At 39.8% G+C, this 57,671-nt stretch carries 49 protein-coding genes and 1 riboswitch (2 of these 50 only partly in view); of the genes, 2 read left to right on the top strand and 47 right to left on the bottom strand.

The genetic code is table 11. From position 1 onward, the window contains the following. The 7 genes from FQT67_RS06410 to dnaG form a co-directional block, all read right to left on the bottom strand. Positions 1 to 617, bottom strand: partial view of an ABC transporter permease gene (locus tag FQT67_RS06410; RefSeq protein ID WP_012766795.1) — the 5' portion only. The gene continues 190 nt to the left of window position 1, outside the view; only the first 617 of its 807 coding nucleotides appear in the window; the start codon lies at positions 615 to 617; the stop codon falls past the left edge of the window. A 2-nt stretch (positions 618 to 619) separates the two neighbouring features. Beyond that, entirely contained in the window at positions 620 to 1,552 is a 933-nt protein-coding gene (locus FQT67_RS06415; protein WP_046177166.1) for a glycosyltransferase family 2 protein, read from the bottom strand. Then, positions 1,542 to 2,696 carry a DUF1972 domain-containing protein gene (locus FQT67_RS06420; protein ID WP_014612180.1) on the bottom strand — a complete coding sequence of 385 codons (1,155 nt, stop codon included), beginning with the start codon at positions 2,694 to 2,696 and terminating at the stop codon, positions 1,542 to 1,544. The genes FQT67_RS06415 and FQT67_RS06420 overlap by 11 nt, the downstream gene beginning before the upstream one ends. Positions 2,697 to 2,814: 118 nt before the next feature. After that, a complete protein-coding gene (gene rfbD / locus FQT67_RS06425; RefSeq protein ID WP_003055147.1) occupies positions 2,815 to 3,669 on the bottom strand; it encodes a dTDP-4-dehydrorhamnose reductase in 855 nt (284 codons plus the stop codon). Between the two features lie 132 nt (positions 3,670 to 3,801). Continuing rightward, complete coding sequence (locus FQT67_RS06430) at positions 3,802 to 4,140, bottom strand: metal-sulfur cluster assembly factor (RefSeq protein ID WP_003055153.1); 339 nt, start codon at positions 4,138 to 4,140, stop codon at positions 3,802 to 3,804. A 324-nt stretch (positions 4,141 to 4,464) separates the two neighbouring features. After that, positions 4,465 to 5,574 (bottom strand): RNA polymerase sigma factor RpoD, encoded by a 1,110-nt coding sequence (gene rpoD / locus FQT67_RS06435; protein ID WP_003055151.1) that lies wholly within the window; start codon positions 5,572 to 5,574, stop codon positions 4,465 to 4,467. Positions 5,575 to 5,582: 8 nt separating this feature from the next. Beyond that, positions 5,583 to 7,397, bottom strand: a complete 1,815-nt coding sequence (gene dnaG / locus FQT67_RS06440; RefSeq protein ID WP_046177167.1) for a DNA primase — start codon at positions 7,395 to 7,397, stop codon at positions 5,583 to 5,585. A gap of 127 nt (positions 7,398 to 7,524) precedes the next feature. Here dnaG and mscL point away from each other — a divergent pair, with 127 nt between their 5' ends. Next, positions 7,525 to 7,899 carry a large conductance mechanosensitive channel protein MscL gene (gene mscL, locus FQT67_RS06445; RefSeq protein WP_003059118.1) on the top strand — a complete coding sequence of 125 codons (375 nt, stop codon included), beginning with the start codon at positions 7,525 to 7,527 and terminating at the stop codon, positions 7,897 to 7,899. 131 nt (positions 7,900 to 8,030) lie between these two features. Here the strand turns inward: mscL and rpsU are convergent, their stop codons facing one another. From rpsU to rexB, 5 genes are all read right to left on the bottom strand, one after another. Then, positions 8,031 to 8,207 (bottom strand): 30S ribosomal protein S21, encoded by a 177-nt coding sequence (gene rpsU, locus FQT67_RS06450; RefSeq protein ID WP_000048058.1) that lies wholly within the window; start codon positions 8,205 to 8,207, stop codon positions 8,031 to 8,033. Between the two features lie 89 nt (positions 8,208 to 8,296). Next, positions 8,297 to 9,109: a transporter substrate-binding domain-containing protein gene (locus tag FQT67_RS06455; protein WP_143936389.1), complete on the bottom strand. Its 813-nt coding sequence runs from the start codon at positions 9,107 to 9,109 to the stop codon at positions 8,297 to 8,299. 68 nt (positions 9,110 to 9,177) lie between these two features. After that, positions 9,178 to 10,293: an aminotransferase gene (locus FQT67_RS06460; protein ID WP_046177169.1), complete on the bottom strand. Its 1,116-nt coding sequence runs from the start codon at positions 10,291 to 10,293 to the stop codon at positions 9,178 to 9,180. A 159-nt stretch (positions 10,294 to 10,452) separates the two neighbouring features. Then, positions 10,453 to 14,082 carry a helicase-exonuclease AddAB subunit AddA gene (gene addA / locus FQT67_RS06465; RefSeq protein WP_281429784.1) on the bottom strand — a complete coding sequence of 1,210 codons (3,630 nt, stop codon included), beginning with the start codon at positions 14,080 to 14,082 and terminating at the stop codon, positions 10,453 to 10,455. Next, positions 14,082 to 17,306 (bottom strand): ATP-dependent nuclease subunit B, encoded by a 3,225-nt coding sequence (gene rexB, locus FQT67_RS06470; protein ID WP_046177170.1) that lies wholly within the window; start codon positions 17,304 to 17,306, stop codon positions 14,082 to 14,084. The genes addA and rexB overlap by 1 nt, the downstream gene beginning before the upstream one ends. A gap of 174 nt (positions 17,307 to 17,480) precedes the next feature. Between rexB and FQT67_RS06475 the strand changes: the two genes are divergently transcribed. After that, the gene (locus tag FQT67_RS06475) at positions 17,481 to 18,407 is read left to right on the top strand and encodes a neutral zinc metallopeptidase (RefSeq protein ID WP_022554458.1); all 927 of its coding nucleotides are present in this window, start codon (positions 17,481 to 17,483) and stop codon (positions 18,405 to 18,407) included. A gap of 93 nt (positions 18,408 to 18,500) precedes the next feature. Here FQT67_RS06475 and FQT67_RS06480 read toward each other — a convergent pair whose 3' ends face one another. The 35 genes from FQT67_RS06480 to FQT67_RS06650 all read right to left on the bottom strand — a co-directional run. Then, positions 18,501 to 19,169, bottom strand: coding sequence for an ABC transporter ATP-binding protein (locus FQT67_RS06480; protein WP_046177171.1), 669 nt, complete (start codon positions 19,167 to 19,169; stop codon positions 18,501 to 18,503). A 9-nt stretch (positions 19,170 to 19,178) separates the two neighbouring features. After that, complete coding sequence (locus tag FQT67_RS06485; RefSeq protein ID WP_046159385.1) at positions 19,179 to 20,255, bottom strand: ABC transporter permease; 1,077 nt, start codon at positions 20,253 to 20,255, stop codon at positions 19,179 to 19,181. Positions 20,256 to 20,327: 72 nt separating this feature from the next. Further along, positions 20,328 to 20,714: a DUF1722 domain-containing protein gene (locus FQT67_RS06490; protein WP_046177172.1), complete on the bottom strand. Its 387-nt coding sequence runs from the start codon at positions 20,712 to 20,714 to the stop codon at positions 20,328 to 20,330. Next, positions 20,707 to 21,084 carry an OsmC family protein gene (locus FQT67_RS06495; protein WP_046177173.1) on the bottom strand — a complete coding sequence of 126 codons (378 nt, stop codon included), beginning with the start codon at positions 21,082 to 21,084 and terminating at the stop codon, positions 20,707 to 20,709. The genes FQT67_RS06490 and FQT67_RS06495 overlap by 8 nt, the downstream gene beginning before the upstream one ends. Positions 21,085 to 21,193: 109 nt before the next feature. Further along, positions 21,194 to 23,599, bottom strand: coding sequence for a phenylalanine--tRNA ligase subunit beta (gene pheT / locus FQT67_RS06500; RefSeq protein ID WP_046177174.1), 2,406 nt, complete (start codon positions 23,597 to 23,599; stop codon positions 21,194 to 21,196). 209 nt (positions 23,600 to 23,808) lie between these two features. After that, a complete protein-coding gene (pheS, locus tag FQT67_RS06505; protein WP_046177175.1) occupies positions 23,809 to 24,852 on the bottom strand; it encodes a phenylalanine--tRNA ligase subunit alpha in 1,044 nt (347 codons plus the stop codon). 282 nt (positions 24,853 to 25,134) lie between these two features. Then, complete coding sequence (locus FQT67_RS06510; RefSeq protein WP_046159387.1) at positions 25,135 to 26,001, bottom strand: DNA/RNA non-specific endonuclease; 867 nt, start codon at positions 25,999 to 26,001, stop codon at positions 25,135 to 25,137. A gap of 35 nt (positions 26,002 to 26,036) precedes the next feature. After that, positions 26,037 to 26,225, bottom strand: coding sequence for a DNA-directed RNA polymerase subunit beta (locus FQT67_RS06515; RefSeq protein ID WP_003057490.1), 189 nt, complete (start codon positions 26,223 to 26,225; stop codon positions 26,037 to 26,039). 3 nt (positions 26,226 to 26,228) lie between these two features. After that, positions 26,229 to 27,500, bottom strand: coding sequence for a UDP-N-acetylglucosamine 1-carboxyvinyltransferase (murA, locus tag FQT67_RS06520; RefSeq protein ID WP_046177176.1), 1,272 nt, complete (start codon positions 27,498 to 27,500; stop codon positions 26,229 to 26,231). A gap of 64 nt (positions 27,501 to 27,564) precedes the next feature. Beyond that, on the bottom strand, positions 27,565 to 27,801 hold the full coding sequence (locus FQT67_RS06525) for a DUF1146 family protein (RefSeq protein WP_277997757.1): 237 nt from the start codon (positions 27,799 to 27,801) through the stop codon (positions 27,565 to 27,567). Between the two features lie 328 nt (positions 27,802 to 28,129). Beyond that, a complete protein-coding gene (locus tag FQT67_RS06530; RefSeq protein WP_003050138.1) occupies positions 28,130 to 28,546 on the bottom strand; it encodes a F0F1 ATP synthase subunit epsilon in 417 nt (138 codons plus the stop codon). Between the two features lie 12 nt (positions 28,547 to 28,558). Further along, positions 28,559 to 29,965: a F0F1 ATP synthase subunit beta gene (gene atpD, locus FQT67_RS06535; protein WP_003057452.1), complete on the bottom strand. Its 1,407-nt coding sequence runs from the start codon at positions 29,963 to 29,965 to the stop codon at positions 28,559 to 28,561. 162 nt (positions 29,966 to 30,127) lie between these two features. Beyond that, entirely contained in the window at positions 30,128 to 31,003 is an 876-nt protein-coding gene (locus tag FQT67_RS06540; RefSeq protein ID WP_002985236.1) for a F0F1 ATP synthase subunit gamma, read from the bottom strand. A gap of 18 nt (positions 31,004 to 31,021) precedes the next feature. Then, entirely contained in the window at positions 31,022 to 32,527 is a 1,506-nt protein-coding gene (gene atpA, locus FQT67_RS06545; protein WP_046177177.1) for a F0F1 ATP synthase subunit alpha, read from the bottom strand. A 15-nt stretch (positions 32,528 to 32,542) separates the two neighbouring features. Then, entirely contained in the window at positions 32,543 to 33,079 is a 537-nt protein-coding gene (locus FQT67_RS06550; RefSeq protein WP_003057492.1) for a F0F1 ATP synthase subunit delta, read from the bottom strand. Beyond that, on the bottom strand, positions 33,079 to 33,573 hold the full coding sequence (gene atpF, locus FQT67_RS06555) for a F0F1 ATP synthase subunit B (RefSeq protein WP_046177178.1): 495 nt from the start codon (positions 33,571 to 33,573) through the stop codon (positions 33,079 to 33,081). Before atpF ends, FQT67_RS06550 begins: the two co-directional genes overlap by 1 nt. 17 nt (positions 33,574 to 33,590) lie before the next feature. After that, the gene (gene atpB, locus FQT67_RS06560) at positions 33,591 to 34,307 is read right to left on the bottom strand and encodes a F0F1 ATP synthase subunit A (protein ID WP_003050130.1); all 717 of its coding nucleotides are present in this window, start codon (positions 34,305 to 34,307) and stop codon (positions 33,591 to 33,593) included. Positions 34,308 to 34,341: 34 nt separating this feature from the next. Continuing rightward, complete coding sequence (locus FQT67_RS06565) at positions 34,342 to 34,539, bottom strand: F0F1 ATP synthase subunit C (protein ID WP_002985249.1); 198 nt, start codon at positions 34,537 to 34,539, stop codon at positions 34,342 to 34,344. A 264-nt stretch (positions 34,540 to 34,803) separates the two neighbouring features. Next, positions 34,804 to 36,243: a glycogen synthase GlgA gene (gene glgA, locus FQT67_RS06570; protein ID WP_015057468.1), complete on the bottom strand. Its 1,440-nt coding sequence runs from the start codon at positions 36,241 to 36,243 to the stop codon at positions 34,804 to 34,806. Further along, the gene (glgD, locus tag FQT67_RS06575) at positions 36,240 to 37,373 is read right to left on the bottom strand and encodes a glucose-1-phosphate adenylyltransferase subunit GlgD (protein ID WP_003060959.1); all 1,134 of its coding nucleotides are present in this window, start codon (positions 37,371 to 37,373) and stop codon (positions 36,240 to 36,242) included. The genes glgA and glgD overlap by 4 nt, the downstream gene beginning before the upstream one ends. After that, positions 37,363 to 38,502, bottom strand: coding sequence for a glucose-1-phosphate adenylyltransferase (locus tag FQT67_RS06580; RefSeq protein WP_046177179.1), 1,140 nt, complete (start codon positions 38,500 to 38,502; stop codon positions 37,363 to 37,365). The genes glgD and FQT67_RS06580 overlap by 11 nt, the downstream gene beginning before the upstream one ends. A 126-nt stretch (positions 38,503 to 38,628) precedes the next feature. Next, a complete protein-coding gene (glgB, locus tag FQT67_RS06585) occupies positions 38,629 to 40,509 on the bottom strand; it encodes a 1,4-alpha-glucan branching protein GlgB (protein ID WP_046177180.1) in 1,881 nt (626 codons plus the stop codon). Positions 40,510 to 40,615: 106 nt separating this feature from the next. Continuing rightward, the gene (pulA, locus tag FQT67_RS06590; RefSeq protein ID WP_172601568.1) at positions 40,616 to 42,916 is read right to left on the bottom strand and encodes a type I pullulanase; all 2,301 of its coding nucleotides are present in this window, start codon (positions 42,914 to 42,916) and stop codon (positions 40,616 to 40,618) included. Positions 42,917 to 42,924: 8 nt separating this feature from the next. Beyond that, the gene (locus FQT67_RS06595) at positions 42,925 to 43,947 is read right to left on the bottom strand and encodes a diacylglycerol kinase family lipid kinase (RefSeq protein WP_003057494.1); all 1,023 of its coding nucleotides are present in this window, start codon (positions 43,945 to 43,947) and stop codon (positions 42,925 to 42,927) included. A gap of 12 nt (positions 43,948 to 43,959) precedes the next feature. Beyond that, a complete protein-coding gene (gene ligA / locus FQT67_RS06600) occupies positions 43,960 to 45,918 on the bottom strand; it encodes an NAD-dependent DNA ligase LigA (protein WP_046177182.1) in 1,959 nt (652 codons plus the stop codon). 146 nt (positions 45,919 to 46,064) lie between these two features. Next, positions 46,065 to 46,568, bottom strand: a complete 504-nt coding sequence (locus FQT67_RS06605; RefSeq protein ID WP_003050124.1) for a QueT transporter family protein — start codon at positions 46,566 to 46,568, stop codon at positions 46,065 to 46,067. After that, positions 46,566 to 46,685, bottom strand: a riboswitch (PreQ1 riboswitch). It overlaps the preceding gene by 3 nt. 213 nt (positions 46,686 to 46,898) lie before the next feature. Beyond that, on the bottom strand, positions 46,899 to 49,724 hold the full coding sequence (locus FQT67_RS06610; RefSeq protein ID WP_046177183.1) for an endonuclease/exonuclease/phosphatase family protein: 2,826 nt from the start codon (positions 49,722 to 49,724) through the stop codon (positions 46,899 to 46,901). A 354-nt stretch (positions 49,725 to 50,078) separates the two neighbouring features. After that, complete coding sequence (locus FQT67_RS06615) at positions 50,079 to 51,197, bottom strand: ABC transporter permease (RefSeq protein ID WP_003057434.1); 1,119 nt, start codon at positions 51,195 to 51,197, stop codon at positions 50,079 to 50,081. After that, positions 51,194 to 52,321: a SagG family ABC transporter permease subunit gene (locus FQT67_RS06620; protein WP_046177184.1), complete on the bottom strand. Its 1,128-nt coding sequence runs from the start codon at positions 52,319 to 52,321 to the stop codon at positions 51,194 to 51,196. The genes FQT67_RS06615 and FQT67_RS06620 overlap by 4 nt, the downstream gene beginning before the upstream one ends. Before the next feature lie 8 nt (positions 52,322 to 52,329). Then, positions 52,330 to 53,253, bottom strand: coding sequence for an ABC transporter ATP-binding protein (locus FQT67_RS06625; protein ID WP_046177185.1), 924 nt, complete (start codon positions 53,251 to 53,253; stop codon positions 52,330 to 52,332). Positions 53,254 to 53,273: 20 nt separating this feature from the next. After that, positions 53,274 to 53,960 (bottom strand): SagF family protein, encoded by a 687-nt coding sequence (locus FQT67_RS06630; protein ID WP_015016860.1) that lies wholly within the window; start codon positions 53,958 to 53,960, stop codon positions 53,274 to 53,276. Then, positions 53,957 to 54,631 carry a type II CAAX endopeptidase family protein gene (locus FQT67_RS06635; RefSeq protein ID WP_046177186.1) on the bottom strand — a complete coding sequence of 225 codons (675 nt, stop codon included), beginning with the start codon at positions 54,629 to 54,631 and terminating at the stop codon, positions 53,957 to 53,959. The genes FQT67_RS06630 and FQT67_RS06635 overlap by 4 nt, the downstream gene beginning before the upstream one ends. After that, complete coding sequence (locus FQT67_RS06640; RefSeq protein ID WP_015016859.1) at positions 54,606 to 55,964, bottom strand: YcaO-like family protein; 1,359 nt, start codon at positions 55,962 to 55,964, stop codon at positions 54,606 to 54,608. The genes FQT67_RS06635 and FQT67_RS06640 overlap by 26 nt, the downstream gene beginning before the upstream one ends. A gap of 12 nt (positions 55,965 to 55,976) precedes the next feature. Then, positions 55,977 to 57,041 carry a streptolysin associated protein SagC gene (locus FQT67_RS06645; RefSeq protein ID WP_046177187.1) on the bottom strand — a complete coding sequence of 355 codons (1,065 nt, stop codon included), beginning with the start codon at positions 57,039 to 57,041 and terminating at the stop codon, positions 55,977 to 55,979. Further along, positions 57,038 to 57,671, bottom strand: the 3' portion of a protein-coding gene (locus FQT67_RS06650; protein WP_003061458.1) for a SagB family peptide dehydrogenase. It continues 317 nt past the right edge of the window; only the last 634 of its 951 coding nucleotides appear in the window; the start codon falls outside the window, past its right edge; its stop codon occupies positions 57,038 to 57,040. The genes FQT67_RS06645 and FQT67_RS06650 overlap by 4 nt, the downstream gene beginning before the upstream one ends.

Consider the following 57,671-nt stretch of genomic DNA (forward strand, 5'->3'; position numbering starts at 1 on the left):
ATCATCACTTTAGCAATTCCGAGATGTCCTCGCTGAATAATATAAGTGATGGAATAAATAATTGGTGTTCCATACATACCTGCTTGAAGCATGACTTCCCAAATAGGCCCCATATCACGGTATTTCACGAATAAAGTAGCCAAAATAAAAGCAACTCCTGTCGCAAACAAGAAGAGTTCCAAAAATAACGGAATCAAAATAAAAACACCAAAGCTAGGTTGCACACCGTTGATTAGAGCAAAAGCAAAAACCACTAAAATATTGATAAAGTAATTAATAGTTGCTCCCACCACTGAGGAAATCACAATGATTTCTTTTGGAAAATTAATTTTCCGCAGCAAATCCCCTCTTGAAACGATGGAAAGCATTCCCATATTCGTTGCTTCCGTAAAGAAGTTCCACGTTACCATTCCTAAAAGTAAGCTCACTGCGTAGTGCGGAGTACCATCATCGAATTTCAAAAAGCGAACAAAAACTAAATACATAATCGTAAACAGAAGCATCGGTTTTAAAATAGACCATAAGTGTCCAATAAAGCTTCCCTGATAGCGTAATTTAAAATCCGTTTTTACCATTTCTCTCAGTAAAATGCGGTTTTTCTTTGTTAAAAAATTCATTCTTATTTTCTCCTGTAACCAAATAGGGTGATGACTAAGCTCCAAAAAACTAAGGTATGAAAGGCACGGTTTTTACGAAAGCCGTACGTTTTTAAGATAGCCAATCGTTTAGTCAATGACATGGTCAATAACGAAACATATGCTTCTACCATATCACGATCTTTTGGTTGTAGTGGTAAATCTAATAATAATTGGGCTTGCTGTTGACTAGAAGTAATCAGCCACCAATACTTTCGGATAAGTTGATGAGGTCTTAGCCAATGCTTCATTCGCTTAGACCAAGTTCTAGCCCCCAGTACATTGGCATCGTGTTGGCGATAGAGTTCCGTTGGAATGTCTAGATAGACCAACTTTCCTCTAGCTGCAGCTACTAAAGCCAAGTACCAATCATGCATTAAGAGCCCTTCACACGTATTCCACTCCTTTGCCAAAGCCTGGTTAATCATCATGGTCCCGCCTGTTACCGTATTTTCAGTTAACTCTTGAAGCAAGGTAGTATTGGCGTGAGCAGATTGGGTTTTAATCATGCTGGCGTGGGTTATTTCTAACTGTTGATTGACAACTTTTAGGTCCGTGTAGACCAATAACGGCTTCGATAAATCATGTTTTTGTGCTTCCAACAAGGTCACTTCTAATTTATCTTCTAGCCAAATGTCATCTTGATCACTAAAGAAATAAACATCAGCTGCTTGATATTTTAGGAGGGTATAAAAATTCTTAATAACCCCCAAATTTTCAATCTGATTTTCATTAATCCACTGAATCCGTTGATCTTGTTTGACAAATTCGCGAATAATGTCGGGTGTTCTATCTGTGGACCCATCATCTCTAATCAACAAGGTCCAATCCTTGATGGTTTGTTTCTGGATGCTCTGAATCTGTTCGGCTAAGAAGCGTTCCCCATTGTAAGTGGACAATAAAATGTTAATGTTCATCTAAAAATAAAGCCTCATACTCCCCAACAATTTTTTCCCAAGTGTAGTGTTCCTGAATAATAGCCTTGGCTTTTCTGCCTAAGGCAATATCATCAAGACCTGTATCCACTTGATTAATCAACTCAGCTAATTGACCTTTTTCTTTAGTCCAATAAAAAGCAGCTGAACGTGCCACTGACTGATTGAAATCCACTCCCAACACCAAATTAAGGTTGGTATGGGCTAGCGCTTCTAAAAGACCAGGGTTAGTTCCCCCAACTTCATGTCCATGAATGTAAGCAAAGGCTTCTTCACGAATATAGGTCAACAATTCCTTATCATAAAGTGTCCCAACGAACTTAACACGAGGATCTTTATCACACCCTGTTTCAGCAAGCAGCTGCTTGAAATAAGGATTCCCTTCATGATTGCAAATAATCACTAAATCGCGTTTGGTTGACGATGCCATAAATTCTTTGATGGCTGTCTGGTAATTATTTTCGGGAACAAATCGTCCTAGAATTAAATAATATTCTTTTTCTTTAATGCCAAAGGTCTGGAAATAAGCCTCAACCTTGCTGTCTGTTGCTGTTAAACTTGAAGGCGTGGTCTCCGTTCCATAAGCAATAAAACGCGTTTTTGACCAAGGGTAAACTTGTTTAAGGTAACGATCAATACCGCTATTATCTGAAATAACCAAATCAGCATACTTGGTCATCTGTTTTTCAGCAAACTTTAAATAAGCTTGAACTGGTCTTGACCATTTGGAACGTTTCCATTCCAAACCATCTGGATTAATCAAAAAGCGACCACCTCTGTCATGAATTTGTTTAACAAAGGGAGCAATAAAGGCACCTATGGTATTTCCTAAAACATAAAAAATAGGTTTCTTAATCTGATGCTGATCACAATAAGATAAGGCATAAGCAATAGCCATCATATCATAGGCAATAACTCTAGCAGGTCCAAGTTTTGGGGGATTAAGGTAAAAACAATCTGCCCCCTTATAATCAAAATGAAGTTTATGCTTCGTATCGCTTAAACAAGCAACGTGATAACGAATGTTTTTAGCCGATTGGTGGCTAATTAATTCTTCGACAAAAGTCTCAAAGCCACCATATTTTGCTGGTAACCCTCTGCTACCAATGATGAAAACATCCTGCATTGCATACTACCCCATTTTAAAATATAATCAGTGATATTATACCACAATTAGCGGCCCAATGCGACCTTAAACCAATGAAAAAGAGCCAGTCTCCTTAGACTAACTCTCTTTAACTGCCTTATTGGTGACGGTCTTGTTGGTAGAACTCCTTCAAAGCTTCTTGCCATGTTGGAATCACAAAACCAGTTGCTTTTGCTTTATCAAGATTCATTGTTGAATTTAGAGGTCGCTTAGCCTTGGCTGGAAAGGCAGACGAATCAACTGGCACAACCTCAACTGCTTTGTCTTTTAAGATTTCTTTAGCAAAATCATACCAAGTGGTGTCTTCCTTTGCATCGTTTGATAAATGGTAATAACCAAAGGCTTTTTGATTTTCTGCTAAATAGCACATGAATTCTGCCAAAGTTCTTGTCCAGGTTGGGCGACCATGCTGGTCATTGACAACTGTTAAACGTGGGTGCTTTTCAGCGAGCTGCTGCATAGTAAAGACAAAGTTTTTTCCATAATTTCCAAATACCCAGGCCGTACGAATGATATAGAAGTGCTCTGCATATTGTTCTACCGCTAATTCCCCCAACCGTTTTGTGCGGCCATATTCTGTCTGAGGATCTGGAACGTCCGTTTCTAGCCACTCTTGACCTACAGGTTTATTGCCATCAAATACATAATCCGTCGAAATATAGACAAGTGTGGCACCATATTTACCACAAGCTTTAGCAATATTTTCTGAACCTGTCACGTTAATGGCTTCGTTTAATGCCTTCCCTTCATCTTCGGCTGCATCAACTGCTGTGTAAGCAGCACAATGATAGACCAGAGTTGGTTTCACTTGTGCAAAGACCGCTTCTACTTTATCAGCATCTGTAATATCCATCTCTGCAACGTCTACAGCTACATAATCCACATGTCGTTCATCTAATAAATAACGAAGTTCTGTTCCTAGTTGCCCATTGCTTCCCGTAATTAAAATCATCGTTTCTCCTTTTTCATAAGCAAACCACCTTACTTTATTCAGTAAGTGTCCTTATCATTATTGAATGATTACTGCTTTTAACGTCTTTATTTTACATCAAAAAAGGGAATATTTCATCCCTTGATGATGATATTAGCGAATACCTAATGCAATTCTGGCATAACGACTCATTTTATCTACTGTCCAAGCAGGATACCAGACCAACTTTACTTCGGTCTTGGTTACTTCTGGAACATCTCGCATGGCATCGTGAATATGATCTGTCAGTAAATCAGCTAGTGGACATCCCATCGTCGTAAGAGTCATGTCAATCTCTGTATGCCCATTATCATCAAAACGAATTTCGTAAATCAAGCCTAAGTTAACAATATCAATGCCTAATTCTGGATCAATAACCGTTTCCAGAGCCTCAAGAATTCTATCTTTAATAGCTGCCACTTGCTCTTCGGTATATTTTGGTGTCTCAGTCATGATTTCCCTTTCATTTGTTGAATGTTTTCCACATAGACAGAAAACTCCTTTAAAGGCTTTAGCTACATTTGCCCAAAGGATTTCTTCCTAATGCCATAGATAAAGATACCCACTGGGTTCGGAGTCCTCTCTTCTTGTAAAGGTAGACCGATAAAATCATCCAGTGAGTTTCAGGCGCGGTTGTAATGTCAAACTTATGTTTAAAATGCCCACCAAGTTCGGTCCACCTTCTAATGTTTAGGTGTCCCAGTGATAAGCAAAACATTGATTTTTCGTTCTCTTCCTATTTCAAGGCAACGACCTAAAATCCTCTACTGGACGATTTTAGTCCTCTATAAAGTCTCTTAATTGCTTGCTACGGCTTGGATGGCGGAGTTTGCGAAGCGCTTTAGCTTCAATTTGACGGATACGCTCACGGGTAACGTTAAAGACTTTACCCACATCTTCAAGGGTGCGCATTTTACCATCGTCAAGTCCAAAGCGTAGGCGAAGAACATTTTCTTCACGATCTGTCAAGGTATCCAAAACCTCATCTAACTGTTCACGTAGAACCACGCGAGTAGTATAATCAACAGGATTTTCAATGACTTCGTCTTCGATAAAATCACCTAAGTGACTATCATCTTCTTCCCCAATTGGTGTTTCTAAAGAAACAGGTTCTTGAGCAATTTTTAGAATTTCACGAACCTTGTCTGGAGTCATTTCCATGCGCTCTGCAATTTGTTCTGGTGTCGGGTCTTGCCCTAACTCTTGCAACAGATTACGTTGTTCACGAACCAATTTGTTAATGGTTTCCACCATGTGAACTGGAATACGAATCGTACGAGCTTGGTCTGCAATAGCACGAGTAATAGCCTGACGAATCCACCAAGTCGCATAGGTTGAGAATTTAAAGCCTTTTGAATAGTCAAACTTATCAACAGCTTTCATTAACCCCATATTTCCTTCTTGAATCAAGTCCAAGAATTGCATCCCACGCCCAACATAACGCTTGGCAATAGAAACTACCAAACGTAGGTTAGCTTCTGCTAGACGTTGTTTAGCTTCTAGGTCACCTTCTGCAACTGCTACTGCCAACACTTTTTCTTCTTCACTTGTTAAAAGTGGTACCACACCAATTTCTTTGAGGTACATGCGGACAGGATCATTCACTTTAGCAGAGTTGCTACCAATTAATTCTTCATCGGTTAACTCTTCTGGTTTTGGTTCTTCCACAATGTATTTAGACGATGGGTTGCCTTCTTTATCGGTAATAGAAATCCCACCATCCGTCAAACGCTCAAGGAGGTCATCAATTTGATCAGCATCCAGGGCAAATGGAATGACAAGCTTTTCGGTTACATCATCATCAATAGCTGTTCCTTCTTTTTTATGATGACGAATAAACTCCGCAACTTGAACATTAAAAGTTGAAATTTCTTTTTCTTTTGTCATATTTTCCTCTATTCCATTTTTCGTTTTTGAGCAATTAGATTTTCTAATACTTCTAAGGCTAATTCATGATCGCCTTTATTGCTTGACTCTCTCACTTGTTTACCTTGTTTATGAAGGTCTCGTTCTGCTAAAAGCTTGGTGCGCTTGGCTAAAATATCATCAATTTCTCCTGGAGCCACTTCTTCAGGAAGGTTGGATTCCAAAATACTGTAGTAAGCCTGGTTGACCTCTTCGGGCATTTCGGACAGGTCGTAAGAAGTGATCTGCCCCTGCTTTTTCAGCTGCTCATAGAGCACCTGAAAGGTAGGTGTATCAAAATAAAAATCCTTCCGATGACGAAACTCTGTCAGCAGGTAATCATGATGTAAAAGCCTATGCAAAAGATGTCCTTCTGCTTTGGCAACAGCTGTAAGACTTTTGGTTACCGGTAGGGTAACAAGCCGGCTAACAGGTTGAACAGGTGCTTCCTGTCGTCTTCTCCTATCCTGTACTCTCAAGGCGTTGACTGATTGTTCCACCTGGAAGTAATCAAAGTCTGGTAAGAGATCGGCTACCTTATTGATATAAGAATTTTGGGCTGTAATTGAAGGTGATTGTGCAATTAAGAGAGCAATTCTCTCCACATAAGCAATTTGAGACTGCAAATTGTCCATATTATCAGGCTTGAGGTAATCAATGAAGAACTCCACGCTACTGATACGAGACTGCTTCAGCAAATCTGCAAACGCTTCAGGGGAATGCCGTTGCACAAACTCATCAGGATCCATTTTGTTGGGAATCCTGACAATTTCCACTACGAAATCCTTGAGTAAGTCGAGTGATTTAGCAATGGCATTTTGGCCAGCATCGTCACCATCATAAGTCAAAACCACTTTTTTAGTGATCTGTTTAAGATGAGTAACATGTTCAGGAGTTAGAGCAGTTCCCATAGAAGCAATTGCATTTTCATGACCAGAACGGTAAGCAGCAATCACATCCATGAAACCTTCCATTAAAAAAACTTCATGAGTTTTGGCGATAACAGGCTTGGCTTTGTCAAGGTGATAAAATTCATAAGACTTATTAAATAAAACGGTTCCTCTTGAATTTTTATACTTAGCCTGTTTCTTTTCTAAGTCATTCTTTGTCCAAATTCGACCTGAAAAGGCGATAATATTGCCTCTGTCATCTGACAAAGGGAACATGATACGATTACGAAAGGCATCATAAATAGTATTTGATTGTTCAGACAGGTTAAATAATCCTGAGGCTGCTAGCTGGCTCTCGTCGTATTTTTTAGAAAGAGCTTGGTAAAGGTAGTCCGACTCATCAGGCGCCAACCCGATATTAAAATGTTCAATCAAGTTGTCATCTAAACCACGTTGGTAAAGATATTGTCTTGCTTCTTGGCCGATGGTGGTTGTCATCAACACAGCATGGTAAAATTTTGCAGCGTCTTCGTGCAGAGACATCAAAACCTGATGGGGATTCGCGTTAGGACTAGAGACCCCAGATTGTCTGGGAGTTATCTCTAACGCTATCCCTGCTCTCTCAGCAATAATCTGAACACTTTCTAAAAAAGGAACTTGACGATAGTCCTCGATAAATTTAAAAACATCCCCTGATTTTCCACAACCAAAACAATGGAAAAATTGTCTGTCTTCAATGACATTAAAAGAGGGCGTTTTTTCTTTATGAAAGGGACATAGGCCGAGGTAGTGTCGACCAGCACGAGAAAGCTTAACGACTTCCCCAATAACATCGACAATATTCACACTGTTTTTTATTTGGGAAATCATTTCTTTGTCAATTGCCAAGTCATCACCTCCCCATAAAAATCCCATTATAGTTTTATATTTCATTATACCATTGAAGACCTCATTTGTAAATTTAAAAACACAGGTGGTTCCATTGGATTTTGCAGGTCAATTGTGATATCATTAGGTTACATTAGAAAAAAGGGGAATTCTCATGATTAAAGAATTAAAAGCATTTTTGTTTAGAGGAAACGTCATCGATCTTGCCGTAGCTGTTATCATTGGTAGTGCTTTTGGCGCAATCGTGACATCATTTGTCAACGATATCATCACACCACTTATCTTAAACCCAGCCTTGAAAGCTGCCAATGTGGAAAACATTACTCAATTAACTTGGAACGGTGTTAAATATGGTAGCTTCTTAGGCGCTGTTATTAACTTCCTTATCATTGGTACTAGCCTTTTCTTTGTTGTCAAAGCTGCTGAAAAAGCAATGCCTAAAAAACAAGAGGAAGAGGATGTTGAAGTGGCAGCTCCTACTCAAGAAGAATTGCTTACTGAAATCCGTGATTTGTTAGCAAATAAATAAACCACTACACCTTAAAACAGTTGGATATCTATTCCAACTGTTTTTTTGACGACAAATTGGCTACAACACCAGTTGCTGTCAAGATAATAAAAGCAACCCTAGGTCTCTAGGGTTGCTTTTATTATCTCATGTTAGAATTTTTTACGTTTGCGAGCTGCTTCTGATTTACGTTTACGTTTTACAGAAGGTTTTTCGTAGAATTCACGTTTACGTGATTCTTGAAGAGTACCAGCTTTAGTAACAGAACGTTTGAAGCGACGAAGAGCATCGTCAAGAGATTCATTTTTACGTACTACTGTTTTTGACATGTGTTTCACCTCCTCAAGATATTGTAACATTTTCACGTTCTAAGCTATATTACATTATTTTTCGGAAAAAGTCAATCCAATTTTACATTTTATTCGACAGCTTTTCCTGTTAATGATGCTGCTTCTCGAATAAAGGCCTTGTACTGATCATCCTCAGCTAATTTTGCAATAACTTTATTAACAGTTTTGGTTAAGGTTCCGCTATTTTTCGGAAGGGCTACTGCTTTAGCATCACCATCAGTGGTTTTTAAACTAAAGGAAGCCCAAGCTAAATCTTTATGTTGCGCCAAGTAACCAGCTGCTACTGGTCCTTCTAAATCCACAGCGTAAACTTGACCAGCTTTCAACTCATTGATAGCCTCTCCCATAGCTGTTAAAGCAACAAGATTAGATTTAGGTAACTGACTTTTAACTAAACCTTCCTCGATACTACCTTTTTGAGCTGCTACTTTTTGTCCCTCTAAACTTGTCACGTCTTTAGCTGCTTTCGCATCTGCAGCTCTCATTAAAATGGCATTTTCAGTTTCATAATAAGGGGTTGAAAAATCATAAACTTTAGCTCTCTCTTTTGTGTAAGATAAGCCAGAGATAGCCAAATCTGCTTTACCAGTTTGCAAGCTAGACAAGACATTGTCAAAACTCATCGGAGACAACTCTAGCTTAACGCCTAGTTCATCAGCAATAGCTTGCGCTAATTGAATATCAGCTCCAACAATTGTATCTTTGCCATTAACCAAGGCTTTAAATTCAAAAGGAGCGTAATCAGGACTAACAGCAACCACAAGTTTACCGGCTTGTTTGATACTATCTTGGCGATTGACTTTTTCAGCCTTTCCGCAAGCTGCCAAACTAAAAATGAGGAGCGGAGCGAGAAGACTAAATAGTATTTTTTTTAGGTTCATAGTATATTTATTCCTTTTTATTATTAATATAGTCTATTATAGTGCATTATTATTCAAAGGTCAATACTTTACGGTGTGATTTTTAAACATTCTGATAGTGCTGCTAATCCCGCTTTAAGAATGTCAGATTGACAACAATAGCCAATCCGTATATGCTTTTCGCGACCAAAGCGATTACCAGGAACGACGAGAGTACTATAGTCTTTGAGAAAACGAAGAGCAAAAGCTTCTATGGGCTCTTGAATATCTAGTTTCACAAAAGCTGTCGAAACGTGTTTCGGTTTAATATAAGAAGCCTTATCTTCTTGTTGTATCCAGTTATCAAGAAGTCTTAAATTTTGATTGACAAGTCTTCGATTCCGTTCCAATAATTTAGAAGCATGGGTTATGGCCAAGGTTGCTACCATATCATCAAAGACACCAGCACAAATCATCGTATAATCCCTATATAACCTAATCCGTTCTACTATTTCCTCAGATGCTGCTAGCCAACCTACACGAAGCCCCGGAAGCGAAAAAGTTTTGGACATGCTATTGACAGAAATCCCTTTATGGTAAAGGTCTGCAATAGCTAATAGTTCATCGGAAGCAAAAGAATGGTAGACTTCATCACTTAAAATGTAAAGATCATGAGTTTCAGCAATAGCGATCAAGCGATCCAAGTATTCCTTATCCATATAAGCCCCAGTAGGATTGTTAGCATTATTGATGGTAATCAGCTTCGTATTGGGACGAATAAGTTGTTCTAATTGATCTAAATCAGGAAGCCAATTCAGCTCTTCTTTAGTCTGCCAATAGTCAACTGTTGCTCCTAGTGACTCAGGGATATCGTAAAGCTGCTGGTAGCTAGGGTAGTGGGCAATCAAATGGTCGCCAGCTTCAACAAGGGCATAAAGAAGGGTAAAATTAGCTCCCGTGGCTCCATTGGTCTGTAAAATATTATCGGGACTTAAGGTCTGATAAAGATTAGCAACAGCTTGTTTAAAATCAGGTGAACCTTCAATCCAGCCATAATCCATGGGCTTTTGAGCAAGGGTCTGGAAAAATCTTTGAGAGTCTGTGCCTGTTACGCTGAATAAGTCATCTAAAGTTAAGGAGGCAATAGAGGAGCCTGCAATATCGTAGGTCGCCTCTTTTTCATACTGGTTGAGCCATTCCTCCACACCAAAAGCTGGTAGATACATCATTGTCCTCCTGTCTTATTTTTATTACATTATAGCATAAAAATACACTTCTGTTACTATTACTTATGCATAGCTATTCATTGGTCACTGGAATAAATCACAAAAAAGAGAGGATACCTCTCTTTTTTCTCTAAACTTATCTACACGAAAGAGGTAGCCTCAAAGCGTCACAATAGCCAACTCTGATCCGCCCATCAGCACCAAGTACTTTTTGGTTACAGGAAGTCCATAGGTCTGGCTAAGCGCTTCTGCATATAATTCCAGTTGTTGTTGATAGCGTGTTTTTAAGTCACTCGGATGACGATACCTATCTGTTTTGTAGTCTATCAATTCGATATGATCTTCAAACAAGAGAAAGGCATCTATAATCCCACGAATGACATAATCTTCTTGGCTGAGAGGGTCTTTCTTGAGGATGGCAAATGGAGCTTCTCGGTAAAGGTTAGTCGAGTAGGTTTGAAACCTTTTTCCTAAAGCCGTTTCAGTAAAGAACTGTTCTACCTTTTGTAAATCAAGGGCTGCTTTGACCACTGCTTCAGCTTCTATTTCTTCCAACGCTTGGGCAATTGTTGCCAAACTGATTGGCTTCGTTAAAGGGATGGCTTGCATGAGTCGATGAAGAGCTGACCCTACCTGACTAGCTTCAACTTTAACTTGCTTTGAAAATTCAGGTAAGGTAAATGCATTGAGTGTCCGATAACTTTTTTCCATGACCTCGACGCCATCTGAATCCAACAGGGGCTCATAAGCAGCTTTTAGTTGGCTTGGCGTTCGGACTGTTGGTAGGTGAATGGCAGCTTCATAGCGTTCATTAAGTTGAGATACCTTATTAAGCATGTCAATGGCTCTCGTAATATCTGCTGACTGACGATTGTCTTTGAGGTCATCTGGTTGTAAGAGCTGTTGACTCTGTAGATGACCAATAGCTTCTGGACTCAATTCACTTTCTTCAATAAACTGAACATCAAAATGGAGATCTTCTGCGGTGAAGGTATCTGCTATCGCTAAAAGCCAATCTTGGAAGGACATTAGTCGCTCACGCAGAGCTAAAGGCAAATGATTTCCCGAGCGTTTGCCATCGGTGAATTCTTGACTTTTCTCCTTGCTTGCCTTGCCTATCAGATAGATTTGCTTTTCAGCCCGTGTCATAGCAACATAGAGTAAGCGCATTTGCTCAGACAGAGTCGCCAAACGCAGCTCTTGTTTATTGAGTTGATAGGGGAGAGTTTCCATACTCACTTTCACTGAAGGTAACGTTTTTTCTTCCAGAACGTCTTTGACATCTGCTAGATACTTAATACCGATGCCCTGTTGACGGCTTAAAATAAATGGCGCATGGACATCTGTCATGGCAAAACGCTTATCACAGTTGAGGAGAAAGACATACTTGAATTCCAATCCCTTGGACTTGTGAATAGTCATCAGATTAACCGCTTGTTTAGAGCTAGCTACCTCAACATCGGCTAAATCATTTTGTGTTTCCAACACCTTGTCAATCATGCCAATAAAACGCGAGAGACCTTTGTAACCTGATTGTTCAAACTGATTAGCTCGAAGTGCTAAGGCATATAAATTAGCTTGTGCCTGTTCTGCTTTAGCTTGACTACCCACAAAGTCAAAATAGAAACGGTCGTTGAAAATTTTCCAAATGAGATCATAGAGCGACCTGATTTTAGCGTAACGGCGCCAGCTTTTTAAGGTCTCTATAAACCTGCTTAGTTTTAGTTTTAGGTCTTGATGGACCAACTCAGGGTGTGTTCCTGTGCCAAGGCATGCTCTCTCCAGTTTATCGTAGAGGCAATCTGCTTCTTTGTCGTCTCCTTGTTGGAGGGCTAGCCTAGTCAGTTCATCTTCATCAAAAGCAAACATCGGTGAACGCAATAGGGCGACCAAGGCATAATCATTTCTTGGATTATTAATAGTACGTAAAGTATCCAACATCACCATTACTTCAACTGACTTAAGGTAATTTTGCTGACCACCATCTGCCACAAGCGGAATACCGTATTGGTTAAAGGTATGAAAAATGGCATCATTTCTTGTTCTAGATGATACTAAGAGGGTTATATCCTCAAAAGGTACGTGTTGCTCATTGTGTAACCTAATGATTTCTTTAGCAACGATGGTCACTTCACTAGGCGAAATGCCATCCGCATCTTCTATGTCAAGTTGATCTTCGTGATCGGTGTTATAAAGCAGGAGCTTAGCACGATGCTCTGGGGAAGCAATTTTTTGACCAACGCTACCTGCCACCAACTGATGCTGCTCATCATACAAAATATCTCCTAGGGATTCATCCATTAAATGAGTAAAGACAGCATTGCTAGCTTCTAAAACTTCTGTTTGACTCCGGAAATTCTCTTTCAATAAAATGAGTTTTCCTTGCTCAGGATAGGTTTGATAGTCCTTGAATTTTTGATTGAAAATCTGAGGATCTGCCTGTCGAAAACGGTAAATGGATTGTTTAATATCACCAACCATAAAACGGTTATGTCCATTTGATAATAAAGTCAACAGCCGTTCTTGCATATGATTATTATCCTGATACTCATCAACCATGACTTCATGATACTGGTCTTGATATGTCTGCCTAATATCAGGGTTTTCTTCTAAAATCTGTATGGCAAAATGGGCAATATCTGAAAATTCAAAAGCACCTTCTTGTTTTTTGGCATCCAGATAAGCCTTCGAAAAAGCAAGCACAACAATCTTCAAAAGTTCTAATAAGGGAAGGCTTTCTGGCTGATAGCTTAAAATGGTTTCTAAGTGCCTAAATCGGATGAGCTTTTGGTGTAAACTCTTGAAAACAGGGTATTTTATCCCAGCCACTGTCACATCATTTCCAGTCGGCAAAAGAGCTGTCAGGTCCTTTGCCAAGCGGCTTATCCCCTGTCTCCCATAGAGGTAAGGAAAGTCACGCGCCCATTCGTAAAGCTTCTCGATCATGGCCAAATGTTTGACGTATTTGGCTGTTGGTTTCCCAGCTTTTGTCAGCTGACCATAATCTTCCATGTCAGTCACATCTCTTAACTGATCTGCGGTATCTTGCATGGTTGACAGCAAGAGTTGAATCTCTTGTTCAGGGACATCTTCAAGCCCTTGATAGGTTTGAGCAGCTTTTAGAAAGGTTTCTTCTAACCACTGTTTCGGATTTTCAGTAGATTGACTAAAGGCGTAGCAACTATAGACGACTTCTCTAAACGAAGAAGCATCTTTACGATTACCGGAAAAATTTTTGACCAATGCCTTGAATAAGGATGAATCATCTTGAGTCATAAATTCTTCAAATAATTTGCTAAAAACATCTCGCTTTAGAATGTCTTGCTCCGCCTTATCTTGCATAATACGAAATTGAGGGGAAATACCAATGCTGTACCCGTAACGGATGAGGACTTTTTGAGCAAAAGCATCCATCGTCCCAATATCAGCTTGTGACAAAGCTTGTAATTGGTCTGTTAGATAAGCTTTTAGCAACGAATCACTGGTTTTCGCAATTTCCGCATACAGTTTCTTTTCAATACGTTCACGTAACTCCGTAGCGGCTTTGACCGTAAAGGTTGAAATAAAAAGTCTATCTACTGAAACACCCCTTAGGATTTTATCAAGAATCCGTTCCACCATAACAAAGGTTTTTCCAGATCCAGCTGAGGCTGACACCAAGATATTTTGCCCACTGGTATAAATAGCTTCGATTTGTTCTGGGGTTCTTTTTTGCGCTTGACTACTTTGAGTTTCTTTTTCTTGTAATTGCGCAATGGCACTTGGACTTAAAAAAGGGTCAAATGATATCACAGGTTATCCTCCTTTTTCATTAACGTTAAAAACTGCTGGCGCTTATCTTTGGCAGGGAGCGTTACAAGATGCCTTGCTTGGCCCAAATCAAGATCAGCCTCAAAACGTGTAATAGCCTTGAGTTGTTCTCCTTGAACAGACTTCCCATCACTTGTATAAGGGTTAATGACAAAATGCCCTTTCTTAATCTGCTCTGCTGCTTTCTTGTAAAGAAGAGCATTATAAGTCAAGAGGGTTTGTAACTCTTCAGTGGAATAAAGTGCATTTCGCGTCTGGTAAGCACCATTTGCTAAATATTCTTTTTCAGACTCTAAAAAGATTCCTTTATAGGTCAATTCTTTATAAATACTTTCAACTAGTTTATCATCAAGTGCTTTGAAAGATGCTAAGTCCAACTTAGGCTCTTGCAAATGCAAGTACATGGCACCAAATAAGTGCCCTAAATCATCTGGTCCAAGTTGTTGCTGCAAAGCAGCCAGATAAGTAACAAGTTGTGGGCTTAACCCATTGTAAAATTTCCCGATATCAAACTGATTCGCACTGGATTTATAATCAACAATCCCTAGACTCCCATCACTTAACTGGTCAATCCGGTCAATTATCCCATGGACTACTACCTGATCTGTCACGTGAAGGGCAAAAGGTTCTTCTTGTCGACTGACAGTCATATTCTGATTAAGACGCAAAATAGAAGCGGTTGACTTAGCAATATCTTCAAGCAAGTCTAAACTGAAACGATCTTCAGCACTGTCTTGATAGATGTATTGAAACTCTTTTTCTTGGTTAGTTTGATGAATGGCTTGCGCCAATTTGCTGTCAAAGGAAGCTGCTGTGTGATCCGTCATCACCAATTCAAATACCCGATGTAAATATTGCCCATGAATGCGGGCATCAGGATGAATGGATTCGGCTTCTTGTAGCCCTAGGACATACTGCAAAAAATACTTGTACTGGTTATTATAAAAAACAGTCAGAGCAGTCGATGATAGTCTAAGCGGTCTATCGCTTGGAAAACGTGCCTCAATAACTTCGGAGGCTAGAGGTTTCGTCACCAAATGGTCATCTAGCATAGGAAGTGTGACTTGATGATGTCTTAATTGTCGTCGGAGATAGCGAAGGGCAACCGTCCAAAAAGTCTTGTCCTGTTCGGTCATGTCAGCTACTATAGCTTCTCGATTAAGGTCAACTAAACGTGACAAAAGGGCCTTATAGTTGCCAATATCACTAGCAGCATAAGAAAAGCGATTGCTTCCTTTATCAATCAGTGGAAGACCAAAGGACATCAATTCCTTGAGGTAAGGAGACAAGTCATCTGAAAATTCGTTCACTACTGCTGGGACACTCAGGACCAATTCTTGAGTGGCTGCATTCAAAAGCGAAAGAGCTGTCTGATGATTTTTCTTGCTATTTTCGATACTGCCAATGTCAAAATGCTGGAAGCTATCAGTGATTTCGTTAATTCTTGCCCGTTCTTGATCAGAAAGTAGCCCTGTCTCTTTGACTTGCTTTGGAAAATGGGATTGCGTAAGACCAATAGCATAAACAAAAGGTTTTGAGTGAGGTTGCACCAAATCATAGGATTTGATAGAAACAACATCTAAAGTAGCTGGAACAATACGATAGTGGGCTGACTGCATTCCCATTTTGATTAAGGAAAGACAGTCCGCCAGTTTCAATTTTTCCTGACCAAAAATCTGGTAAAAAGAGGTTAACACACCGGTAAATGTTTTCCAAACTTCCTCATTTTTCTCGATTTCTAGTTCATTTTGGCCCAGGCTTTTCATATTTTCTGCTAACTGAACGTCTTTAAAAAAGGTCATCAATTTATCTAGCAATGACGTTCCCAATTGTTTTTGACTCTTAAATAAGGCTTGCAACGGAGAAAAAACAGCTTCTCTTACCTCGTTTAACAACTCTAATGGGTAATGACGAGAGGAATTAATCGTAAAAGGCCTTGAAAATTTAGTAAATCCTTTAATGTCTGCAAATTGGAGGTATTCTTCAAAGCGGTCAACGTCACTATCGGCAAACCTTCCAAAAAGTCCTGATTTGAGCAGGTTTAAAATATCTTCACGACGCCAATTATAGCGCTGGCTCCGCTCTAAAGATTCTATAAATTGCACTAAGGGATGAGCGGTCATGGGTTCTGCCTTCCCTAAATAGTAAGGAATCTCAAATTTGTCAAAAATGGGACCAATTTGCAACTGGTAGGCGTCCACATCTCCTAGCAAGACCAACATGTCCTTATAGCGATAACCTTCATACAATTTTTCTCGAATAGCCTTAGCAACATGCTCTATCTCTTCTTTTTGCTGATGACTTTGCCAGAGGTAAATGTCTTCTTTATCTTTTTCTTCCAATTGCCAATCTACTTGAGAAAAATCATGGCTAGCTTCAAATAACTGAGTCACTCTTGAAAAAGACGGCGCGAAAACCTTTTCCGATTGAGAATAAATCGGTTTTGTCTTGTACTGTTCAGCAAGCCCTTGCAAAAATTGGATACTGGCCTCATAAATATTTCCTTTAATAAACGGTTTTTGGTAGGCTTTCTGACTAATATAACTTCCTATCACAATCTCTTGACACTTGTTGTTAAGAAGAGATAATAGGTAATCTTCTTCAGCAGAAAAACGAGAAAACCCATCAATAACTAGCACTGTTTTTGATAGTTGTTCGTCCAATTGACCTGTTTCAATGGTTTTAGCAAAGGACATCAACGCACTGTCTTGATGGTAATCTTGCTGAGTCATGAGTTCTTCGGCAAGGGAGATAATCCTTATTAGGTCTTCTTGTTTACCGGGAGTATCTAACTCGGTTAACTCATAGACACTAAGGTTAGCCGTTTTTAATTCTTGATAGAGATCAATTAGCTGCTTAATAAAAGCCGGATCGTCTTTCAAGCGACCATAAACAGGAAGATCTTCAGGGGTTAACTGCATTAAGACGCGGTAAAAAATCATGGCTAAGGCTGTCTCGTCTAAGGCTTGTTTTGACTCAGAGTTAGAGAATGTAAAATACCTTGCCATCTGAGCAAAACGCGTCACGGTAATGGAGAAAGACCCTCGTTCTGGTAGCAAGTTCAATACTTCTCTTTCCTTTTCAAACGAGAGAGAGTTTGGAGCAAGGTAAAAGACACGGTAACCTCGAGAGGCAGCCTGCCTTGCTTCAGCCACCAAAATGTCTGTCATTGAATAGGTCATTTCTGTATAAATTAGTTTCATAGAGCTCCTTTATGGTGACCAAATCTGTTTTGTTATATTATAGCAAATCCCTATAGCTTTTCCTATTTTGGACTAACTAAAAATCATCTCAAAATAGCGTTTTCAAGCACTAAAACAAGCATTTCTGACCGAATTATTTTATAATAGTAACAAGAAAGAAACGAGGGAAATCTTATGAAAACGGATGATTTGAGAGAAAGTCAACAGGTTGAAGATAGGCGTGGTCAATCGTCTGGTTCTTTTGGAGGCGGCGGCCTAGGTGGCGGCGGGGGCGGTCTTCTACTTCAATTACTCTTTTCACGAGGAGGTTGGAAAACCAAACTGGTTATTCTACTCCTTCTCCTAGTCATGGGAGGGGGTGGCCTATCTGGTGTTTTAGGAGGCAATCCTTCTTCCTCCAATAACAATGCCTACCAATCAAGCCAAGTAACACGTACAAATGGTGATAAGGCTAGTCAAGAGCAGGTTTCTTTTGTCAGTAAGGTCTTCGCCTCTACCGAAGACTATTGGACCAAACAGTTTAAAGATAAGGGGTTAACTTACAACAAACCAACCTTAGTCTTATATTCTGGTGCCACACAGACAGCTTGTGGGACAGGTCAAGCCTCTGCTGGTCCTTTCTATTGTCCAGGCGACCAAAAAGTTTATTTAGACATTTCGTTTTACGATGAGTTGTCTACTAAATACGGCGCCAAAGGTGACTTTGCCATGGCCTATGTGATTGCTCATGAAGTTGGCCATCATATCCAAAATGAAATTGGCACCATGGAAGACTACGCTAGTGCTAGACAAGGACGCTCAAAGGCAGAAGCCAATCAACTCAATGTTAAGTTAGAGCTTCAGGCTGACTACTATGCTGGTGCTTGGGCTAATTATGTTCAAGGGCAAGGCCTTTTAGAAAAAGGAGATATTGAGGAGGCAATGGCAGCAGCTCACGCAGTTGGGGATGATACTCTGCAAGAAGAAGCTTATGGCAGAGCCGTTCCAGATAGTTTTACCCACGGAACTTCGCAACAACGACAGCGTTGGTTTGACCGAGGTTACCAATATGGTGACTTTGAGCATGGCGACACCTTCAGCGTCCCTTACAATAAACTTTAACTAAGAAAAATCAACATTACGCAAATAAAAACCAAACAAGTGTAGCACTTGTTTGGTTTTTATTTTTCTTTCAAACAGCAATAACAACTCGGCCTATTTTTCTCGACGCAATACACCATCTTCCATGTGATAAACCTTGTCACAAGATGCCAGCATCCGATCATCATGAGTGACCATAATAATGGCCTTGTTTTTTTCTTTACTTTCCTTAGCCAACAGTTTGACCACTTCATAGGCTTTTTCAGTATCCAAACTTGCAGTAGGTTCGTCTGCCAATATCAGTGCTGGATCATGGTAAAGAGCACGGGCAATCGCCGCTCTTTGCCTTTCTCCGCCGGACAATTCTTGAGGTAACTGATGTTTTAGCCCTGCAATGCCTAAATCGTCAAATAACTGATTGGCTTTGGCTTTTTCTTTGCTTCCTGTCAAATGATCGACCAATTCCAACTGCTGCTGGACTGTTAAAAAAGGTATCAGATTGGAAGCTTGTAAGATAAAACCAACGGATTTGAAGCGCAAGCGTGAGCGCTCTTTTTCTGATAAATGCGTATAATCAGTGCCATCAATGATTAGCTGACCAGAACTTGGGGTCTGTAAGCCACCAGCAATGGTCAAAAAGGTTGATTTTCCAGAACCTGATAGTCCAATAATAGCCACAAATTCTCCAGCTTCAATGGAAAAGTCAGTTGCCTTTAATGCGTTGATTTCGTGATGACCATCTTGAAATGTTTTGGTCACTTGTTTAAATGTTAAAACCGACATCACTACCTCCTATCCAATTGCTTTCAAAGGATCAATTCGTACAATGCTAAAAACAGAAAATAAGGTTCCTAACAAAGCAAAACAAACCATACTGACTAATATCGCTAAGTAAACTAGCCAATTACTTTGGAAGGGAACTGCCTCAGGGAGCACTAAAGACGTCAACCAAGTTCCCAATAATCCTAAACCGCTTCCTAAAGCACTTAACAAGAAGGTTTGCAACAGAACTGCTTGTGCAATCGTTATATTCCCGATACCTTGAGCCTTCATGATACCGAAAATAGGAGCCTTTTGAATAGTTAACACATACATAAAAATACCAATGATGATGGCTGAAATCACAATGAGAAACCCAATCATAAAACCAAAGGTCAAAAGCTGTGCCTTGTAACCAGGCAATTTAGTAATAAAAGTTTTGATAGGCAACTTTGTCAACTCTTGATTAGGGTAGTCTTCTAGGTTTCCCCTCACAATAAACGCATTAACCAGTTGCTTATTCTTAGTCTCCCCCTTACCATTTTTTAAGGTTTGAAAGGCATCGAGCGACAGGTAAGCAACAGGGGCCACACTAAATTTAGCATTTTGAGTATAGCCAACGATAGTTAATGCTTGACTAGAACTCGATGTGTAAAAGTCCTTGCCAATCGCAAAAGCTTCCTCTTTTGCAAGGCTTTGATCCAAAACAACCTCTTTGTTAGTCTTAAATAATCGACCTTTTACAATGTTAGGACGAATAAAGCTAGTAGAATCAATCCCGAAAAGGCTAACCTTAACTTTGTCGGCATCCTTAGGATTTTTAACTGACCACGCCACGGTATTGAGTTGAGCAAGAGGAGCTACCTTGTCTGCTGTTATTTGATTTTCTTGAGCTCTGGACACCTGTGATAAGGTCAAGGTAGCGTCAGCATCCTTGGCTAGTAAAACACTGTCAGCTTTCCAAAGATCAACCGCCGAGCGGTTCTCCTGCATCAAACCAAAGGCCAATCCTGACAAAAAGAACATCAAATAGGCAACCAAACATAGCAAACCAGCAATCAAACCATACCGCAATTTGGATTGTTTCATTTCATTAAGCGCTAAAAACATCTCTCATTCCCCCTTATATATATCACTAGCTTAGCATAACTTCCCAGAAGTCCCTACTTATCTGTTTAGCATTTAAGGACCTTTGGTAATCAAACGGCAAGATAGCAGATAAGAGGGCTGATAATGAGCCGTCATCTCTTGTAAAAAGCATAGCATCTCCTCAGATTTAGTTTCCAACTGAGCATCCAAATCTTTGAAGTGGTTTTTTTCTTCCTGACTAGCTACCTTTTTAAAATACCCCCAAACATGCTGATATGCCGTTCGTAAGGTTTTTACTGTAGGAGGAATGGCTTGCGCTTCTTCAATCAAACAATGAAAAGTCAACACCTTTTCTTCTGACCACTGATTTCCTTTAAACAAACCTCTTAAAGCATTATAATGCTGCTGTGAGTGTGCCATGACCCAATACTTTTGATAAGCCCATTGTTTTTGGTAAGTTTTCAAACTAGCATCAGACATGAGACAGTCCTTCCAACGTAATGGTCACCGTAGCTTCAGGTTTGAGGAGTTGTTTCACACGACAATAAGTTCCAATGTAAGCCAATAAATCAGCTTTCTTTTTGTCATCTAAAACATCATCAATCCTAACAAGTAGTTCAAAAACTTCTTCCTCATAACTAGCCTCAACAGAAACAGCAAGTGTGTCTTGCTGAAATTGACGATGGTAAAAACCCTGCACACACATAGTCACACAAGAAGACAAGGCAATAACCAGTAAACTCATAGGGGTTTCCCCTTGATCAGTTTTTCCAAATAAGGTTACACTATCTCCGTAGCCTTTCGAAACCGTGTGGTAAAGGCGGTTGCCTGTTATTTTTGTTTGATACATTCTGATTTTCCTCCACCTTCTGATGTTTTTCTCCAATCATTTGAACTGGAGTTCTTTTTTCCTCTATTATAACAGAAAAAAACGGAGCCTTAGAGGCCCAGTTTTTTTCTTAGCGTACTTCAGCACCGACTTGTTCTGTCAATGCTTTGGTGATTTTCTCCATGTATTTAGCAACTTCTTCATCCGTTAAATTGTCATTTGGATTTTGGAAAGTAAGGCTATAAGCCATTGATTTTTTGCCAGCCTGAATGGTTGCTCCTTCATAGACGTCAAAGAGTTTAATGCTAGTCAAGCGTTTTACACCTGCTGATTCAATAGCTGTTACAATGGCCTGATGACTCACCTCACGGTCAAGTAACAAGGCAACATCACGTGTCATAGCAGGGAATTTTGTGATTTCCGCAAAAGTTTGATCACTTGGCAACGCTGCTTCTAAAGCAGCCATATCCAATTCTGCCACATAGGTTTCTGGAATACTATAAGCCTTTGCTGTTCCTGGATGAACTTGACCAACAAATCCAATCACTTGCTCATCTAATAGGATAAGCGCTGTCCGTCCTGGGTGCATGTTTGCTAGGTCTTTGGTTGGCACATATTGAACCTTGAGGTTAAGGTTTGCAAATAAAGTATCCAAGATACCTTTAGCATGGTAAAAATCCACTGCCTGAGCTTGGGTTTGGAAATCTTTTTGTGCCACTAAGCCAAAAATAGCAAAAGCAAAATGGTTCACTTCATTAGGAAGATCTTCTTTTGGATTAGCTTCTTGTTCAAAGATTTTTCCAATTTCATAAAGAGCCAAGTTACTTTGTTTACGAGCCACATTATAAGCTACCGTATCTAACATCCCTGAAACCATATTTTGACGAAGCGCTGAACGTTCCACAGACATTGGCCACATGAGTTCTGTTAGGTGACTTGGTGCCACTGCAAACTCAACAGCTTTCTCTGGTGTTGTCAAGGCATACGAAATGATTTCAGTCAAGCCCAATCCTTCCGCTAAGCCACGGACTTTACGACGAAGAGCCTGTGTTGGCGTTAATTCTGCAGCCGTTCCCCCTGCCTCTGGTAAGGTTGTCGGCAACTTATCATAACCATAGATACGCGCAATTTCTTCCACCAAGTCAGCTGGGATGCTAACATCCCAACGACGCCGAGGAACAGCTACCGTGAAGCTTGTTTCATCTCCTGTTAGACCAAATTCAAGTTGGTCAAAAATCCTTTGAATATCAGCAAAAGTTAATTCTGTTCCTAAACGAACATTCACATAGTCAAGGCTAGTTGAGACTTCAACAGGTTCTGTTGGCAATTGTCCAGCTTGAACATGGCCTGATAAGACTTGACCTTCTGCTAATTCTTGTAACATAGCCGCTGCAAAGTCAAGCGCTTCTAAAACAGTTGCATAGTTAACCCCTTTTTCAAAGCGTGAAGATGATTCCGAACGAAGGTTTAAACGACCACTCGTTTTACGAATTGATTTGCCATCGAAAACAGCGGCTTCAAGAACAACCGTCTGAGAGTTGGCATCAATTTCAGTGGCTTGACCACCCATAACACCTGCTAAAGCAACTGGTTTGTCAGCCACGGTAATAACAAGATCCTCAGTGGTCAATTCCCGTTTTTCACCATCAAGTGTGACTAAACTTTCCCCTTGACGAGCCGCACGCGCCACAATCTTATGGTCTTCAAATTTATCATAATCAAAAGCATGCATAGGTTGACCAAAATACAAGAGCACATAGTTGGTCACATCAACCACATTATTAATAGGACGAATACCAGCATTCATTAAAAGGTTTTGCAACCATTGTGGACTTGGCTTAACTTTGACATTTTCAACGACACGGCTAGCGTAAGTTAGAACTTTATCAGAGGTAATGGCCACTTCAATGGCTTCTGAAGTTGCCTTATCAGATTCTTGTAGATTTTTTTGGGGGAATGATACTGACTTGCCATAAATAGCTGCGACTTCATGTGCCACACCTCGCATAGAAAGCGCATCAGCACGGTTAGGTGTAATGGACAATTCAATGATATGATCGTCCAAGTCCAGGTATTTAAAAATAGCATCACCTGGCACAGCCTCTTCTGGCAAGATTTGAATACCGTCTGAAAATTCTTTTGGAATGATACTATCTGACAAACCGAGTTCTTGCAAGGAACAAATCATGCCAAGAGATTCCATGCCTCGGATTTTGCCTTTTTTGATTTTATAGTTATCCGCAATACGAGCGCCTGGCACAGCCACGATAACCTTAATCCCTGCTTTCACGTTTGGTGCGCCACACACAATTTGACGTGGCGTTTCATCACCTGTATCTACCTGACACAAATGCAAATGTGTCTCTGGCACATCTTCGCAAGAAAGCACATGCCCCACAACCAGTTTTGATAAACCTTCTGCAGGGACTTCAATTCCTTCTACCTCGATACCCGTTGTCGACATTTTCTCAGCAAGTGCTGCTGGCGTCACATCGATATCTACTAATTCTTTTAACCATTTATAAGATACTAACATAATTTTAGTGCCCAAATCACTCGGCTAGAGAAAGCTCTCAAGCCTTGATTTGAGTCATTTCCTTTCGTATTTTAAGTTCCAAGTCAAAACCCTTATGACATTGAAACGAGAGGGACTTTCCCCTTAAACAATTAACCTATTATCATTACCAATCAACTTTCACTCAATCTTAGATAAAATAGCTGACAAAGGTCTTCAAACGACTCGTTTTAGTTAAATTGTTCAGAGAAACGTTGGTCACCTTGATAGAAACCACGAATGTCATTAATGCCATAACGTAACATGGCAATTCGCTCTTGACCTAAACCAAAGGCAAAGCCTGAATATTCTTGTGCATCAACACCTGACATTTCCAAGACACTTGGGTGAACCATACCAGCACCAAGGATTTCAATCCAACCTGTTTTCTTGCAGACATTGCAACCTTTCCCACCACATTTGAAACAAGACACATCCACTTCAACAGATGGTTCTGTAAATGGGAAGTATGAAGGGCGCAAACGAATGCTACGTTCGTCACCAAACATTTTCTTGATAATCATTTCGAGAGTTCCTTTGAGGTCTCCCATGGAAATATTTTTGCCTACAACCAAACCTTCAATTTGATGGAATTGATGTGAGTGGGTAGCGTCATCAGTATCACGACGGAAAACACGACCTGGAGAAACCATTTTTAAAGGCCCTTTTGAAAAATCATGTTGATCAAGAGTACGGGCCTGCACAGGACTGGTGTGAGTTCGTAACAAGATTTCTTCTGTGATATAAAACGTATCTTGCATGTCACGGGCAGGGTGATCCTTTGGCAAATTCATGCGCTCAAAGTTGTAATAATCTTTTTCTACCTCAAAGCCATCAACAATCTGAAAACCCATTCCTAAGAAAATATCTTCGATTTCTTCACTGGTTTGTGTCAACACATGACGATGCCCCAGAGTCATTTGACGACCCGGTAAAGTCACATCAATGCTTTCAGCATCAAGCTGGGCTTGAATTTTAGCAGCTTCTACAATTTTAGCCTGTTCTTCAAAGGCTTTTGTCAATAAGTCACGAACTTCGTTCACCTGTTTACCAACCACAGGACGCAAGTCATTAGACAAGTCTTTTAGCCCCTTTAGTAATTCTGTCAAAGATCCCTTTTTCCCAAGAACAGCCACGCGCAAATCTTGCAGTTCTTTGGTATGATTCCCCGTCAAAGATTGGAGAGTCTCCAATGTTTTTGTTTTTAATTCCTCTAATTGTGCTTGTAAATCCATAGTTTTCCCTTCTTTTAGCGATGAAAAAAGCGTGCCACTACTCCACTTCATAAGCGGAGCGTTGACACGCGGTACCATCCGTTTTTATCTGATGTTATCAGACCTTAATTAATTGTCTCTAGCTGAGTGAATTCCTAATAGTTCCCTTCAGAAGGCTTCCAGTCACGACCCTCACTCCCTGTCAATTTCCCTATTAGTACTAGTCTCATAGACACTTATTCAATTAGTTCTATTCTATCAAAAAAAGTGCTTAGTGACAATCCTAAATCATGGATTTTTAGCCTAGGGATTGATGGCAATCTGTCCTGTTCGATAATCAACCGTCAACCCTGCTTGAACATTTGGAACAAACACGTTAAATGCTAAACTCCCATCGGCAGATTTGGCCTCTAACTGGCTGCCACTGGCTAACAGATTATCACCATCATAAAGCAAGGTAACACGATAACGGACCCTTTTGCCCTTATCCAATGCACGACGTACTAATCCTTCATAGTAATTTTGACCTGTCGAATAGGGTTTATCTGCTTGATTGGCCCAACTTAGTTGAGTAGCAATGTTATCAGGATTACTGGTAGATGCATCAAAACCTTTCAGTCCACCGACTAAAGCATAACCTAGCAAATGTCCTCTATCAACTGCGTGGTCATAATTTCCTTTTAAGTGATGTAATTGGTGCCAACCAGCAGGCTTGAAGGTACGATAAGCATTGTCCGTTTGATAGCGATTTCGATACTGTCGTGTCGACTTAGTAAGTAAGGCATTAGCTCTAGTAGGAACCTTTTGTCCTTGGACCCATTTGGTTTCATTATTGGCATAGGGCAGACTGGCTACACTTGCGTTTAAATCTGTTTTGTTCCTGTTGATAATATAGGCGCCTGCTCCATTCCATTCAATATTGGAACCTAATTGTTCCTTAATGGATTTGGTCAAGACAGAAGCGGATAGGGCTTCTGTGGGAACCTCACTATAGACTTCTTTTGATTCTGATGATGATTCACCCTTATCTCCCAAAACGGTACGATAAATTTGCTTAATAGGATGATTGCTAGCTATGAAATCACTCTTAGCAAGGTAACTAGACCCCAACACTAACAAAATCAATAAGAAGGAATTAAGCACCCTTTTTCGTTTTTTCCTTGTTAACATACTTCCTCTCAAATGCTATAAAAAGTAGGCAAGGCCTACTTTCCAGTAAATTTATTCACTAACTCTGCCCACTTATCTAAAGATAAGATAGACCAAGGATTTCCCCCATCGCCCATAAAGCTGTAACCTACCATTAGACCAAAAGCTAAAAATAAGCAAGCTAACAAAGCAATTCCTAAGATGAGCAATAATTGTCTTATAACATATCTCCAACCACTTGTCATAAACTAATCCTCGCTTATACGGCGGATTGAAGCCCCCAGTTTAGCCAATTTCTCATGAAATTGATAATAACCACGGTCCAAGTGGGTCAGCTTGGTAACAGTTGTTGTGCCTTGGGCAACCATTCCTGTCAAAATAAGAGCAGCACTAGCTCGTAAATCTGTTGACATGACCGGTGCTCCTTGTAATTCATGACCCCCATGAATCATGGCAGTATCCCTTAGAATTTCAGATTGTAAGCCCATGCGTCGCATTTCTTCTAAGTGCTGAAAACGATTCTCAAAGACTGCCTCAACCATAGTGGATTCACCTTTGACCACAGCCATAAGAGCCGTAAATTGTGCTTGCATATCTGTTGGAAAGCCTGGATGAGGTAAGGTTTTAACTGATACAGGTTTAAGTTTGCTCGTATCAGCTTGCACACGAATACCTTTTTCTTCTTCTGTAACCGAAACCCCCATCTCTATTAACTTCGAAATGAGAGGACGATTATGTTCCCAAACGGCATCTTTGACCAAGACATTTCCTGATGTCATAGCTGCTGCAACCATAAAAGTACCTGCTTCAATACGGTCTTGAACCACATCGTGCTCCACCCCATGAAGACTTGTGACGCCCGTGATTGTCAGTGTCTCTGTACCAGCACCACGAACCTTAGCTCCCATTTTATTTAAAAACTGAGCCAAATCCACAATTTCTGGCTCGCGAGCTGCGTTTTCAATCACCGTCACGCCTTCAGCCAAACTAGCAGCCATCATTAAGTTTTGAGTAGCACCAACAGATGGGAAATCCATGTAGATAGTTGCCCCTTTTAGGCGTTTTGCTTGAGCGGTAATATCTCCACCTTTTTGAGTAATCTTTGCCCCCATGGCTTCTAGGCCTTTTAAGTGCAAATCGATTGGCCTACTACCAATTGTACAACCACCTGGCATAGACACTTTGGCATGGCCATTACGCGCCAAAATAGGTCCTAAAACAACAATAGAGGCACGCATTTGACTCACGTACTCGTAAGGGGCTTCATCTAAAATGTTTCCTGAAGCATCAACTGTGATTTCGTTAGCTGCCTCATTAAAATCAACGGCAATATCTAAACCACGCACCACATGATTCATAGTAAAAACATCAGAAAGAATAGGAACATTTCTGAGAATTGTTTTCCCTTCTGAAGGTAAGATAGTTGCTGCTAACAGAGGAAGAACTGCATTTTTAGCTCCCTCAATAACTACTTCTCCTTCTAACCGTGTCTGGCCACCTTCAATGATTATTTTATCCACAATCTTCTCCCATATCTATCTCATAGTTGTTGTCATATTATACCATATATCTTTTGCTGACATCCTAGCGGAACTCAAAAAAGAGAGTTTGGCTAATCTGAATTAATTCTAACATAAAATGGCTCACCAAATACCCTAGGGCAATAGCCACTAGAAATACAAAAAGACGCAGTTTGCCAAGATTTTCTGGGTGGTGATGACTAAACTTTGTCCAGTCAATCACGCTAATCAGTAGTTGATAACTGAGGCCAATAAAAAATAAATGGCATAAAAAGGTAATAATTTTCATTAGTGATTCCATAAACCTATTATAACATACCATTTTGATCCGTCCAACTAAGCAAGAACGTCCATACATAAAAGCTCAAAGCATAATAGAGTCTCTTGTTAATTATGGCTCTTTTTCTGGATGTCACCTCTAAACAGTGATCTAATAAGCAGTACCCCTATGATGAGATGGTTTCTAACCCCTTACAATCCCAATAAAAAAAGAGTTCTCTTACACATTTCTTTGGCCATAATGATTTGCCGCGAGAAAAGAATAAGGTTAAACTCTCGAAAAAGGATGTCATAAAGATTGAGGAAGGATAAGCCATAGCTTGGATCCCTTCCCTCTTTATTAACAGCTTTTATTTTTTACTAACGTTGATACGATTCAAAGCGCGGCGCAAGGCAACCTTGGCACGACGAACCTCATCAATATTATGGGTTGTTTCAGCCTGTGCAATTTCACGTTCTGCTCTTAGTTTTGCTCGCTCTGCTCGGCTGACATCGATATCACGGTCACGTTCTGCAGAATCAGCGACAATGGTAACCACATTATCCTTGATTTCAATAATACCACCATTGATTGCAATCCAGTCCACTTTTTCATCTTCACCACCTCGGCGAATTTTCATTTCATGAACTTGCAAAGGTGCAATTAAATTGATGTGATTAGGTAAAATCCCCATCTCACCATCTGGTGTTGTTACCGAAATAAATTTAGCATGGTGATCATATTTGATTCCATCTGGCGTTACCACTTGAACAGTCATTTGTGTCATGGCATCACCTCATTAAAAGCCCATTTTTTCGGCTTTTTTAATCACATCCTCGATTGGACCAACTGAACGGAAGGCGTCTTCTGGAAGATCATCGTATTTTCCTTCAAGAATTTCTTTAAAGCCGCGAACTGTATCAGCAACTGGCACGTAAGAACCAGGAAGACCTGTAAATTGTTCAGCAACATTAAAGTTTTGTGATAAGAAGAACTGGATACGACGCGCACGTCCAACCAATGTTTTTTCTTCATCTGATAATTCATCCATCCCCAAAATAGCGATGATGTCTTGTAATTCACGGTAGCGTTGAAGCACACGTTGAACTTCTGTTGCCACAGCATAGTGCTCTTCACCAACAATTTCAGGTGATAAGGCCCGTGAACTTGAAGCCAATGGGTCAACCGCAGGGTAAATACCCATTTGAGTCAATTTACGCTCAAGGTTAGTTGTTGAATCCAAGTGAGCAAATGCAGTTGCTGGCGCTGGGTCAGTATAGTCATCGGCTGGCACATAAATCGCTTGGATAGAAGTAACAGATCCTTTTTGAGTTGACGTAATACGTTCTTGCAATTGTCCCATTTCAGTAGCAAGTGTCGGTTGGTAACCAACAGCAGAAGGCATGCGGCCTAAGAGGGCTGATACTTCTGAACCTGCCTGAGTGAAACGGAAGATATTATCAATAAAGAGCAAAACATCTTGGCCTTCTACATCACGGAAATACTCAGCAATGGTTAAACCAGTAAGGGCTACACGCATACGTGCCCCAGGCGGCTCATTCATCTGACCAAAAACCATGGCAGTTTTCTCAATAACGCCTGATTCTTTCATTTCCCAGTAAAGGTCATTTCCTTCACGTGTTCGCTCACCAACACCGGTAAATACTGAAATACCTCCGTGTTCTTGGGCGATATTGTGGATTAATTCTTGGATAAGAACAGTCTTACCAACTCCGGCACCACCGAAAAGTCCAACTTTACCACCTTTAAGGTAAGGGGCAAGAAGGTCAATTACCTTGATACCAGTTTCAAGAATTTCTGATGATGTTGATAACTCATCAAACGATGGTGCTTTTTTATGGATTGGCTGACGGTCAACGTCTTCTGCAAATGGTTCTTCCAAGTCAATGGTTTCTCCAAGTACATTAAAGACACGTCCCAAAGTTTCTTTACCTACTGGTACGCTAATCGCACGACCAGTGTCAAGAACTTCTAACCCACGTGTAAGCCCATCAGTTGATTCCATAGCGATTGTTCGCACCATACCGTCACCAAGTTCCAGAGCAACTTCAAGGACGATTTTTTGCTTTTTATCACTATCTTTATAAACAATCAATGCATTATTAATCTCTGGAAGTTTGTCCCCACTAGCAAACATAACGTCTACTACTGGACCAACAACCTGAGCAATTTTGCCTGAGCTCATTCATTTCTCCTTATATTCGATAGTAAGGGATTGCTTAGTTTTACTAACCTATCTCATTCTAAAAACCGCAAGTGATTTTAAAAAGGAATCCCATAAGTCATTTTATCTCGATTGATAAAATTGAATGCTGACAATAACCTAATCGCTAGTCAGCGTCATTTTTTATTCTAGTGCATTTGCTCCTGCAACAATTTCAGTAATTTCTTGTGTAATTGCTGCTTGACGAGCTCGGTTATATTGGATGGTCAAATCGTTAATGACATTCTTAGCGTTATCTGTCGCTGTCTGCATAGCAGTCATACCTGCTGCATGTTCAGCCGTTTTAGCATCAATGATAGCCCCATAAATTAAACTTTCTGTGAATTGAGGTAACAATTGATCTAAAATATCATGACGATTAGGTTCCAATTCAAACCCAGTAACACCTTCTTCTGCTGCTTCATCAGCAACCAAGTCAGAAATTGGCAACATCTGTTGAACACGGACTTGGCTGGTTAAGCTATTCACATGGTGATTGTAACAGACATATAACTCATCAAAAATCTCATTGACAAACATGTCAACGGATTGTGAAATGATTTGTCTCACTTGTTCAAAACTTGGTTGATCCGCAAGTCCACGAAGTTCAAAAGCCACATTCATCCCTCTTGCTTTGAAGAAGTCTGAACCAACACTACCAATAGAAATGATTTCATAGTCACCATCAGCGTGGTACTCTGTGATCATATCCATAACAGATTTCAAGATTTTTGAATTGTAACCCCCAACAAGTCCTTTATCAGACGTGATGACAATATAGCCTGTTTTTTTGACAGGACGAGACACCAACATCGGATTATCAGATCCTATGGTTAATTCTGATTTCAATAAATCTGTGGTAATCTGGCGAATTTTTGAGGCATAAATTTGAAAATCACGAGCTGCCTGCTCAGATTTAACAAGTTTTGCAGAAGAAACCATACGCATGGCACTAGTGATTTTACTTGTTTTCTCAGTTGAAATAATTTTAGCTTTAATTTCACTTAGAGAGCCTGCCATACTAGTATCCTCCTTCTATTACTTAAAGTTTGATTGATCTTTAAACGCTTTAATAGCCGCATCAAGGTCAGCTTCTTCAGGAAGGTCTTTTGTGGTACGGATAGTTTCAAATAAGTTATCGTAATGAACATCGAAGTAGTCGTAAAGAGCTTCTTCAAAGGCCAAAATATCATCTACTGGAACATCATCCAAGAAGCCATGGGTAAGGGCATAAAGAATAACGACTTGCTTTTCAACAGGCAATGGTTTATGCAATGGTTGCTTCAAGATCTCAACCGTACGGCGACCACGATTAAGTTTTGCTTGTGTTGCAGCATCAAGGTCCGAACCAAATTGGGTAAAGGCTTCTAATTCACGATAGGAAGCCAAATCCAAACGAAGAGTACCAGCAACCTTTTTCATCGCTTTAATTTGAGCTGAACCACCTACACGTGAGACAGATGATCCTGCATCAATCGCTGGACGAATCCCTGAATTAAAGAGATTCTCTTGCAAGAAGATTTGTCCGTCTGTAATCGAAATAACGTTAGTCGCAATATATGCAGAGATATCTCCGGCCTGTGTTTCGATAAATGGCAGAGCTGTGATAGAACCTCCACCTAAATCATCAGAAACTTTTGCAGAGCGTTCCAAAAGACGGCTATGCAAGTAAAAAACATCCCCTGGGTAAGCTTCACGACCTGGTGGACGACGAAGCAAGAGAGACAATTCACGATAAGCCACCGCTTGTTTTGATAAATCATCATAGACAATCAAGACATGCTTGCCTTGGTACATAAATTCTTCAGCCATGGCAACACCCGCATAAGGAGCGATAAAGAGCAACGGTGATGGTTGTGAGGCTGACGCTGTCACAACAATCGTATAATCCAAGGCACCGTAACGGCGAAGGGTTTCAACTTGTGTACGAACAGTTGATTCTTTTTGACCAATAGCCACATAGATACAAATCATGTTTTGACCTTTTTGGTTCAAAATCGCATCAATAGCTACGGATGTTTTTCCTGTTTGACGGTCTCCGATAATCAACTCACGTTGCCCACGACCAATTGGAACCAAAGCATCAATTGCTTTTAATCCAGTTTGTAATGGTTCAGAAACGGATTTACGCTGCATAACACCAGGAGCTGGCGTTTCTACTGGTCTAAAGCCAGTTGTTTCAATATCTCCCAAGCCATCAACTGGTTGTCCAAGTGGGTTTACCACACGTCCAATGAGAGCTTCACCAACTGGTACTTCCATGATTTTACCGGTACGTTTAACCACATCTCCTTCACGGATTGTTGAAAAATCACCAAGAATAATGATACCCACATCATTTGACTCAAGGTTTTGAGCCATCCCGTAGGCACCATTTTCAAATTCAAGAAGTTCACCACTCATGGCATTATCTAATCCACGGGCACGTGCAATACCGTCACCAATATAGGTAACGATCCCAGTTTCTGTGACATCGAAATTTGGCTGGAAGTTCTCAATTTGCTTTTTAATTAAAGCGCTAATTTCTTGTGCATTAATTGCCAAAAGTCACACCACTTTCTATTTTAAATTCATTTTAAATGCTTGCAATTGACGACGAATACTGGTATCAATTACTTTATTATTGACGCTGATAATAAATCCTCCAATAAGCGAAGGATCCACTTTTTCAATTAAACGACCTGCTGTTACAGCAAATTTCTTTGCTACAACTGCACGAACACGGCTTTTTTGCTCCTCAGTCAAAGGTAGTGATGAGGTAACGGTCACATCATACTGATTTGAGACCGCCGCTATCTCCTTCAAAACTGCTTGAAGGATAGGATACAAGTAAGTCTCACGTTCATTTTGTAAAACGAGGTCTAAGAAATTATTCATGTAAATAGAATTATTTCCCTTTAATAAGGTTACCAGTTTCATTTTTTCAGCATGTGGAACAGCCAGGCTTGATAAACTATGTTCAAGATTCGTTGCTTCAAACGTCTCTAAAATGGCAAGCACATCAGCCTTTAAGGCATCAAGAGAATGATGTTCACTTGCTACCTCGACAAGACTTTTTGCATATTGCTCAATAAGAGCCTGTTCTTTTTTGGTCATTAAGCTTCTCCTAAGTCATCAAGATAACTATCAATAAGCTGGCTTTGCGCCGCCTTATCAAGATTAGCTCCCATAATTTTTTCCGCTAAAAGAACCGTTAAATCAGACATTTCTGTTTTGACTGCTGAGATAGCGTCTGATTTGCTTTGTTCAATATCTGTCAACGCTTTTTCTTTCAAGCGTTTTGCTTCATCAGTAGCTTCTGCTACCAATTTATCACCTTGTAATTGACCAATTTCTTTGGCATCACTGATGATTTTACTTGCTTGTGAACGACTAGCGTCCAAGTTAGCTTGACTTTCTGCCTCTAACTGTTGAGCGCTTAAGCGTGATTGCTCAGCCTGATCAATATCTCGAGAGATTTGTTGTGAGCGTGTCTGTAAAATCGATTCAATTGCACCCCAAGCGAATTTTTTGATCAAGAGTAACAAGACGATTACAGAACCTGTTACTAGAATAAAATTCCCAACGAGTTCACCAAATGTGATTGACATTCGTTTGTTCTCCTTCCTTATTCTTCTGATTCATTGACTTTCTTTCCTAGATAGGTCGCTGTCAGTTTTGTGAAAACGAAAGCCTGTATGCAGGAAATAAAGACTGAAAAGGCTGTCCACGCCATATTGACTAGGAAAGCAATTGGCCACCAATAAACTCGATAATTTGCCAGTTGAACAATCAAACCTGTAACAACTTCCCCGGCAAAGATATTACCGAATAACCTAATGGCAAGTGATAAGAAATTTGTGAACTCTTCTAATAAATTCATCGGAGTCATTGGCCACGGCGTAGCCAAACGTTTCAAATGGGCAACCAAGCCACGACGTCTAACCCCTTCAATGTGTACCATTAAGGTAATAAAAAGAGATAGAGCAAGGTCAAAAGCCAGATTGGCTGTTGGCGAGGTCCATAGGTTATAGCCATTAACTGTCTCTAGTTTAGTAAATAACCCTAAATTATTAGCGACAGCCACAAAGAGAAAAATGGTGAACAGTAAGAGCGAATAAGATTTTTGTAGATTATGATCTAAGTGCTCTTCTCCAATACCATCCACAAAACTGATTAAATATTCTAAAGCAGTTTGCTTCCCTTCTGGTTTCAATTTCATTTGGCGACTTGCCCAAAAAACAAAGGCAAAGACAATCGCAATTGTGACAATACAAACAGCAAGTAGGGTCAAATTAAAGGTTATTGGACCAAGCTTCAGCATGGGTATTTTAGCTTCTTCCATCTAACACCCTCCTTTTCTATTATAAAATAGGCTGTTATTTAAGAATGAAGGCCATAACAAGGGTAACGAAGAAAGTACCTTCGATAAAGGCAACACCCAAGATCATTAACGAACGTAATTGACCAATGATTTCTGGTTGGCGAGAAGCTGCTTTGAAAAGATTTGCCATCAAGAAACCTTCAGCAAGAGAAACACCAAAACAGGCCAAAGCCAATGCGAAAATAGGATTCATAGTAGAATACTCCTTAAAAATTTTTTTACTTTGCTATTCTATTCCTTAAAATTAAGAATGTCAACAGATTTCTTTAGTCTGGGTACGCTTTCTTAGACTAATACTAACCTTTTTACAAAAACAGAAAAAAAGGTTGGGATTTTCTTTCAAAAAATAGAATCACACTTCTATTATAACAAAAAAGTTGGGATATTCCAAAACCCCCAACCAGCAGAAAAACGGCTTTCGCCGTCTCTCTGGTCTTATCATATTTTTGATAACAAATTAAATAACTGTTCCCAAACTGTGATACAACTTCACGTAAGCCAAGCTAGCTGTCTCCCATGAGAAATCACGTGTCATGGCATTTTGTTGTAGCATTTTCCAATCCTCTAGATGATGGCGATAAGCATCCAAAGCAAACAAGAGGGTCTTCATCATCCAAAAACCGGAGAAGTGATTAAAACCAAATCCAGTTCCTGTTTTATCAAAGGAGTTGTAAGGAATAACCGTATCCTTTAATCCTCCGATTTCATGAACAATTGGAATCGTCCCGTAGCGCATAGCCATCATTTGTGATAACCCACAAGGTTCAAAGGCACTTGGCATTAAGAAAAGATCACAGGCAGCGTAAATCTGTTGCGCTAACCCTAAATCAAAGGTAATGTTAGCTGAAAGCTTCTCTGGGTAAACCTGTGCAAACCACCTAAAAGCGTCCTCGTAATCCTTATAACCTGTCCCAAGAACAACCAGTTGAACATCTTGCTGGAGTAGATTATCCAACTCCTGCACCACCAAGTCAAAGCCTTTTTGGTCAGTCAATCGTGAGACAATCCCAATGAGTGGAACATCATCGCGTACAGGAAGATTCAATCTTTCTTGTAAACTCTTTTTATTGGCTGATTTTCCAGATAAATCGGCTGCTGAAAAGGGAGCAACTAAGTGTGGGTCTGTCTCAGGATTGAGCACTTCTGTGTCGATGCCATTAACAATTCCTGTTAATTTCCCCGATTCCATCCGCATCAGCTGATCCAAACCTTTTCCAAACTCAGGAGTTTGAATTTCACCGGCATACGATGGGGATACAGTCGTTACGCGATCTGCATATAATACCCCAGCTTTCATCCAATTGAGGCAATTGTTCCACCGCAGAGTCCCATCCTCATATCGCTCTGCTCCAACACCAAATAGGTCTCCTAACATTCCTGGGTCAAATTGACCTTGAAATTCAATATTATGAATAGTGAAAACTGTTTTAATCTTTCGATAAGCCTCAATCCAATGATATTTTTCTTTTAATAGGAAAGGAATCATTGCTGTATGGTAATCATGCACATGCAAAACTTCTGGAATCGCATCAAGCCTCTCCAGCGCCTCAATTGCGGCTAGCTGAAAATAAGCAAATCGTTCACCATCGTCCCAGTCACCATAGACTTTTCCTCTAAAGAAATAATACTGGTTATCTATAAAATAAAAGGTCACTTGGTCTTTCACAATCTTCTTGAGACCAACGTATTGACGGCGCCAACCTACTTGTATGTAAAAATACAACACGTCTTCCACTTGATCGCCAAATTTTTGGTCAATAGTATCATAGTAAGGCAAAATAACGGAGACCTCATGACCATTTTTGACCAGGGATTTAGGCAAGGCACCAATCACATCACCTAGACCACCCGTTTTGGCAAAAGGAGCTCCCTCTGCCGCCACAAACATTATTTTCATCTTATCATATCCTCAATAACCTTAGTTCCTTTAGCGACCACCATTGGTTCTTCTTGCGTTCCTTTAATGGTAACACCAGGTGTCACTTCCACTAATTTGTCGATAATAGCATTCTCAACGATGGCTCCTTCACCGATAATGGCTTTAGGTGATAAAATACTATTTTTTACCCGCGCTCCAACCTCGATGTGGCAGTTACGCGACACAATAGAATGCTCCACATATCCCTTAATAATGCTTCCTGATGCAAACTGTGAATTTTTCACCTCTGACGTTTGATCAAAATAAGTCGATTCCTCATTCTTCACACGAGTGTAGACTTTTTGATTGGCATAAAGAAGCGAATAGAATTTTTGGGGGTCAAGCATGTCCATATTAGCATCGAAGTAAGATTTGACCGAGTGAATATTGGCTAAGTAGCCAGTGTATTCAAATCCCAAAGCTCCTTCTGAAACGGTTAACTCACGAAGTAAAAAACGTAACTTTTGAGGTTTTTCTTTTTGAGCTTCTTTCTCCATCTGTTCAATCAACCAAGGGGTATCAATAATGTAAATACCCGCTGACATTTTTTCGATATCTTGATCACTCGGAATCTGACGTCTATTGATAACGGTGTCTGTCTCATCAATATCTAAAATATCGTTGGCTTTTGAGATGGCATCCGTTGGCATTTTTTTGTAGACCACTGTAAGAGGTCGTTGATTAACCGTGTGCAGATGGATAACTTGATTTAGTTCGATATTACATAATATATCACAACTCATATAAATGGTTTGGTCTGATCCAGAACGTTTGAGGTAGGTCAATATATTATCATAATACTCTTTATCTGCTTCTTGAGAATCTTCTGCAGTGTTATAAAAACCTAAAAAATAGTGGCTCAATAAGGAGTTTAATCCCCACTCTCTACCAGATCTAATATGGTCAAAGACAGAACGGATATTTTCCCCACGGAAAATACCATAAATACTTCTCACCCCTGCATTAGCAAGGTTGGATAATTGAAAGTCTATGAGACGGTATTTCCCATCAAACGGTAAGTTTGCCAAGGGTCTTGAATCTGTCAATCCCTTCATTTCGGCAAAGCCAATTGAACTTCCCAAAATGGCTGTGTATTTGTCAATCTTCATTTGAAACCCCCACTACTTCATTGTAACCAACAACTTGCACATCCTCAGTTCCATCTATCACAACACCGTCACCAATGACGGCACCTTCTCCAATAATAGCACGTGTGATTTTGGCACCCTCTCCAATAATAACGTCACTCATGATAAAGGAATCTTTGACTTGAGCACCCTTTTTCACCTGAACATTGGTTGATAAAATAGAATGCTCAACCTTCCCTGATACAAAACTACCATCAACCACAAGCGAATTCGAAACATCTGCTTCTTCAGTGATAAAGTTTGGTGGTGCAATATGGTTCTTAGAGTAAATCTTCCATGAGCGGTCACGACTATCCAGAGCATTTTCTTCTCCGATATATTCCATATTGGCTTCCCACAAGGATTCGATGGTTCCTACATCTTTCCAGTAACCTTTAAAGTTATAACTATAAACCCTCTCACCTGTCTCTAGATAGGAGGGAATCACATTTTGACCAAAGTCAGACATGTCAATATTATTTTTTTCAGCATCAACCAACATGGTTCTTAGACGTTTCCAGTTAAAAATGTAAATCCCCATAGAGGCCTTGGTTGATTTGGGGTGAGCTGGTTTCTCTTCAAATTCCACAATACGATCACTGGTATCCGTGTTCATAATACCAAAACGGCTAGCTTCTTTTAGAGGCACATCAATGACAGCGACTGATAAGCTGGCCATGTTGTCTTTGTGTTTTTGAAGCATGTCATCATAGTCCATTTTGTAAATATGATCCCCAGATAAGATAAGGACATAGTCAGGATCAATACTATCAATGTAATCAATGTTTTGATAGATGGCATGACTGGTTCCTTGGAACCAACGATTACCTTCTGTTGCTGAGTAAGGTTGTAAAATGGTAGCACCAGCATTAATGCCATCAAGACCCCAAGATGACCCATTCCCAATATGGTTATTAAGAGCTAACGGTTGATACTGGGTAATGACACCAACATGGTGAATCCCTGAATTGGCACAATTTGACAAGGCAAAATCGATGATACGATAGCGACCCCCAAATTGCACTGCTGGTTTAGCAATACTTTGTGTTAATTTTCCTAAACGAGTTCCTTGACCACCGGCCAAGATAAGAGCTAACATTTCATTCTTCATTTAGATATCCTTTCATGACTAACATCACCTAATATGTCAAAGAGACTTTTGGATAAGCTCTCTTTCTTCCCTTCATCTCTTAATCCGACATTAATGATAAAAAGAGGAGAGTTATTCTTACATTTCCTAGTCTTTTTGACGACGCTTAACCTTCCAGATACTTGCTCCCAATGCTGGTAAAGTGAAAGAGAGGGTTTGATCATATTCTTTCCATTGTGCTTGTACTGTTTTAGTGATAGGATTGTGTTCTTTCCAAACACCTCCATACGCTTCCATTTCAGTATTGAAAACTTCCTCATAGATTCCTGCGACTGGAACACCTACAGTAAAACCTGGTCGTTCAACAGGCGTCATGTTAAAGACGCACAACAACAGTTCCCCTTTATTGTTGAGGCGGCAGAAAGATAAAACCGATTCTTGTTTGTTATCAGCATCAATGATATCAATACCGTCATACGTCTCATCATTTTGCCAAAGCATGTTATGATCTTTATAAAACTGATTTAACTCAGCTGTAAACCGTTGTAGTTTGGCATTAAAGTGATCTTCCAAATCATGCCATTCTAGTTGATCATTGTACTTCCACTCTAAAAATTGACCAAATTCAGAGCCCATAAATAGTAATTTTTTACCTGGATGACACATTTGATAAGTGTAGAGATTTCGCAAGCCTGCAAATTGATTATAGCGATCTCCCCACATCTTATGCATCATGCTCTTCTTACCATGCACTACTTCGTCATGAGAAAATGGCAGAATATAGCGTTCATTGAAACAATACACAAAACTAAAAGTCAAGAGGTTGAAATCAAATTGCCGGTAATAAGGGTCTTCTTCATAGAACCTCAAAATATCATTCATCCAACCCATGTTCCATTTGTAATCAAACCCTAGTCCACCCTCTTCAATAGGGCTGGTAATCGGTGTTGCTGAAGAGGATTCCTCTGCGATCATCATGACATCTGGGTGTTTTTCTTTTATCACCCGATTCAATTTTTGAAGAAAGGCAACCCCTTCAAGATTTTGGTTTCCACCATAAATATTAGGTGTCCACGGCCCTTGATCATAATCTAAATACAACATGTTGCTAACCGCATCTACTCGGATACCATCAATATGATAAGTTTCTAACCAAAATAAGGCACTGGAGATTAAGAAAGACTGTACCTGATTTTTACCTAAATCAAAGTTCAAAGCCCCCCAGCCATAATTCCGCGCTCGATGATGGTCTTGATACTCAAAGGTTGGCGTTCCATCAAAGTAAGCTAAAGCATCATCATTTTGTGTAAAATGCCCTGGTACCCAGTCGACAATAACGCCAATATTATTAAGGTGACAAGCCTCGACAAAGTCCTGGAAATCCTCTGGGCTACCAAAGGTCGAATCAAAAGCAAAATACCCCATCAGTTGGTATCCCCAGCTCATGTCCAAAGGATGCGTCATGACAGGAAGAAATTCTACATGAGTATAATGCATCTTTTTGAGATAAGGAATCAGCTCTTCTTTCAAGCGAGACATGTCATATGGCTTTCCAGTTTCATCCTTCTTCCAAGAATTAGCGTGGACCTCATAGATGTTAACAGGTCTTTCTCTAAACCCAAAGCGTTTCCTTCGCCCCATCCACAAACTATCTCGCCATTTTTTATCTGGTAATGTTTTAACAACAGCTCCTGTCCCTGGCCTAGCTTCAAACAAGACAGCAAGAGGATCAATTTTCTCGACAACGTGACCACCTTGCCGTTTAACCAGGTATTTGTAAATATCCCCTTCTTTAGCTAATGGTGTGGTCACCTCCCAAATACCTGCCTCATGCCTAAACATGCTTAAAGGGTTAGCTTTCCAGTCAGTAAAATCGCCTATTAGACTCACTTCTTCTGCATTCGGAGCCCACACCCTGAAGACGTAAGCAGTTTTATGATCTATGTCAACCCGGTGAACACCCAAGTAATCTTGCAACTGGTTATTCTCCCCGGTGCCAAATGTGTAAAGCGCTAACTCATTGTCCATTCCATCACCCTCTTTTAATCCTCACTCTTTTTAAACCTCTATTTTCAGGTTCATCCCAGACAAGATTATGCCTCAAGAAAACAAAAATAACCTGAGAAACCTCAGGTTATTCTGTAATATCAAGGATCATCGCTGTCAAATGATTGAGTAACAACTCCCCTTTTTGAAAGCGCTTGTCATTTGTTTCAATTATATCATGCTCGACACATGATTGCAAGCGTTTGCCAGAAGTTGTGAAAATAACCTTGTATTTTCTTTTATCATCCACTGTGAAACTGATAAAACCAGTACCTTTATCCGCTTTTTCAATGTAGACATGACGACGAATTTCTTCGAAACTTGGATATGAAAACAGATGGGTTTTTGTTTTCAAAAAAATTAATTTTTTCATAAAAGCAACGGTTTCTTTTTCTAGAGTGACTTGTCTCCAGTCAATTTGATTCACCTGATCTGGAGCGTTATAAGAATTCATTGCTCTTTCTTTGTCTGCGTGGGTGAGTTCTCCTTGTTCTCCTGTCGGATATAATTTAGTTCTTAGAAACTCCTGACCAATCTGCATAAAACACATGCCTTGCATCAAGATATTCATGGCAGAAGCTAGCTGAATACGACGAGTATGTTCTTCTTGATTATCAGTTGGATTGAGCGCCCAAAAGAGGTCATTCAAGTTGTAGTTGTCATGAGCTTCTACATAATTAACTACCTGACTAGGACTTAGATAATGGACCAACTCATCACTTCCCAAAATAGACTTGGCAACACAATCTTCAGTCGCTGCACCAGAGGCAAAACCTTCCTCAAAGGTCCCATAGATTTCAGCGCCTTTAACCGCGTTACGCTGATCATCATTAAAGAAACCAATTCCTGGCATCTTGTAAGCATTATCTTTTTTAGCTTTTTGTTCAGGAGCTAACCCCACTCCCATATCCCATCCTTCTCCAAAAACAAGAATTCTTGGGTCAATTTTATCTAATTCCCGTCTGATAAGATTCATGGTTTCAATATCATGCAAGCCCATTAAATCAAAACGGAAACCATCAATATTAAATTCTTTGGTCCAATATAAAATAGAATCAAGCATGAACTTACGGTACATTTCCTTTTCACTAGCCATCTCATTACCACAGCCCGACCCATTTTGAAAGGTTCCGTTGGGATTCATCCGGTAATAATAATCAGGAACAGCTAGTTGGAATGCTGAGTCCCTAGATGAAAAGGTATGGTTATAAACCACATCCATGATGACATTAATACCAGCATCGTGATAAGCTTGAATCACTTCTTTTAATTCTAAAATACGTGTCGCAGGTTCATGAGGATTGCTGGTAAAACTCGCATCAGGAACATTATAATTTTCAGGATCATATCCCCAGTTATAGGCATATTCCCCATTGTCTTCAATGATTTGATGATGGTCAAAAAGAGGTTGCAACTGAATATGAGTTATCCCTAATGACGTGACATAATCAAAACAAGTCTTGTCCCCAAATTCGTTACGCGTTCCTTTTTCGATTAAACCTTTAAATTTACCACGATGTAGCTGACTAACTCCTGAAGTCTCAGATTTTGAGAAGTCTCGCACATGCATTTCATAGATAACAGCTTGATTAGGATTGTCTAGTCTCCACGTTGCTTCTTTGCCCTGTTTGACTTCAAAACCTTCTGGCTTTAGCTGGTTAGGGGCAATCACAATGGAGCGGCGACCATTAGCCGTTGTTGCAATGGCATAAGGGTCTCGTGTATCTCTAAAGGTCCGTTTACGGTAATATACTCGATAACGATAGGCCTGATAGTTATAGTCTCCTTCTAAACATAACTCCCACACTCCGTGAGTATTTTTAGAATGATCTTCAGGATTACTGACATGGCCACGAACCATAGGAACAACTCTCTCTACGCTTGCTCGTTCAGCTGTTGAATCATATAAAATCAGATCAACTCGTTCAGCAGTCGGAGCCCATAAGCGAAAGGTCGTCTGATTCTCCTGGTAACGAAAACCAAGCCATCCATTAAATCCCCAACGCTTATCGAAAGCTTTGCTGTTAACTGCCATATCAAACGAATGAGCCATTCTACGCCCATACGAACGACTAGCAACTGCAGCTTGCCTTGAATAATAAACAGTGTCATCACCGTCCACTAGCCAAACTTCTGTTTTTGGAACACCATAGTCACGGTCAATACGATAATCAATCGTTTTGTGCTGCCACAATTGATCTTTTACAATCACATAAGCATGGCTTAAAAAGTAAGGAGCCGGATAACTTAACTGAGCTACTGCACCAAAACTATCAAATCGAGAGAAGTAGGCATCTTTTCCCCATTTCCCATCTTGCCACTGCCACAAACTTAAATTAAAGTAGTTTCCTTGACGACTATGATAATGAACGGTAATGGCATTATCTATCACTTCTTTTATTCCTCCAGTTCTTGTTCTAAATCTTCTACTTCATGCGCAAACTTCTTCACTATCTCCTCAATTTCCAATTCTTCTTGGTCCAATACCAAGGCATCATCAGAAATCAAATCAGTATCTGCAAAGAATGTAATATGGTTTTTCAAATTTTCAAGTGTGATTGGGGCATCACCGCCATATTCTCCATCTAAATTGATCATCATGCGCTTATCTGATTGAGGTTCAATTACTATTTTACTGGTTTTGATGTATTCCACACGACGGTCTGTAATGTGTTTACCCCCATCTAAGACCAAACGTAAAAGATGGACAATTTCAAAAAGATTAGCCGTTTTTATTAAAATCAAGGTAAACATGCCATCATCCAGTTTAGCGTCCGGAGCAATCATTTCAAAGCCACCTACAGAATTGGTAATGGCTGCAAAAATCATGGACACTTGACCTTCAAAAACGCCCTGATCATGAGTAATTTTAACAGGAACATTGCTAACACGTGGCAATAACTCAACTCCCTTGGCAAGATAAGCTAAGTAGCCAAACATGGTTTTTAACTGACTAGGAACGCTATAAGTCAATTCAGTCAAACTCCCTGCTGCCGCAATATTGATAAAATAGGTGTCTTTCTTAGCCCTACCAATGTCCATTTGAATGGTTTGGTTTTTTCCAATGAGTTTGGCTGCCTGACTAGGGTTCCCTCTTGGAACTTTCAAAGCTCTCGCAAAATCATTGGTTGTTCCTGTTGGGATAATAGCCATCTTGGGACGCTTTTTCAGTGGCGCAATCCCATTGACCACCTCATTGATGGTACCGTCTCCTCCAGCAGCAATCAGTAAATCAAATCCAGCTTTCGCAGCTCTTCTGGCTTCATTTAAAGCAGAATGTTTTTCTGCTGTCGTCTGAAAGGCAGAGGTTTCATACCCAAACCCTTCCAAAATATCTAAGACCTCAGGAACACTCTTCTTCATCATTTCTTGTCCTGATGTCGGGTTATAAATGAGACGTGCTCTCATTTGTTTTTTCATACAATACCTCTCTTAAAGCTGCTCTAGCCACTCTTCACCCTCGATTCGAATGCCTAAAGCCTGCGCTTTCTCCAACTTAGACCCTGCATCACTTCCAGCAATCACCAAGTCTGTTTTCTTAGACACACTGCCAGTCACTTTAGCACCTAAGGTTTCTAATTTTGCTTTTGCATCGTTGCGAGTCATTTTCTCCAACTTGCCCGTTAAAACAACCGTTAAGCCAAATAATTCTGCATTACTATCAATCTTCTGTCCTAAATAAGCTAAGTTAACCCCAGCATTCTTTAGTTCTTCTACTAAAAGAATGGCAGAATCTTGTTGAAAATATTGAACCAATGATTTAGCAATTACCATGCCCAGACCATCAATAGTCGCAATGTCTTCTTCTCTAACCGTTAAGAGATGCTCAATGTCTCCACAAGTTTCCAAAATTAAACGACTAGCCTTAGCACCAATGTGACGAATGCCTAAACCAAATAACAATTTCTCGGCTGAATTTGATTTGGACGTTTCAATAGCTGCTAGCAATTTTTCGGCCGACTTTTCTTTGATACCATCTAGATGTAGAAGATCTTCCTTAGTAAGCTTGTAAATATCTGCCACATCGTGAACAAGCCCTGCTAAAAAGAGTTTTTCCACAACAGCAGGCCCAAGCCCAGCAATATTCATGGCATTTCGACTGGCAAAATGTTCCAACCCTCGCTGAATCAAACTCGGACACAAAGGATTGATACAGCGTAGAGCTACTTCATCCTCAAAATGCACCAAATCACTCTGACAAGATGGGCATTGACTTGGAATCCACATAGGCACCTGTTCCTGTCGCTTGTCAGAAACCACGCGCAAGACAGCAGGAATAATATCCCCCGCTTTATAGACAATTACAGTATCTCCAATTCGAATATCTTTTTCCGCAATATAATCGACGTTATGCAAGGTAGCCCTGCTGACCGTTGTTCCAGCTAATTGAACTGGTTTCAAGTTTGCTGTTGGGGTAACCACACCTGTTCTACCAACTGTCCAGTCAACCGAAAGGATTTCTGCCTCTTTTTCTTCTGCTGGAAACTTGTAGGCAATCGCCCAACGTGGCGCTTTAACCGTAAATCCCAACTCTTCTTGCATGGCTAAGTTATTCACTTTGATGACAATACCGTCAATATCATAAGCCAATTGATCGCGTTCTGCCTCCACAGTTTGAATAAAATCCCAAATCTCATCCATAGAGGATGACAGATGGTGACGCTGATTAACTGAGAAGCCCAAATCGGCTAATGCTTTCAAGACATGATCTTGCTGACTTCTGGTTGTGGGACTAGCTTCTTGATAGAGAAAAGTAGCCAATTGACGCTTGGCCACTACCGCCGTATCTAATTGCCTCAAGGTACCCGCAGCAGCATTTCTAGGATTGGCAAATTCTGTTTCACCGTTTTCCTGTCTCTCTTCATTAATTGCTTTAAAGGATTGCCGAGACATGTAGGCCTCTCCTCGAACAGTTATGGTCAGGGGTTGAGGCAATACTTGAGGAATATCTTTAATCTGTTTAAGATTCTCTGTAATGTTTTCACCAACACTACCATCTCCGCGGGTAGCTCCCACCTGTAATTGGCCATTTTCATAACTTAAAGAGATGGATAAGCCGTCGATTTTTAGCTCTGCTAGATAAGTGGCATCAGGAAATTCCGATTTAACCCGCTTGTCAAAGACATCTAATTCCTCACGCGAAAAAGCATCCTGCAAACTAAATAGCGGATACTGGTGCTGGTATTTGTCAAAACCGGTGAGAAGGGTTCCTCCGACATTCTGAGTTGGGCTATCTTGTAAGACATGCTCAGGGTATTGATTTTCAAGATCCACTAGCTCACGATAAAGCTTATCGTACTCACTATCAGAAACAGAAGGGGAATCATTGGTATAGTATTCTTGACGATAACGGTTAAGCAATTCCGTCAATTCTCTTATGCGTTTTTTCATACTCTTATTTTATCATAAAAGAGTGAAAATAAGCTATTTCCTAATCAGAAGAAAATAAAAAGGACAGCTGTAAAATCCAGCAACTGTCCAAGTACCTATTTTCTAAAAAGTGTAGGGGCTTCTCTCACTCCGGTTATGAATATTCGTTAATGAAAAGACATACGCTTAGCTAGCTTATCAATAATCAGAGAACCGATGAGCAGCGATGCCAATTCCCCCATAGCCGTTGTAAACCAGGTCAATAGGAAGGGTGCACCAAAGAAAGAAAGCTCAATAGCAACGGTCACCATGGAAGCGGCAAAAAAGAAAGAAAAGTAAAAGAATGCCTTGTTAACAAGACCATTAAATAGATAGTCTTTGTGGTACTTCCTAAAGAGAACGACACCCAACGTCACAAAAATAAGGGTTGAGCCACCGCCAACAAAGACATCAATAAGTCCGAAACTGTAAAAGTTTGCAATCATACACCCAAGAGTCACTGCAATGATATACTTGCGATGGTAAAAAGCAAGGAAATTCAACATTTCAGATACCCTAAACTGATACATTCCATAAGAAATGGCATTCAGAGGAGGCGTAATGGTCAATACCACATAGAGAGCAGCCACTAAAGCAATGTGAACGTAGTCACGCACTGTTAATTTTGTCATTTTTTCTCCTTTAACGTCAAAGCAGTTAGTCAAACCTAACTCTTTACGTGTCTAATATGCTTGGTGAAAGGGAACTAAGCACCAAGGGTTGCTAAGCAACGGTTACATTGTACCACAAAAAGGCCAACTTGACAAAAATACTAAATAAGTCTGCGACCTATAACAAAGGGACATGGTTACCTTCTCAATTCCTTTCATACAGACTAACTGAATACTTTTAGTGTCATAATTTTCTCTTTTGTGAGATAAATTATGTGGCTGAAAAGTAAAAGGACCTGATCATTTATTCAGGTCCTTTACCCCACTAGGGATTTTAAAACTGTTTTGTGCTTATTGTCCTTCTCGGCCTTTTCTAAATAACTTAACAGAAGCAAACAGGCTAGTCATTCCTAAGATAGTCATCACAATCCCAGCTTTTTCACCTGCTTTTGGCAAAGCCTTCTCTGAGGAAGCTTTTTGAGCTGCCGCAAGTGGTTTAGCTGTCACTACCTTTTTCTGCTCAGTAGCAGTCAGAGCTGGTTTACCTTCCTCTATACCTGCATCTGCGGCTTTTTTAAAGGATAATTGAAGCAACAATGGATCATGGTCAGAAGCACGGCCATGAACTTCCATAAACGGTGAATTCACATGCACCATGTCAAATTCATACTGACCAAGCAGGTTATGAGATACTAGCATGTTATCGAGGGTTTGATTGTTTCCTTGGTAGAAATAAGAATAACGATCTGCTAAATCATGTCTGCTAACCAAGTTAGCCATATCCCCTTCTTCAATCAATTGAATCGTCTTTGTGAATTCGTAATCGTTAAAGTCACCTAACATCACAATATTTGCCTGATGAGTTGCTCCTTCTTTGGCAAATTTAGCCAACATATTAGCTAAAACATGGCGTCTTTCTTCAGATTTGAAGGTAACAGGTTGCACACGTCCATAAAGAGCATTGTCCCCACGCTTAGAGTTCAAATGGTTTGCTACCACAATGACTTTATTTCCTTGGAAAACAAATTCTGCTGCTAGTGATTTACGGACATCTTTCCAAGCAGGATTAGTTGGATCAATTCGACCAACACTGAGGTTTAACTCCCCGTTTACCCATGACAGAGCATCCTTAGCGCCACCTTTTGGCTTATCCGATAAACTAACACGATCTGGCTGATAGAGGAAGCCTGTCCGAATATTCCCACCAGGTTGACCACCGTCAACATTATTTTCTGGAGCAATATCAACATAACGATAAGTTGGGCCTCCAAGTTTTTGAATAGCATCAATCAGGCGTTGAGCACTTTGGGTAGCATCTGTAGTACCATCATCGATTGGGCCGTTATTATCTTGTACCTCAATCAGTCCAATGATATCAGGTGCATTCAAATCGTGAATAAAGGATTCAGCAATACGTTTGACTTTCTCATCCTTGGTTGAAGATGGGTTTGCTGAGAAGTTCTCAATATTATAAGATGCAATACTTAATTTGCTTAGGTCTTTTTGCAAATGTGTTTTTTCAGGTGCAAGATGGCCATCTATTAAGACAGGCATCTTTTGGCTATCATCAACAAAAACCTTGTAATTACCATAACTGTATGAGACTGGTCCAGCTAATCTTCCTTTGTAAGAATCACCAGATTTGATGGTTTGCTTACCTTTTTTGAAAAGTACAGGAATCACATCGGTATTGTAACTGGTTGCAGGTAACAATACACCACCTGAATTGTTCAACACTCTCGTGCTAGAACCAGGTAAAACATAGATTTCTTTATTTTTCATTGGACCAAGGATTTTCGCATCGTCGACAGCAACCAACATGCCTTCCATGGATTCCCAATAGTCAATAGCATCTTCTTGTGGGTCAAAGACACGTAAGCCATCATTATCAATGACATCAGCAGGTGCCACACGATCTTTACCTAACACAAGAGGGGCTGGTACTGGAGCCGTTCCTGTTTTGGTAACAGTTTTAGCCACAATTTGGGTAATTGTAAGGTCCGTTTGTTTACGTTCCTCATATCCACGACCAAAAAATTCTTCAACCTCTCCGGAAATCGTCAATACATCTCCGACAGCTACTTTCGCGCTTTTAGCAAAGACACGGATACCGTCTGAAGTGGCTACATTACCATCGCCGTTAAGATCTTGAACGTAAAAATGAGTGGAATCCTCTAAGTAAGTGACAACAACTTGTTCAACTGTTACAGCTTTTTTCAAAAGAGGCGAAGTATGATGAGTCCCTTGGATATCTCCAATTTTCACAACCTTGCCAACTGGCGTAGTGTCTTCTTTTCTGACAGCCTGTTTCACCACTTCAAATTGTTCCAAGGTAAATGGTTTTAATTGCAATTTTCCATCAAAAGTTGACAAAATAGCTGTCAAATTGATGACATCCCCCTGGCCAATTTTAGCGACTAAGTCACTTGTTTTAATCCCCGTGCGATTGTCTAAACGAACTGCCACACTTTTACCATCGTTATCTGTGACATTAAAAGAAGAGGTTTCGTATTTATCCGATGCTATTTCTCCTACAGTTACATTCGATAACTTAACTAGTGTTGATTGAGTTGCTTTTTCTAATTCGGGAATGGTTGTTTCTTTAACAGGGGTAGGAAGCTGACCTTCTAATTTTTTATGGGCAGTAATTTTTTTCAACTGCAATTCACCCTTGAAATTAGTAAGTGTACCTGTCAGTTGAATAATGTCTCCACTGGCATAACCCAAATTTTTCTCAGGGTAAATGTAAAGTCCTGTGCCATTGCTATCTTGAATGTAAAAACCATTACCACCCCAGCCATTCACGACGCTGATAATTTTACCTGTAACCGTGTAAGGTTTGCCTTCAGGACTTACTCGAACGTCTGAAACAGGCTGGCTGCCATTAGCATCTGCCATTACTTCAGGACTCGCTGGGGTCTCTTCTTTAGCTGCTACAGTCGTATTGCCTGAGTCAGCTGGTGTTGTAGGAGCTGGTTGAGTAGTTTCGACAGGGGCGAGGGGAGTTGTTGCAGAACTATTCTCTTCCACACCAGTGGCAACAGGTTCTTCTGATTTAGGGACGACCACCTCTTCAGCATAGACGGGATGCTGTTGCAGAGTAACCTCTTCAACAACAGTAGGAACAGCAACCAATGCTAATAATGACGCATAAGTGAAAAATTTCCTGTTTAACATAAAAACTCCTTTTATTTAGTACGTTTAATACACGCCTATTGTAACAAAATTGACAAGCAAAAGAAATACATTTTTGTATATTTTGTTACAAAAAGTTAGCATTAATAAAAATGTAATCGTTATCAATGACTTATTTTTCGTTGGTTTCCATTAAAAAACAAACGTTTTTCGGGTGTACTTTCACTTTTGGATACAGCATCTTACCATTCACTCATTTGTTCAGAAAGTTAATCTTTTTCACCTAAAAAGCACCAATCTAACCAGATTAGTTACCACTAATCAGTCAGATGGATGCTTTTATCTCGCCAATTGCTCATCAAAGGAACAATAGACTACTATTTCTAAACCTGAATCTTATGAATGAGCAGGTTTTAATAAGACACTTGACAAAGTTATGAAAGTCACTGCTGTCACTAGCATTGCCAAAAGATAAGGCCAGGCCTGTGCTAGGCTTCCTCCACTTTGGAAAACAGCGATCGCTGAAAGAACCCAATTCTGAGGTAAGAGTTTCCCAATAGCTTGCATATAAGAAGGGGTAATGGACAAGGGCCATAAACACCCTGCCAGCATAGACGTTGGCATTATAATTAAGTTGGCTAATTGACTACTTTGCTGGGCATTTTGAGTCACCGCACCAATTAACAAACCAAAACCTATCGCTAACAAACTAAAGAGGAAGAAAATCAGTAAGAGCATTGGGGTCGGAATGTAAAAACTAACGTTAAAAATCTTTAACAGGCTAAACATAATCGCAATTTGAATTGTAAAAGCGACAAGACCAACACAGACATAACTGAGCATGTATTGAAAACGAGACAAACGAGATAGTACTAAACGATTATAAATTTGACTAGACTTGTCTGTTAAAATCCCACCATAAATCACACTCGTGCTACCTAGCATCAAGATTAATAAGAAACCTGTTGTGGTAGATGACACTGATTTGCTACGTGAACGATCAGCTAAGGTCTCTTGTTGCACGTGATAATTCAAACTCTTATTCTTCTGCAACAACTGGTCAAATCGTTTGTGATCCCCAGCAGCCACATCGCCCATGATATTATAATTCTCCAAAAGGTAATTAGCTTGTGCTTTGACCCATTCTGTAATTTCACTATTAGCAATAGAGCGCAGCTTCAGTTTCTGTGCTTCACCTGTTAACACTTTTTCGGAAAAGCCTTTATCAATGGTCAAAACAGCTTCTAAAGATTTGTTTTGAAGGTAATTATCAATATGCTTTTCTTCTATTTTGGTGAACACATCGTACTTTTTCGTTTGTTTTAGCTGAGCAACAAATTGTTTCGAAATTCGACTGTGATCTTTGTCTAAAATTCCAATTTTAGCCTGATTATTTCCTGAAAAGCTCAAAGATAAAGCCAACAGTGTTGTTAAAATAGGCAACAAAAGAAAGGTCACGTAACTGGTTTTTTTCCGCCGTATTTTAACAAATAATGTTTTGATAAAACGAATCATACGCTCACCTGCTTTCTCATTCCTATTAAAGCGAGTAGAATAAAGGCTGTTCCAAGACCAATATTAACCATCAATGTCACTGGGATTGGATTGTTTTGCCCACCAAAAATAAGGTAGAACAAACTATCATTAACCCACTTGATTGGAGAAATGTTGGATAATTGATTAAGTAAAGGACTATTCAAAGTAGACAAAGGAACGTAGCTTCCTCCCAAAAAGGCAAAGATGGGAATAACCGCATTTGAAGCCACTGTCAAGAAAGATTCATTTTTAATACTGGTTGCCATTCCGATACCGATAGCCACAGATAAATAAATCAAGGAAGCCGTCACTCCGATAATCTGCCAATCATTGGTTCCCCAATTGACTCGCAAGACAAACCTAGTAAAGATATAAAGAATACCCAACTGAACAGTCGTTGCTAGCATAGCCCCAATCACTTTACCGAGCACAAGCAAGCTAGGAGAAACCCCAGTCAGGTGAATCCGATTCGTTGTGTGTTGTTGCCGATCAGATAAGACAAGGTTCATTGCTGACATAATACTATAAAAAGTAATCATAGTGAACATGGAAATGGCATAATAATCAGCCGAGGTCATTCCCTTACTTGTTTGAACAGAACTAACCTTAACAAAGTCTACTTTGCGCTTCTTAACTTCCCCTAAACGTTGTGGGTACAATTCAGCGATGGAATCGTAGGTTTTGGCATTATCCACATAGTTTGTCACCAACATATTGATCAAATCAGCATTCTGTTGATTAATCTTATTAGTCGTCACCTTAATGGTTTGGTTACTTTTGACTTCTAGAGTAGCCGTCAAAGCACCCTCGCTAACCTTCTTCTTATCCGCTTCAAGAGACTTGCTGGGTTCAGCTTCTAGCTTTAGTTCTTTGTTTAATACCTTCAAAAAATCTAGAAAATTCTTTTGATAGTCTGTTTTTTTCCCTTCCAGCTGGTAACGGACTGTTAATTTAGGGACTGTTGTTGCTGCATTGAAGCTTGATTTAAAGGCAAAACTTAAAATCACAATCATTACAATGGGAAAAATAACCATCATTAATAAAGCTGTTCGATTTCGAAAAATCTGCAAACTTTCTTTTTTGATTAAATGTAATAAAACCATAATAACCTCTAATCTCTTAACTTCTTACCCGTTAAGTGCAAGAAGATTTCTTCTAAATTCAAGTGGTTATGCTTAATCTCACTGAATCCAACATTTGCCTCGGTCAATTGACGGGCCACGCTAGCAATGTCTTCGTTCTCAATGATTAAAATAGATTCATCACCATCATTTTTCAAGCTCCAACCAGGTTTGTCAGATACTTCTAAACCTTGCGGATTGGTCAAAGTTACTATGATTTGATTGGTCAAATCAGCAGCATAACGTTTTTCAAGATCATGTTTATCGCCTTGTTCAATAACCTGACCGTGGTCCATGATGAAGATATAATCACAAAGGGCTTCAACTTCCTCCATATAGTGGGTCGTATAAATGACTGTGGCCCCTTCTGCATTTAAAAGACGAATAGACTCTAGAATATGATTTCGAGACTGTGGGTCAATCCCAACAGTAGGTTCATCAAAGATAATTAACTTAGGAGAATGAACCAACGCACAGGCAATGTTTAAGCGTCTTTTCATTCCTCCAGAGAATTGACTAGGAAATTGTTTAGCCTGCTCACGCAAACCAACAAAATCTAAGCTTTTTAAAACCTTCTCCTTTAATTGATTACCTTTTAGACCATACAAAGAACCAAACAACTCCACATTTTCATAAGCGGTTAAATCAGGGTAGACAGCAATATCTTGAGGAACATAGCCAATCTGAGAACTAATTTTACGAATCGATTTCTGAGATTCTTGTAAAACGGTCACATCACCAGAACTCAAAGGAATTAAGCCCAAAATCAGATTGATTAGAGTGGATTTACCTGCACCATTTGGTCCCAATAGGCCATAGATTCTACCTTCTTCAATGGTCAATGACACGTTATCAACCGCCTTTTTACCACCTTTATAGACTTTGACAACATCTGTTAATTCTACAAAACTCATATATTACTCCTCTTCCAACATTACTGTTGCTCTTTAAAACTAATCATCGTGTAAGTCACTATTAATACTAACACTCCAGCTAACCAGCCATATAAAAGCGTAGCTGTTACCGCCCAAACTCCAATAAGAGCAAAGAGACAAAACGCCAGCACCCAATGTAAACCGCTTGAATAGCGACACGCCTTAGCCAATGCATAGCCTAAAACGAGTCCTAATACACTCACTAGCGACTGCTTTCCTAAAGCCACCAATAGACCTAAATAGAAAATACTATCAGCAAGGAGAACTAAGCTAAGTAAAAATAAACTAGCGATTGGTTTATCAGGTTTAAAAGCTAACCAGGTGAGTTTCTTAAACAGTAAGCGACTATCTTTTTGGAGAACAAGATCAAAAAGGAGAACCAGAACAACAAGGGTTATTTCGATTAACGCCAATAGGTACAAAACCATATAGACTAGGAACTGCCAACTCCAAGTCAGCCGTCCTAGAAAAGGCAAAAAGTCTCCAAGATTAAGTCTCGCCGAATACCCAAACAATACCAGAACAACAATACTCATTTGGATAACACTCAACATCGCATCTAACCAATCTTGATAAGATAAGACACTTACCCGTTGAAAATGCCATCTCACTAATCGACGTCTACGAGGACTGGTTAACCAAAGTGTGATTAGGCATAAAACGATTAGTAACATTCCTATTATCATTTAGCCACCACCTTTGTCTGTCTTGTTTGAAGATGGCTAAGACACTCAACTAATAGATTACTTCCAACGTGAGCGATGATGACCAACCATAAACTACCGGTCACGTAATAAAGACTTCCATAAATGAACCCTGTCACTAATTTGGCATAGAAAATAGATTTCCCCATCAATACGTGGTTCAACGCGTAACAAAAACTTGTGATAGCCAGTACAGCAGCTAGGGGAAGTTGCCATTGAACCAATAAAATATTAAACCACAACAACCTATAAGTGACTTCTTCACAGATAGCTAGAAGCAAAGGATAGATTAGCTTCTTCCATTCCCTTGTTGTTCCAACAAATGATATGGTCAACTTAAACCATTGCCGCTTTTTCCAGCAACGCATAAGGTGAAGGAAAAGCACTTCAACCACTAAAATCAAAACACTCAATCCTAATCCCATGACAATCAGTTTCCAATCAATGGGGCCAAAAGATAAGTTCAACTGGGGCATCATTAGATAGGTGCCTGCTAATGCGATGACATAATAAACCAAAACTGCTTTTAGAAAAGCAACTAAATTAAAGCCGTAACCACTACTTCCTTTCCCAAAAATAGCTTGCATAGGAATTGATGGACAAATGGTCACTGACAGTAAGCAAAAATTAAGGCATTGGGTGAACAAAGGCATTGGTCACACCTCCAAACTGTCTCATTCGCGGATGATTAGCAAATGGAAAGGCCGGAATACACATTTCAAGAAGTTCAGGAGTTAACACACGGGTCACATACCAACCTTTTTCTGCAGCTTCAGGAGGGGTTATATCAAGAAAAACAGCATTTGGACTAACCTGTTTGGTATAAGCTAATAAGATTTTTAAATCTTCTTTTTTGTCTTTACCAGAATGATCCTCCAACTCACTAAGCAAGATTTCACCTGAAATCAAAGGTTCAAAAGCCTCCCATTTATAAGCTTGGTCTTTTGGATGAGCGTAATAAAACACATTACTATCCAAATCTAAAAAGAGCGGATGGTTACTCTCAATATTATCAAGAGCATCCTTTTTATACAAAAGATTATAGTAATAACTATAACTAATAGCTGCCGCTTCCATGATGCCTCTGAGTAAGGTATGTTTAGGATCTAAACCAGCCTGAACACCAAAGAGAAGATAAGGACCTTCGTTGTATTTATTTTTAAGAATAATGCCAAAGGTATATAGCGGATTATCTTCCCCCACTGTCATATCAATAGGAATAATCTCATACAAACTGTCTTTGCCTAACCTAGCTTCTTCCAAAATTGCCTGAATATCAGGGTCATCGATTATAATTCTAGGACAAGGTTTTTTGGTGTGCCAGCTCAGCATCATCGAATCAATTTGAATATATTCAATCAGGCTGTTGCACATAGCTGCTTCTAAACTAGTATGAGATGCTGTCCCTGTTGAAAATCCTGGAATAATATGTTTTTCTCCCACTGCTTCATTAGTTTTATACCCAATACAAAGCATTTGGGCCGGAACATACATGTCTTGGTCCTCAAAGAACATTGGGCATTTCACCCAACCCAAAACATCCTCTTCAGTCACCATTTTATCACACATCACCATGTGCAAATCTAGGCAACGATCAATCTGGTCCTGAGTGAAGACTTGTAAATATTCCAGAGGCATAACGTGATCAGTTTGGCTCAATTCCTTATGAGAAGCATAAACAATTCGGTCAGATAACAAGTCCCCCGAAATGATACTCGCATAACGTTCAATGCTTTCTCCTAAGTATCTAATCAGAGCCTCTTCATAGTGACTGCCATATCCAATAATATGATAACTGACCTGGCTCAACTCACCAATAAATTGTTTATGGTAATCAGGCATCTGCCCCGTCACGCTTTTTAAGTAGACATCATGGGGATGGTTACAGACAGGAGCTTGTGATTGATTTAAAATACCCGTCCGGTTACCACTCAAGCCTTTGAGATCATCAAAAATATGATTAAAGGAAGGGTAATACTGTAACATCTTTCTACCTCCTTATTCTTCTTCGTTAAGGAGTTTTCTAACAATCTCACGTGTTGACATTTGTTGATCCTCATATTTTAATCTTGCTAATGCCCCCTGTGCCTGAGAATTTGACATTTTTAGAATATCTTGCACTTGAATTTCAAGTGTTGGTAAATAAATACTTAATAGACGGCCTTCAAATTTTGAGCTTCCTGTTTGAGCAATGATAAAGGCTTCGCTAATAACTAAATTCATCAAAATGTTAAGCAGAGGAAGATATGCTTTGCTGACCATTTGAGTTGGTGGTAAAGCTTGATTAGCAAAATGTTGATATAGCGTATGGTCTTGCAACCGGGCCAAGACACGTCTTTCTAAACTATCAAAATCAGCACTGTGAGGAGGATTTAAGGTACAAGCATGCAAGAATGGACCATCAACAAAGCCTAGTACCAATTGTTTATGATGAGAGACGCTTACTTCGTTCAAATGACGCAACATCATAATATTCAAGCGTTCTTGACAAACGACAATACTTTGGTAGCTTTCTAAAGCTTCAGTCAACTTCTTCATATGTCGATGATGCGTCAATGCATCTAAGCGAGAGGTCACATCCGTTTGTTGAATCAGTAGTTTCAACTCATCACTGGCTACTTCCAAAGGCAAGTGTAATTGGTGAGCCAGTAATTCTGCTGACTCATTGACGTTAGTCGAATCACTGATAAAAAGAACTGGAGCAGTATTTTTAGTATGTCCAGCTTCTGCCATAAAACGGAAATTACCCATTAAGACTTTCATGATATTCTCTTCAAGGGCATAATCGTCTTCTAGCATTAACAGATCATTATAATACAAAGCTGTTATAACTTCCATAAAGGTTGCAAACAGATCCGTATCTAAGTGATTCTCATAATTATCTGTATCAAGAACTTCACCTGTAATCAAGGTTGTCACAACGTCTCGATAAACTTCTTTTAAAGTCTGGGGTTCTTGCGAAACATCTAAAACAGCTTCATTAAAATCCCAAATACCTTTTCTAAAACAAAAAGTATCTTGAAATTGAACAATACGAACATTACTATTTAATTGGTATTTCATTGAGACTCCTTATTTCCTACAAGCGTCATGTGAATCACATGTTGACTAATTCCATCTAAACTTAACTTCTCTTGAAGGTATTCTTTATTATACCCGCCAATATCAATGCTACCGTAGACAAGAGCTGTCGCTGTTAATTGAATATTCTGAGCTATCTCACCTGATTCAATAAAGGCATAAGCAGTCGCCTGATTACCATATTTACGTGTATTTTTAAGGTAGTGGTACACATAAATGAAAACAAGATTGCAATTTTCAGCATTAATGGCACCATATTCTGCGAAAGCCCTGATATTTTCCTCCGGGCTAAGCTGACGACACCTTAGGGCATGCTGGTAAGGCAAGTACTCATAAAAGCCATTTTGCAGTTTATTAATATTTCTGGCATAAAAGAGGAGAGTAATCGGGTATAAACCGCCCCCAGAAGCACAATTTCTTAACGTTACTTTATCCGGCCGACCATCTTTGATAGGTGCTTCCGCACTTACTCCACAAGCGTAATACAGGAGATTAGCTAAATCTTGGAGGGGCATTTCCCTATCTACAAATTGTCGGTGACTCCTTCTCTGTGTAATACAGGTAGACAGTGCTGTTGTTATCTTCGACGGTTTAGGTAGAGGAATAATGCCT

Origin of the sequence: Streptococcus sp. NCTC 11567 (assembly GCF_902141215.1) — a bacterium.
Taxonomy (GTDB): domain Bacteria; phylum Bacillota; class Bacilli; order Lactobacillales; family Streptococcaceae; genus Streptococcus; species Streptococcus dysgalactiae.

Excerpts from the sequence above, each read along its gene's own strand:
- FQT67_RS06605 (WP_003050124.1), bottom strand. The coding sequence starts at position 46,568 with ATGACAAAATTAACAGTGCGTGACTACGTTCACATTGCTTTAGTGGCT.
- FQT67_RS06595 (WP_003057494.1), bottom strand. The coding sequence starts at position 43,947 with ATGAAAAAACAAATGAGAGCACGTCTCATTTATAACCCGACATCAGGA.
- atpD (WP_003057452.1), bottom strand. The coding sequence starts at position 29,965 with ATGAGCTCAGGCAAAATTGCTCAGGTTGTTGGTCCAGTAGTAGACGTT.
- FQT67_RS06495 (WP_046177173.1), bottom strand. The coding sequence starts at position 21,084 with ATGTATCAAACAAAAATAACAGGCAACCGCCTTTACCACACGGTTTCG.
- atpF (WP_046177178.1), bottom strand. The coding sequence starts at position 33,573 with ATGTCAATCACATTTGGTGAACTCGTTGGGAATTTTATTCTAGTAACA.
- FQT67_RS06640 (WP_015016859.1), bottom strand. The coding sequence starts at position 55,964 with ATGTTACAGTATTACCCTTCCTTTAATCATATTTTTGATGATCTCAAA.
- FQT67_RS06540 (WP_002985236.1), bottom strand. The coding sequence starts at position 31,003 with ATGGCAGGCTCTCTAAGTGAAATTAAAGCTAAAATTATTTCAACTGAG.
- FQT67_RS06430 (WP_003055153.1), bottom strand. The coding sequence starts at position 4,140 with ATGACTGAGACACCAAAATATACCGAAGAGCAAGTGGCAGCTATTAAA.
- FQT67_RS06460 (WP_046177169.1), bottom strand. The coding sequence starts at position 10,293 with ATGTATCTACCAGCTTTTGGTGTGGAGGAATGGCTCAACCAGTATGAA.
- FQT67_RS06550 (WP_003057492.1), bottom strand. The coding sequence starts at position 33,079 with ATGACCAAAAAAGAACAGGCTCTTATTGAGCAATATGCAAAAAGTCTT.
- FQT67_RS06580 (WP_046177179.1), bottom strand. The coding sequence starts at position 38,502 with ATGAAGAATGAAATGTTAGCTCTTATCTTGGCCGGTGGTCAAGGAACT.
- FQT67_RS06615 (WP_003057434.1), bottom strand. The coding sequence starts at position 51,197 with ATGATTCGTTTTATCAAAACATTATTTGTTAAAATACGGCGGAAAAAA.
- FQT67_RS06525 (WP_277997757.1), bottom strand. The coding sequence starts at position 27,801 with ATGGAATCACTAATGAAAATTATTACCTTTTTATGCCATTTATTTTTT.
- atpB (WP_003050130.1), bottom strand. The coding sequence starts at position 34,307 with ATGGAAGAAGCTAAAATACCCATGCTGAAGCTTGGTCCAATAACCTTT.
- FQT67_RS06620 (WP_046177184.1), bottom strand. The coding sequence starts at position 52,321 with ATGGTTTTATTACATTTAATCAAAAAAGAAAGTTTGCAGATTTTTCGA.
- rfbD (WP_003055147.1), bottom strand. The coding sequence starts at position 3,669 with ATGATTTTAATTACGGGAAGCAATGGGCAACTAGGAACAGAACTTCGT.
- FQT67_RS06610 (WP_046177183.1), bottom strand. The coding sequence starts at position 49,724 with ATGTTAAACAGGAAATTTTTCACTTATGCGTCATTATTAGCATTGGTT.
- FQT67_RS06510 (WP_046159387.1), bottom strand. The coding sequence starts at position 26,001 with ATGTTAACAAGGAAAAAACGAAAAAGGGTGCTTAATTCCTTCTTATTG.
- FQT67_RS06645 (WP_046177187.1), bottom strand. The coding sequence starts at position 57,041 with ATGAAATACCAATTAAATAGTAATGTTCGTATTGTTCAATTTCAAGAT.
- FQT67_RS06415 (WP_046177166.1), bottom strand. The coding sequence starts at position 1,552 with ATGAACATTAACATTTTATTGTCCACTTACAATGGGGAACGCTTCTTA.
- mscL (WP_003059118.1), top strand. The coding sequence starts at position 7,525 with ATGATTAAAGAATTAAAAGCATTTTTGTTTAGAGGAAACGTCATCGAT.
- FQT67_RS06530 (WP_003050138.1), bottom strand. The coding sequence starts at position 28,546 with ATGACACAAATGACTGTTCAAGTGGTAACGCCAGATGGAATCAAATAT.
- FQT67_RS06485 (WP_046159385.1), bottom strand. The coding sequence starts at position 20,255 with ATGTTTTTAGCGCTTAATGAAATGAAACAATCCAAATTGCGGTATGGT.
- FQT67_RS06475 (WP_022554458.1), top strand. The coding sequence starts at position 17,481 with ATGAAAACGGATGATTTGAGAGAAAGTCAACAGGTTGAAGATAGGCGT.
- glgA (WP_015057468.1), bottom strand. The coding sequence starts at position 36,243 with ATGAAAATAATGTTTGTGGCGGCAGAGGGAGCTCCTTTTGCCAAAACG.
- FQT67_RS06455 (WP_143936389.1), bottom strand. The coding sequence starts at position 9,109 with ATGAACCTAAAAAAAATACTATTTAGTCTTCTCGCTCCGCTCCTCATT.
- rpoD (WP_003055151.1), bottom strand. The coding sequence starts at position 5,574 with ATGACAAAAGAAAAAGAAATTTCAACTTTTAATGTTCAAGTTGCGGAG.
- FQT67_RS06490 (WP_046177172.1), bottom strand. The coding sequence starts at position 20,714 with ATGTCTGATGCTAGTTTGAAAACTTACCAAAAACAATGGGCTTATCAA.
- FQT67_RS06515 (WP_003057490.1), bottom strand. The coding sequence starts at position 26,225 with ATGACAAGTGGTTGGAGATATGTTATAAGACAATTATTGCTCATCTTA.
- pheS (WP_046177175.1), bottom strand. The coding sequence starts at position 24,852 with ATGGATTTACAAGCACAATTAGAGGAATTAAAAACAAAAACATTGGAG.
- glgB (WP_046177180.1), bottom strand. The coding sequence starts at position 40,509 with ATGGACAATGAGTTAGCGCTTTACACATTTGGCACCGGGGAGAATAAC.
- FQT67_RS06565 (WP_002985249.1), bottom strand. The coding sequence starts at position 34,539 with ATGAATCCTATTTTCGCATTGGCTTTGGCCTGTTTTGGTGTTTCTCTT.
- FQT67_RS06635 (WP_046177186.1), bottom strand. The coding sequence starts at position 54,631 with ATGCCTTTGTTCACCCAATGCCTTAATTTTTGCTTACTGTCAGTGACC.
- FQT67_RS06625 (WP_046177185.1), bottom strand. The coding sequence starts at position 53,253 with ATGAGTTTTGTAGAATTAACAGATGTTGTCAAAGTCTATAAAGGTGGT.
- dnaG (WP_046177167.1), bottom strand. The coding sequence starts at position 7,397 with ATGGGATTTTTATGGGGAGGTGATGACTTGGCAATTGACAAAGAAATG.
- ligA (WP_046177182.1), bottom strand. The coding sequence starts at position 45,918 with ATGAAAAAACGCATAAGAGAATTGACGGAATTGCTTAACCGTTATCGT.
- rexB (WP_046177170.1), bottom strand. The coding sequence starts at position 17,306 with ATGAAACTAATTTATACAGAAATGACCTATTCAATGACAGACATTTTG.
- pheT (WP_046177174.1), bottom strand. The coding sequence starts at position 23,599 with ATGTTAGTATCTTATAAATGGTTAAAAGAATTAGTAGATATCGATGTG.
- rpsU (WP_000048058.1), bottom strand. The coding sequence starts at position 8,207 with ATGTCAAAAACAGTAGTACGTAAAAATGAATCTCTTGACGATGCTCTT.
- FQT67_RS06630 (WP_015016860.1), bottom strand. The coding sequence starts at position 53,960 with ATGATAATAGGAATGTTACTAATCGTTTTATGCCTAATCACACTTTGG.
- glgD (WP_003060959.1), bottom strand. The coding sequence starts at position 37,373 with ATGAAGATTGACAAATACACAGCCATTTTGGGAAGTTCAATTGGCTTT.
- FQT67_RS06480 (WP_046177171.1), bottom strand. The coding sequence starts at position 19,169 with ATGTCGGTTTTAACATTTAAACAAGTGACCAAAACATTTCAAGATGGT.
- FQT67_RS06420 (WP_014612180.1), bottom strand. The coding sequence starts at position 2,696 with ATGCAGGATGTTTTCATCATTGGTAGCAGAGGGTTACCAGCAAAATAT.